The 57671-nt window shown below is 43.4% G+C and carries 61 protein-coding genes and 2 pseudogenes (1 of these 63 running past the window's edge); 49 read left to right on the top strand and 14 right to left on the bottom strand.

Features of this window, described 5'->3' with window-relative positions; genetic code table 11:
* Window positions 1–376 carry the 5' portion of a DUF1828 domain-containing protein gene (locus HF974_01255; GenBank protein MBC2696972.1) on the bottom strand. It extends 8 nt beyond the left edge of the window, so only the first 376 of its 384 coding nucleotides appear in the window; its start codon is at window positions 374–376; its stop codon lies beyond the left edge, outside the window.
* Window positions 377–714: 338 nt separating this feature from the next.
* Between HF974_01255 and HF974_01250 the strand changes: the two genes are divergently transcribed.
* From HF974_01250 to purL, 5 genes are all read left to right on the top strand, one after another.
* Complete coding sequence (locus tag HF974_01250; protein ID MBC2696971.1) at window positions 715–3054, top strand: U32 family peptidase; 2340 nt, start codon at window positions 715–717, stop codon at window positions 3052–3054.
* Window positions 3055–3155: 101 nt separating this feature from the next.
* On the top strand, window positions 3156–4322 hold the full coding sequence (locus HF974_01245) for a hypothetical protein (protein ID MBC2696970.1): 1167 nt from the start codon (window positions 3156–3158) through the stop codon (window positions 4320–4322).
* A 15-nt stretch (window positions 4323–4337) separates the two neighbouring features.
* Window positions 4338–4580: a hypothetical protein gene (locus HF974_01240; protein ID MBC2696969.1), complete on the top strand. Its 243-nt coding sequence runs from the start codon at window positions 4338–4340 to the stop codon at window positions 4578–4580.
* Window positions 4581–4688: 108 nt separating this feature from the next.
* Window positions 4689–5249, top strand: a complete 561-nt coding sequence (locus HF974_01235) for a CBS domain-containing protein (GenBank protein ID MBC2696968.1) — start codon at window positions 4689–4691, stop codon at window positions 5247–5249.
* 40 nt (window positions 5250–5289) lie between these two features.
* Window positions 5290–7434, top strand: coding sequence for a phosphoribosylformylglycinamidine synthase subunit PurL (purL, locus tag HF974_01230; protein MBC2696967.1), 2145 nt, complete (start codon window positions 5290–5292; stop codon window positions 7432–7434).
* Between the two features lie 63 nt (window positions 7435–7497).
* Here the strand turns inward: purL and HF974_01225 are convergent, their stop codons facing one another.
* Entirely contained in the window at window positions 7498–8541 is a 1044-nt protein-coding gene (locus HF974_01225; GenBank protein ID MBC2696966.1) for a hypothetical protein, read from the bottom strand.
* Between the two features lie 186 nt (window positions 8542–8727).
* Here HF974_01225 and HF974_01220 point away from each other — a divergent pair, with 186 nt between their 5' ends.
* From HF974_01220 to HF974_01180, 9 genes and pseudogenes are all read left to right on the top strand, one after another.
* Window positions 8728–10059 (top strand): adenylosuccinate lyase, encoded by a 1332-nt coding sequence (locus HF974_01220; GenBank protein MBC2696965.1) that lies wholly within the window; start codon window positions 8728–8730, stop codon window positions 10057–10059.
* A 225-nt stretch (window positions 10060–10284) separates the two neighbouring features.
* Window positions 10285–11616: an ATP-binding protein gene (locus HF974_01215; protein MBC2696964.1), complete on the top strand. Its 1332-nt coding sequence runs from the start codon at window positions 10285–10287 to the stop codon at window positions 11614–11616.
* Between the two features lie 45 nt (window positions 11617–11661).
* Window positions 11662–12114 (top strand): hypothetical protein, encoded by a 453-nt coding sequence (locus tag HF974_01210; protein ID MBC2696963.1) that lies wholly within the window; start codon window positions 11662–11664, stop codon window positions 12112–12114.
* A 131-nt stretch (window positions 12115–12245) separates the two neighbouring features.
* Entirely contained in the window at window positions 12246–12710 is a 465-nt protein-coding gene (locus HF974_01205; GenBank protein ID MBC2696962.1) for a YbhB/YbcL family Raf kinase inhibitor-like protein, read from the top strand.
* Between the two features lie 813 nt (window positions 12711–13523).
* Window positions 13524–15827 (top strand): hypothetical protein, encoded by a 2304-nt coding sequence (locus HF974_01200; GenBank protein ID MBC2696961.1) that lies wholly within the window; start codon window positions 13524–13526, stop codon window positions 15825–15827.
* A gap of 132 nt (window positions 15828–15959) precedes the next feature.
* Window positions 15960–16712 carry a hypothetical protein gene (locus HF974_01195; GenBank protein ID MBC2696960.1) on the top strand — a complete coding sequence of 251 codons (753 nt, stop codon included), beginning with the start codon at window positions 15960–15962 and terminating at the stop codon, window positions 16710–16712.
* A 130-nt stretch (window positions 16713–16842) separates the two neighbouring features.
* A pseudogene (locus HF974_01190) lies at window positions 16843–17306 on the top strand (YbhB/YbcL family Raf kinase inhibitor-like protein).
* 174 nt (window positions 17307–17480) lie between these two features.
* Window positions 17481–17765: a hypothetical protein gene (locus tag HF974_01185; GenBank protein ID MBC2696959.1), complete on the top strand. Its 285-nt coding sequence runs from the start codon at window positions 17481–17483 to the stop codon at window positions 17763–17765.
* Entirely contained in the window at window positions 17762–18271 is a 510-nt protein-coding gene (locus HF974_01180) for a hypothetical protein (protein ID MBC2696958.1), read from the top strand. Before HF974_01185 ends, HF974_01180 begins: the two co-directional genes overlap by 4 nt.
* 247 nt (window positions 18272–18518) lie before the next feature.
* On the opposite strand, the gene HF974_01175 is transcribed toward HF974_01180, so the two are convergent.
* Together HF974_01175 and HF974_01170 are read right to left on the bottom strand one after the other, a co-directional pair.
* Window positions 18519–18704, bottom strand: a complete 186-nt coding sequence (locus tag HF974_01175) for a hypothetical protein (protein ID MBC2696957.1) — start codon at window positions 18702–18704, stop codon at window positions 18519–18521.
* Window positions 18701–19000 (bottom strand): hypothetical protein, encoded by a 300-nt coding sequence (locus tag HF974_01170; protein ID MBC2696956.1) that lies wholly within the window; start codon window positions 18998–19000, stop codon window positions 18701–18703. The genes HF974_01175 and HF974_01170 overlap by 4 nt, the downstream gene beginning before the upstream one ends.
* A gap of 371 nt (window positions 19001–19371) precedes the next feature.
* On the opposite strand from HF974_01170, the pseudogene HF974_01165 reads away from it, so the two are divergent.
* Window positions 19372–19832: pseudogene (locus HF974_01165) on the top strand (YbhB/YbcL family Raf kinase inhibitor-like protein).
* Between the two features lie 328 nt (window positions 19833–20160).
* On the opposite strand, the gene HF974_01160 reads toward HF974_01165, so the two are convergent.
* Entirely contained in the window at window positions 20161–20988 is an 828-nt protein-coding gene (locus HF974_01160; GenBank protein MBC2696955.1) for a methyltransferase, read from the bottom strand.
* A gap of 259 nt (window positions 20989–21247) precedes the next feature.
* On the opposite strand from HF974_01160, the gene HF974_01155 reads away from it, so the two are divergent.
* Complete coding sequence (locus HF974_01155; GenBank protein ID MBC2696954.1) at window positions 21248–21457, top strand: hypothetical protein; 210 nt, start codon at window positions 21248–21250, stop codon at window positions 21455–21457.
* 78 nt (window positions 21458–21535) lie between these two features.
* Here the strand turns inward: HF974_01155 and HF974_01150 are convergent, their stop codons facing one another.
* The gene (locus HF974_01150) at window positions 21536–22441 is read right to left on the bottom strand and encodes a methyltransferase (protein MBC2696953.1); all 906 of its coding nucleotides are present in this window, start codon (window positions 22439–22441) and stop codon (window positions 21536–21538) included.
* Window positions 22442–23250: 809 nt separating this feature from the next.
* On the opposite strand from HF974_01150, the gene HF974_01145 reads away from it, so the two are divergent.
* From HF974_01145 to HF974_01130, 4 genes are read left to right on the top strand one after another with little or no spacing between them, the layout of a single operon-like run.
* Entirely contained in the window at window positions 23251–23805 is a 555-nt protein-coding gene (locus tag HF974_01145; protein ID MBC2696952.1) for a purine phosphoribosyltransferase family protein, read from the top strand.
* Window positions 23806–23821: 16 nt separating this feature from the next.
* Window positions 23822–24826, top strand: coding sequence for a diphthamide biosynthesis enzyme Dph2 (gene dph2, locus HF974_01140; protein ID MBC2696951.1), 1005 nt, complete (start codon window positions 23822–23824; stop codon window positions 24824–24826).
* Window positions 24827–24869: 43 nt separating this feature from the next.
* A complete protein-coding gene (locus HF974_01135) occupies window positions 24870–25010 on the top strand; it encodes a hypothetical protein (protein ID MBC2696950.1) in 141 nt (46 codons plus the stop codon).
* Between the two features lie 6 nt (window positions 25011–25016).
* A complete protein-coding gene (locus tag HF974_01130; protein MBC2696949.1) occupies window positions 25017–25223 on the top strand; it encodes a MoaD/ThiS family protein in 207 nt (68 codons plus the stop codon).
* Here the strand turns inward: HF974_01130 and HF974_01125 are convergent, their stop codons facing one another.
* Window positions 25224–25802, bottom strand: a complete 579-nt coding sequence (locus HF974_01125) for a DUF2953 domain-containing protein (protein MBC2696948.1) — start codon at window positions 25800–25802, stop codon at window positions 25224–25226.
* 32 nt (window positions 25803–25834) lie between these two features.
* Complete coding sequence (locus tag HF974_01120) at window positions 25835–26218, bottom strand: sporulation protein (GenBank protein ID MBC2696947.1); 384 nt, start codon at window positions 26216–26218, stop codon at window positions 25835–25837.
* 302 nt (window positions 26219–26520) lie between these two features.
* On the opposite strand from HF974_01120, the gene HF974_01115 reads away from it, so the two are divergent.
* The 4 genes from HF974_01115 to dnaJ are packed head-to-tail and all read left to right on the top strand — an operon-like array spanning window position 26521 to window position 31909.
* Window positions 26521–28173: a thermosome subunit gene (locus tag HF974_01115; GenBank protein MBC2696946.1), complete on the top strand. Its 1653-nt coding sequence runs from the start codon at window positions 26521–26523 to the stop codon at window positions 28171–28173.
* A 54-nt stretch (window positions 28174–28227) separates the two neighbouring features.
* Entirely contained in the window at window positions 28228–28809 is a 582-nt protein-coding gene (gene grpE / locus HF974_01110) for a nucleotide exchange factor GrpE (protein ID MBC2696945.1), read from the top strand.
* Window positions 28810–28850: 41 nt separating this feature from the next.
* Complete coding sequence (gene dnaK, locus HF974_01105; protein MBC2696944.1) at window positions 28851–30710, top strand: molecular chaperone DnaK; 1860 nt, start codon at window positions 28851–28853, stop codon at window positions 30708–30710.
* A gap of 41 nt (window positions 30711–30751) precedes the next feature.
* Window positions 30752–31909 (top strand): molecular chaperone DnaJ, encoded by a 1158-nt coding sequence (gene dnaJ, locus HF974_01100; protein MBC2696943.1) that lies wholly within the window; start codon window positions 30752–30754, stop codon window positions 31907–31909.
* An 81-nt stretch (window positions 31910–31990) separates the two neighbouring features.
* Here the strand turns inward: dnaJ and HF974_01095 are convergent, their stop codons facing one another.
* On the bottom strand, window positions 31991–32173 hold the full coding sequence (locus HF974_01095; protein MBC2696942.1) for a hypothetical protein: 183 nt from the start codon (window positions 32171–32173) through the stop codon (window positions 31991–31993).
* Between the two features lie 166 nt (window positions 32174–32339).
* Between HF974_01095 and HF974_01090 the strand changes: the two genes are divergently transcribed.
* The 9 genes from HF974_01090 to HF974_01050 all read left to right on the top strand — a co-directional run bounded on the left by HF974_01090 (window position 32340) and on the right by HF974_01050 (window position 39792).
* On the top strand, window positions 32340–35111 hold the full coding sequence (locus HF974_01090) for a DEAD/DEAH box helicase family protein (GenBank protein ID MBC2696941.1): 2772 nt from the start codon (window positions 32340–32342) through the stop codon (window positions 35109–35111).
* Window positions 35108–35404 (top strand): nucleotidyltransferase family protein, encoded by a 297-nt coding sequence (locus HF974_01085; GenBank protein MBC2696940.1) that lies wholly within the window; start codon window positions 35108–35110, stop codon window positions 35402–35404. The genes HF974_01090 and HF974_01085 overlap by 4 nt, the downstream gene beginning before the upstream one ends.
* Entirely contained in the window at window positions 35401–35754 is a 354-nt protein-coding gene (locus tag HF974_01080; GenBank protein ID MBC2696939.1) for a DUF86 domain-containing protein, read from the top strand. Before HF974_01085 ends, HF974_01080 begins: the two co-directional genes overlap by 4 nt.
* A 76-nt stretch (window positions 35755–35830) precedes the next feature.
* On the top strand, window positions 35831–36142 hold the full coding sequence (locus HF974_01075) for a nucleotidyltransferase family protein (protein ID MBC2696938.1): 312 nt from the start codon (window positions 35831–35833) through the stop codon (window positions 36140–36142).
* Window positions 36139–36504: a DUF86 domain-containing protein gene (locus HF974_01070; protein ID MBC2696937.1), complete on the top strand. Its 366-nt coding sequence runs from the start codon at window positions 36139–36141 to the stop codon at window positions 36502–36504. Before HF974_01075 ends, HF974_01070 begins: the two co-directional genes overlap by 4 nt.
* A gap of 333 nt (window positions 36505–36837) precedes the next feature.
* On the top strand, window positions 36838–37059 hold the full coding sequence (locus HF974_01065) for a hypothetical protein (protein MBC2696936.1): 222 nt from the start codon (window positions 36838–36840) through the stop codon (window positions 37057–37059).
* A complete protein-coding gene (locus HF974_01060) occupies window positions 37013–37429 on the top strand; it encodes a type II toxin-antitoxin system VapC family toxin (protein ID MBC2696935.1) in 417 nt (138 codons plus the stop codon). The genes HF974_01065 and HF974_01060 overlap by 47 nt, the downstream gene beginning before the upstream one ends.
* Window positions 37430–37994: 565 nt before the next feature.
* Entirely contained in the window at window positions 37995–38996 is a 1002-nt protein-coding gene (locus HF974_01055) for an ATP-binding cassette domain-containing protein (protein MBC2696934.1), read from the top strand.
* A gap of 1 nt (window position 38997) precedes the next feature.
* The gene (locus HF974_01050; protein ID MBC2696933.1) at window positions 38998–39792 is read left to right on the top strand and encodes an ABC transporter permease; all 795 of its coding nucleotides are present in this window, start codon (window positions 38998–39000) and stop codon (window positions 39790–39792) included.
* Window positions 39793–39804: 12 nt separating this feature from the next.
* Here HF974_01050 and purF read toward each other — a convergent pair whose 3' ends face one another.
* The 3 genes from purF to HF974_01035 all read right to left on the bottom strand — a co-directional run bounded on the left by purF (window position 39805) and on the right by HF974_01035 (window position 41790).
* Window positions 39805–41211, bottom strand: a complete 1407-nt coding sequence (gene purF / locus HF974_01045) for an amidophosphoribosyltransferase (GenBank protein MBC2696932.1) — start codon at window positions 41209–41211, stop codon at window positions 39805–39807.
* Between the two features lie 53 nt (window positions 41212–41264).
* Window positions 41265–41444: a 50S ribosomal protein L37e gene (locus tag HF974_01040; protein ID MBC2696931.1), complete on the bottom strand. Its 180-nt coding sequence runs from the start codon at window positions 41442–41444 to the stop codon at window positions 41265–41267.
* A 127-nt stretch (window positions 41445–41571) separates the two neighbouring features.
* Window positions 41572–41790 (bottom strand): small nuclear ribonucleoprotein, encoded by a 219-nt coding sequence (locus HF974_01035; protein ID MBC2696930.1) that lies wholly within the window; start codon window positions 41788–41790, stop codon window positions 41572–41574.
* A gap of 324 nt (window positions 41791–42114) precedes the next feature.
* Here HF974_01035 and HF974_01030 point away from each other — a divergent pair, with 324 nt between their 5' ends.
* The 4 genes from HF974_01030 (at window position 42115) to HF974_01015 (ending at window position 44221) form a co-directional block, all read left to right on the top strand.
* Complete coding sequence (locus HF974_01030) at window positions 42115–42597, top strand: DUF1947 domain-containing protein (GenBank protein MBC2696929.1); 483 nt, start codon at window positions 42115–42117, stop codon at window positions 42595–42597.
* A 112-nt stretch (window positions 42598–42709) separates the two neighbouring features.
* Window positions 42710–43084: a cell division protein SepF gene (sepF, locus tag HF974_01025; GenBank protein MBC2696928.1), complete on the top strand. Its 375-nt coding sequence runs from the start codon at window positions 42710–42712 to the stop codon at window positions 43082–43084.
* Window positions 43084–43689, top strand: a complete 606-nt coding sequence (locus HF974_01020; GenBank protein ID MBC2696927.1) for a ZPR1 zinc finger domain-containing protein — start codon at window positions 43084–43086, stop codon at window positions 43687–43689. Before sepF ends, HF974_01020 begins: the two co-directional genes overlap by 1 nt.
* Window positions 43690–43852: 163 nt before the next feature.
* Entirely contained in the window at window positions 43853–44221 is a 369-nt protein-coding gene (locus HF974_01015; protein MBC2696926.1) for a DUF356 domain-containing protein, read from the top strand.
* A gap of 58 nt (window positions 44222–44279) precedes the next feature.
* On the opposite strand, the gene HF974_01010 is transcribed toward HF974_01015, so the two are convergent.
* Window positions 44280–44765, bottom strand: coding sequence for a TIGR00270 family protein (locus tag HF974_01010; protein ID MBC2696925.1), 486 nt, complete (start codon window positions 44763–44765; stop codon window positions 44280–44282).
* Window positions 44766–44828: 63 nt separating this feature from the next.
* On the opposite strand from HF974_01010, the gene HF974_01005 reads away from it, so the two are divergent.
* The 12 genes from HF974_01005 to HF974_00950 all read left to right on the top strand — a co-directional run bounded on the left by HF974_01005 (window position 44829) and on the right by HF974_00950 (window position 55580).
* Entirely contained in the window at window positions 44829–46088 is a 1260-nt protein-coding gene (locus HF974_01005; protein MBC2696924.1) for a proteasome-activating nucleotidase, read from the top strand.
* Window positions 46089–46206: 118 nt separating this feature from the next.
* A complete protein-coding gene (locus HF974_01000) occupies window positions 46207–46554 on the top strand; it encodes a hypothetical protein (GenBank protein ID MBC2696923.1) in 348 nt (115 codons plus the stop codon).
* Between the two features lies 1 nt (window position 46555).
* A complete protein-coding gene (locus tag HF974_00995; GenBank protein MBC2696922.1) occupies window positions 46556–46921 on the top strand; it encodes a hypothetical protein in 366 nt (121 codons plus the stop codon).
* An 80-nt stretch (window positions 46922–47001) separates the two neighbouring features.
* Window positions 47002–48177 (top strand): acetylornithine transaminase, encoded by a 1176-nt coding sequence (locus HF974_00990; GenBank protein ID MBC2696921.1) that lies wholly within the window; start codon window positions 47002–47004, stop codon window positions 48175–48177.
* The gene (locus HF974_00985) at window positions 48174–49271 is read left to right on the top strand and encodes a histidinol-phosphate transaminase (protein MBC2696920.1); all 1098 of its coding nucleotides are present in this window, start codon (window positions 48174–48176) and stop codon (window positions 49269–49271) included. The genes HF974_00990 and HF974_00985 overlap by 4 nt, the downstream gene beginning before the upstream one ends.
* Before the next feature lie 199 nt (window positions 49272–49470).
* A complete protein-coding gene (locus HF974_00980) occupies window positions 49471–50016 on the top strand; it encodes an AAA family ATPase (protein ID MBC2696919.1) in 546 nt (181 codons plus the stop codon).
* Complete coding sequence (locus HF974_00975; GenBank protein ID MBC2696918.1) at window positions 50016–50633, top strand: CDP-alcohol phosphatidyltransferase family protein; 618 nt, start codon at window positions 50016–50018, stop codon at window positions 50631–50633. The genes HF974_00980 and HF974_00975 overlap by 1 nt, the downstream gene beginning before the upstream one ends.
* Window positions 50634–51042: 409 nt before the next feature.
* Window positions 51043–51867, top strand: a complete 825-nt coding sequence (locus HF974_00970) for an NAD(+) kinase (protein ID MBC2696917.1) — start codon at window positions 51043–51045, stop codon at window positions 51865–51867.
* Window positions 51868–51922: 55 nt separating this feature from the next.
* On the top strand, window positions 51923–52609 hold the full coding sequence (locus HF974_00965) for a UMP kinase (GenBank protein ID MBC2696916.1): 687 nt from the start codon (window positions 51923–51925) through the stop codon (window positions 52607–52609).
* A 1-nt stretch (window position 52610) separates the two neighbouring features.
* Complete coding sequence (locus HF974_00960; protein MBC2696915.1) at window positions 52611–53396, top strand: sugar phosphate isomerase/epimerase; 786 nt, start codon at window positions 52611–52613, stop codon at window positions 53394–53396.
* 549 nt (window positions 53397–53945) lie between these two features.
* Entirely contained in the window at window positions 53946–55364 is a 1419-nt protein-coding gene (locus HF974_00955; protein ID MBC2696914.1) for an ATP-binding protein, read from the top strand.
* 48 nt (window positions 55365–55412) lie between these two features.
* Complete coding sequence (locus tag HF974_00950; GenBank protein ID MBC2696913.1) at window positions 55413–55580, top strand: hypothetical protein; 168 nt, start codon at window positions 55413–55415, stop codon at window positions 55578–55580.
* 97 nt (window positions 55581–55677) lie between these two features.
* Here HF974_00950 and HF974_00945 read toward each other — a convergent pair whose 3' ends face one another.
* On the bottom strand, window positions 55678–57048 hold the full coding sequence (locus tag HF974_00945; protein MBC2696912.1) for an ATP-binding protein: 1371 nt from the start codon (window positions 57046–57048) through the stop codon (window positions 55678–55680).
* Window positions 57049–57671 lie beyond the last annotated feature (623 nt).

Genomic DNA, 57671 nt, shown 5'->3' with positions numbered 1-57671 from the left:
TAGCTACAATATCTGTTACCTTGATAAGTCCCTGGATAAAAGTATAAAATGCATCTCCAAAATAATTATCTTCAACAGTACATTTCAATTCTCCACTATCGTTTTCAAGATAGTGTGCCTTAAGGACCGAATTAATGATTTCTTTCCTTTTGCCTCTCTCAAAGTCTAGATCATCATAAGATAGATGCATGAAAGTGTGCCCCTCATCAGTGAAATACCACCCAGCCCCATTCTTTTTAAGGACCACATTCAGGAAATCCCCATCTTCAAATGTAAATGGAGCTGAAATTACGAACCTATCTTTACCTTTAGGGAATAATTCAATTTCGTTACAAACCTTTTTCCTTAATTCCTTTTCAAGTGATTTAAGATCCATATCTCCCCCTAATTAAAATTATTTAAGAAATAATGATCACCCTTAAAATTACATTCAATCATTTGCAATGAGTACCAATATTACTGCTTGCACTAACAATGATAACATATTCAACAATCACAGATTATCGGATAATGATATAACCTCTTGGATAGCAGAACGAAATTAATCGGATTACACCTCTAATTGAAAATAAAAAATATAATTAATCTTGAAGCTTATTTCTGAACATCTATTTTAATGACCTGGACTTAACCGATATCAAAGTTCGGGGTCATTCATTCGCTCAACACAATCCCCATTACCTATTTAACGCCCCACATTACTATAACACCCTAATGCACAAACCCGAACTATTAGCACCAGCCGGAAGCAAAGAAGCCCTTATCACAGCAATTCAAAACGGAGCAGACGCCGTATATTTCGGCGGACCAACTTTAAGTGCAAGGCATGATGCCGCCCTCACCCATGATGAACTTGAATGGGCTATTGATTACGCCCACATTAACAAAGTTAAAGCATACGTAACAGTCAACACCCTCATCAAGGATCAAGAGCTCGAAAAAGCCTCCGAATACCTGCAATTCCTCTGCAATGCAGGAGCAGATGCAGTCCTTGTACAGGATATCGGTATCCTGCGATTATTAAAAGACCAGCTCCCCCAGCTTCCGGTCCATGCCAGTACACAGATGACCATCCACAATATAGAAGGTGTACAATCCCTTGAGAAAATGGGAGTAAAACGCATAGTGCTCGCAAGAGAGCTTTCCCTTGATGAGATCAGGAGAATAAAATCCCAAACCAACACCGAGATAGAAGTCTTTATCCACGGTGCGCTGTGCTTTTCATACTCTGGCCAGTGTCTTTTCAGCAGCATGATCGGAGATAAAAGCGGAAACCGCGGCTACTGTACCCAGCCCTGCCGCAGGAAATATATAATTGATGGAGCAAAGGGCCACCTCCTGAGTCCAAAGGACCTCAACATAAGCGAACACATCGGACACCTGATAGAATCAGGTATTGATTCCTTCAAAATAGAAGGCAGATTGAAGCACCCTGAATATGTGGCAGGTGTGGTACGAATTTACAGGAATCTTATAGAGAGATATCTTGAAAACCCAGGCGATTTCCATGTATCCTATAATGAACAGCACACACTGCGCCAGCTTTTTAACCGCGGGTTTACACAAGGGTATTTTTTTGGAAATCCCGGCAGCAATTTAATGAGCAGGCAGCAGCCGCATAACCAGGGAACGTATCTCGGGCAGGTTGTCAAATACGACTGGGAAAGGAAATTTGCCTACATACAGATCGAGCATCCATTAAGGATAGGCGATGGAATCGGCACCCAGGGGCGGGGAACAGGAACTACGGTACGAAGTATGTACATCAATAACCAGGGTGTGGAAAGCACCCCTGCCTGTGCAACAGTTAAAATACCCATGGAAAAGACCGTTTACAGAAATGAGACCGTTTTAAAGACGTATGATTTCAGGCTTATGGAATCTCTTGGGATTAAAGATGTCATGAAAAGAATTCCCATCAAGATGTCATTTACAGCAAAACATGGGGAACCGGCAGCACTTTGTATTACAGACGGCGAGAACGAGGTCATGCAAACCGGAGATGTTCCACAGCGTGCAAAGGGAGGCCGGATATCAGAAGATTCTATAATCCGGCAGTTGAAGAAACTTGGCAATACCATTTTTGAGCCCGAAAACATCAAGGTCAATCTGGAAGCAGATATTTTTATCCCAATTTCCCAGCTAAATACTCTTCGCAGGACAGCCGTTAAAAGGCTTGAAAAAGAACGTACAAAGAACTGGAAACGAACATGCAGCAAACCCGGGATTATTTTCGATGGCCAGAAGATACAAAATAAATCCCTCCCCACCCTCCTGTCCGTAAATACTTGCTCCCTGGAAACTTTTCAGGCAGCAGTTGACAGCGGTGCGGATGTGGTTTATTTCGGTGAAGAAAATTTCACAGGGCATTTGCTCACAACAGAAGATTACCGGTTTGCCATTGAGTATGGTAAGGAAAAAGGGGTGGAAGTCTATCTCGGTACACCGAGAATAGCTAAAAAATTAAAAGGATTTGACTACTTCCCTGACCACACTGGATTTCTTATAGCAAACACGGGTGTCCTGCATAATCTTCTTGACTCTGGTAAAAAGTCACTTGTCATTGACTATCCGCTTAATGTTTTTAACAGGCTTGCAATGGCTCATTATCTGGAGCAATGCCAGAGGGTAACTCTTTCGCCTGAGCTTACACTGGATGAAATAAAACAGATAGCTCCCCATGGTATGGTGGAATGTATCGTTCACGGTTTTATCCCTACAATGGTATCTGAACATGATCTTTTGGGAGAGCTGTTCCCTGATGATAAAATTCATGATGCCCTGCTGGAAGATGTAAAAGGTTTTACTTTTCAGGTGAGAACCGATGGGGATGGACGTACTTATATTATTAACTCAAGGGAACTGTGTATGCTCGACCACATTCCTGAACTGATTCAAGCAGGTGTCAGCTGCCTGAGAATTGAGGCTAAAATGTATGACCGGAAAACTACTGGAAAGTTGACAGGACTTTACAGGAAGGCTATTGATAACAGGACCAATGGCCACTGTGGCAGTGAATCTACTTCAGGGCATTATTTCAAGGGTGTTTTGTGAAAGTATTTTTCGCGAATTTATTGTTAAATGAAGACCGTTATTCTTAATTACAGGAAAGCTCTACAAGCTACCAGACCATAAAATCCCAAGGGGTAATTCCATTGAACGTGCTTGACACATCAAAACACACAAAAGATGAATTGACCGAGATACTTAGAAAGGAACTGGCAGATAATCCTATATTGTACCTTACCGGTCCGCAGGGTGGCGGCAAGACCACTCTCAGTGTCGGAATGGCAGATGAGAATGTTGGTGCCATCTATGAGGGACGGGCACGTTCTGCCCAGCCAGTAATAATTATCCGGAAGGATATAACAGATAAAATGGAACAGGAGATTGTAGAACGGCGCAAGCTTCCGATCTTTGATGGGGATGATCCCATATATGTGGATGTGAAAATGCTGGATAAGCTCAATTACATCATTGAAGATGTCTTTGATGTAATGGAACTAGGTGAAGAGCACTTATTCAATGAGATATCAAAGTTGGCAGACCAAATAGGGGTTAAACCAAAGCAGATCGAGATCATTGCTGATGAAGATATACTGGTGAGGCGCAGGCTTCAGCGCCATATGGATGCCAAAGACAGGCTGGAAGAACTACTGAAAAAGGAAAAACAGTATGGCATAAAGTCCAATCTGTTGGGTATCCAGGGTGCTAAGGTCCTGGATATATTGAACCGGGAGGGGGTAGGAAACTACGATGATAGCCAGTTCTCAAGGACTGTGAAGGATTTTGACCGGATATTACCTACCCGGGATATGACCATTGGCCAGTGCCTGCTTAAGGTAGTTGAGATCTCCAATGAGGAGGGAAAGGAGTCCGGTTTTCTGGTCATGCATACTGATGACGGCGAGCAAAAGATCATCAGCGATCTTGTTGTGGGAAAACATGAGAATTCCATGATCGGTGTAACACTGCTGGAAATATATGTAGGGTACAGGCAGAGCCGGCATATGTACCAGACCTATAAGAGCAACCTGGAAGGAAAGGTGGAAGTCATACACTCCTTCACACCAGAATTGCAACTTGAGGTGGGATTCAAGCAACTCGCAAACATGAACCTTGATTACATTTCCGAAGAGGATGATACCGGATTAGTGTCCGTTGCTGATAAAGCAGCTGCTGATCGGTTTGGAATTATCGTTACTGTAGTGGATACTGACGGTAATATAGAATCGTCAGAACCAAAGAGGATAGAGGAACTCGACCGGATAATGTTTGAGGCCTACCAGGAATTTAAGGCTGCCCAGGGTTTGAACGAATAGTGGTATAGCGGTACAATGTTCAATTATATGGAAAATATTGTGGGTTTTTCAAGAGAAGCTTTTGAAGAAGCCTACGACCAGGGATTAAAGTCTGATGACAGATCAGTTGAGATGAACATGACCAACAGGACACATGAAAGGATAGTGGAACTGGAATCCGAGAATAATAGCATTGAAATGATCATGATCGGATTTGAGAAGAGTATTATTTTATATGGGGGGGGAATGTACGAAATTATCCGGATGGAAAAGTCTTAACTGTGAATACCTGATTCATACTGTACGATACAGGAATATCAATATCGATAAATTGATATTACCCTGAGTTATATATTTTGTTTATCCTTTTCAAAGAAGTGTATGACCATGTTCCTACCTACGCCTGGAGATATAAAAAAGCGCAGGGTCGGTCTCAACCTGACCCAGAACGAACTTGCCAAACTTGCAGGTGTGAGCCAGCCCCTGATAGCCAGGATCGAAGCAGGTGATGTGGATCCAAGGCTTTCTACATTGACCAAGATATTCGATGCTTTTGATATCACTGAAAAAAAGAGGATACTGGCAGGGGATATTATGCATTCTCCTGTGATACATACCAATCCAGGTTCGTCTGTGGAAGAAGCTGTTGATATCATGGAGAGTGAAGGTTTCTCCCAGGTGCCTGTTATAGAGAACGGTGTACCGGTGGGCAGCATCTCTTCTGATACGGTTGTTCATTACATGACCGAAAGCGATACTGATAAACTATCCAATATGCAGGTCAGTGATATTATGGGCAGTTCATTTTCCACTGTCTCAAAGGATACAGTTGTAAGTATCATCTCACACCTGCTTGAACAGAGCCCGGCTGTGCTTGTGATGGATATGGGCAAGGTAGTGGGTGTGGTTACCCAGCACGATGTTATGAGACTTGTGCATAAGAAATAACAATTGAACAATAATTTTACACGAACAAGAGAGACCTAAAATGTTACCTGAGGATGATTATAAGAAGATTGCCGAGCGACTGGGCAGGGAGCCCACCGAAGTTGAACAGGGCTGTTTTTTGAACCTGTGGAGCGAACACTGCTCGTATCGTTCCAGCTCAGCTATATTGAAAACCTTTACCACTACAGGTGAGCGGGTCATCATCGGTCCAGGGGACGATGCCGCTATTGTCCGCCTTGAGGACGGCTGGGTAATGGCCATTGGGATGGAGAGCCATAACCACCCATCATATGTTGACCCCTATAATGGTGCAGCCACAGGTGTGGGTGGGATCGTGCGGGATATCATTTCCATGGGTGCACGGCCCATAGCCCTGATGGACCCCTTGTATTTCGGGCCGCTCGACAATGAAAAGAACAGGTATCTTTTCGAGCATGTGATAATGGGCATTGCAGGGTACGGGAACTGTATTGGCGTACCTGTGGTGCGGGGAGAGGCATATTTCCATGAAAGTTTTAGCGGTAACCCTCTGGTGAATGTGGTATGTGTAGGCCTGGCCCGCGAGGATAAGATCGTTACTGCCACTGCCCAGAAGGCTGGCAACAAGCTGGTGCTAATGGGTTCGTCCACTGGCAGGGACGGGATGGGCGGTGCGTCCTTTGCATCAAGGGACTTAAGCGAGGAATCGGAATCAGAGGAACGGCACAGTGTCCAGATAGGCGACCCGTTCGCAGAGAAACTTGTCATGGAAGCCACTCTTGAAGCCATTGATATGGGATTGGTACTGGCATGTCGTGACCTTGGAGCCGCAGGTCTGGTAGGAGCCAGCAGCGAGATGGCAGCCAATGGCGAACTGGGCGCTCATATTATTGCTGATAATGTTCACCTGAGAGATGAGACCCTGACACCTTTTGAGATAATGATATCAGAATCCCAGGAGCGCATGGTACTGGAAGTAGAGCCCGGTAATGTAGATAAGGTGCTGGCAATAGCAGACAAATACGACCTCAAGGCCAACCTGATAGGTGAACTCACACAGGAAACCCAGTATGTGGTTAAGTATAAGGGCGAAATAGTAGCAGATATGCCAATACTGTTCCTGTGCGGCGGCGCACCCACGTCCGAGATGGACTTTATACCGCCTGCTGTTGAGAGGAATGCTGAAAAACCGCCCGTGTCTGAAGATATAAAGGACATCATCTTAAAACTGCTCGCCAGACCCAATATCGCTTCCAAGGAGTGGGTATACAGGCAGTATGACCATGAAGTGCAGTTGCGCACCTTGATCAGGCCGGGTATGGACGCAGGTGTACTGCGGATCATTGATGATACCCAGGGACTTGCCCTGTCCTGCGGCTGCAATCCTGCCCATGTTGAGGCTGACCCCTACAACGGCGGGGCTGGTACAGTTATAGAGAATGCCATGAACCTTGCTGCTGTGGGAGCCAGACCCATAGCACTGGTGGACTGCCTGAACTTCGGGAACCCTGAGCGCTCTGAGATATTTTACCAGTTCAAGCAGGCATCATTGGGACTGGGCGATGCTGCAAGGAAATTGAAGACGCCTGTGGTAGGTGGAAATGTATCTTTCTACAATGAGAGTGACGAGTTTGGGAGTGCCATTGCACCCACACCAAGCATTGGCATGGTCGGGTGGGTCAGGGACCTGGGGACCATTCCTGCAGGTACCTTCCGGCAACCGGATGAGACCGTGATACTTGTGGGTGATACAAAGGACGAGCTTGGGGCAAGTGAGTATTATTCCATGCTTGGGCTGGACAACAATGGCGTTACGCCCGGATTGCCTGAGAATATTGATACTGTCATCGATACACTGATACGTGCCGTGGAAGCAGGTCTTATAACATCTGCTCATGACATATCAAACGGCGGGCTGGCAGTTACGCTGTGCGAGATGGTTGAACAGATAGGCGCAGAAATTGATATTACAGGTATATGTGCAAGGGACGATGATGCCCTGTTCTCGGAGTCATACGGCAGGATGGTCATCACCACCAGTGAACCTGATAAAGTGCTGGATATGATGTCAGGTATTGATTGTACAGTACTTGGAAAGACAAGCGGGAATAGTCTGTCAATTATAACCCGCAATAGTAACCTGAACTTGTCAAATGATGAAATCGAAGATGCCAGGAGCAGTCTCTCCCGGCTTATGATGGATTAATTAAAATTAATTAAAATTAATTAAAATTAATTAATATTAATTAATATTAATTAATTCCTTTATCTACTTTTTTCTCATTCCCTTAATTATCTTGCTTATAAATACTATTATGACCAGGATTACAATTGCGCCTCCCAGGATCACCAATCTGGAAATGTTGCTTTCTGCCTCCTCATCTATCACGATCTGGGTCTTTAATGGTGTGGGCGTGGGTGGTGTGTAGTTTTCAGGATCTATATATATGGCTGCAGCCCATACATCCAAGTTCAGGTCCTGGTACGTGGTGTATGCCAGCTTTGTACCGTCATGGCTCCAGTCAGGCTGGGTCTGGTCCCTGGATTCCTGGATCAGGGTCGTATTATTATTACCGTCCGGCCTGATAATACGTATGTCAAAATCGCCGTTCTCATTAGAGGAATAGGCGATCCATTTTCCGCAGGGACTCCATGCCGGGTCGAGTTGTTCATAACTGTCATTGGTAAGCTGGATATTATTAGAGCCGTCAGCGTTCATTACCCAGAGATCGCCATTGAATGAATAAACAATCCTGGAACTATCAGGACTCCATGTTGGTTTCTCGACTATTGCCTGGTAAAAGGTCAACCTGGTGATGTTTGAAGTATCAGGCTCCATGGTCCAGATCTCATGATCATAGTTGACCCTGCCCTGGAAAAGTATCTTCGTATTGTTATGGTTCCAGGAAGGGTTCTGCTGGTCGGTTTTGTTGATGCTTAATTGCCTGGGTATGACACCTTCACCTTCGGCGATCCAAATGTCATGGTGGCGGTCGCGCTTGAAGGAATACTGGGAGGTATATAGTATTCCTTTTTCTCCCCAGTCGGACTGGCCCAGCCAATCAGTACTTTGGAGATGCATAACCTGATTGGAACCGTCCAGATCCATAATCCACAATTCATAGCCATAGCGCCCGTCCACAGTATAGACGAGCTCCGAATCATCAGGGGACCAGGAAGGGTCATATTCCTCCATCGAACTATTGGTCAACTGGAACAGGGCGGTCACACTGGGTAAATCATCGGCTGTGGCTGAAGAAACAAAGCACAGCATGATTGTGATGAAAATGAAAGATAATTTTATTTTCCTCATGATTTCACGTCAATATTTTTTTTCAGACTTGAAATTGTAGATATTTATGATAAAATTTATTTCAAATTTGGCAGTAGTACTTTATAAACCTAATCATATAAATCATCGGCTATTCCTGTGATTTTTTTGTTAATGGACAGCATTTATGTTAATTAACCACGTTATCCGGTTGCAGGTGAAGGAAAAATGGCAATACATCCAATTGAATTTCGTTACGGTACTGCTGAAATGAAGCAGGTATGGAGTGAGGAATCTAAACTTATAAAATTACTCCAGGTAGAGGCAGCCCTGGCCAGGGCTGAAGCTGATGTGGGCATGATACCAGGGGATGCGGCCGATACCATTGCAGCAGCAGTGGATTGTGTGAAACTTGAACGGGTCAATGAGATAGAGGACGAGATACACCACGATATGATGGCTGTGGTCATGGCAATGTCAGAGCAGTGTGGGACAGCAGGTAAATGGGTTCATTTCGGTGCCACTTCCAATGATATGCTTGATACCCAGCTTGCCTTGCAGATAAAGGAAAGTATAGCCCTGCTGCGCAGCAAGACCATAGCTGTCAGGGATGCTCTTGTTGAAATGGCAGATAAGCACAAAACCACGGTCTGTGTCGGCAGGACACACGGGCAGATAGGAGTGCCTACCACCTACGGTCTGCGCTTCGCAGTCTGGGCCAGCGAAATGGACAGGCACCTCACAAGGCTGGACGAACTTGAGCCCAGGGCCGCAGTGGGACAGATGACGGGTGCTGTAGGTACCCAGGCTGCCTTCGGAGCGGACGGTATTGAGGTACAGCGGCGTACTATGGAATACCTGGGCCTGGGCAGTGTGGAGGTGTCCACCCAGATCATACAGCGGGACAGGCATGCTGAGTTTGTGATGTGGATGGCAAACACGGTCACTACCCTGGATAAGATATGCGTGGAATTCCGCTCTCTGCAGCGCAGCGAGATCGCAGAAATAGAGGAGAGTTTTGGCAAGAAGCAGGTGGGTTCGTCCACCATGCCTCACAAGCGCAATCCTATTAAGAGCGAGCAAGTATGCGGTCTGGCCAGAATTGTCAGGGCTATGGTGGAGCCTGAACTGCTGAACAATACGCTGTGGGATGAGCGGGACCTGACCAACAGTTCCTGCGAGCGTGTGATCTTTCCCGAGACCTGCGTACTGACAGACCATATCCTGAAACTGGCTGAGGGTATTATTGCAAATCTAAGGTTCTTCCCTGAGAATATCAAGCGCAACCTGGAGCTAATGGGTGGGCTGAATATGGGTGAGGCTGTGATGATCGAGCTGGCAAAGCGGGGTGTGGGCAGGCAGGAGGCGCATGAGATTGTGAGGACCAGTGCAATGGAGGCCCGCGAGTCTGGCAGGCACATGAAGGAGGTACTGATGTCACGGCCTGAGGTGACTGAGTTTATTAGTGCTGGAGAGATTGAGGGCGTTATGGACCCGGAGGGGTATATCGGGACTGCGGTGGAACAGGTTGAGGCTGTGGTGGTTCGGTTGAGGGGGTAGGCATTAATATGAAACAGCGAGTGATGAAGTATAGTCTGCTGCATAACAATTAATAGAAAACTAACTGCAGATGAATATCTATTTATTGCACATAAAGGTTTTTCAAATCATATCACTATGTTGATATGATTTATCATATTTTGTATCACTATGGTGATGCAAATCAAAATTAAATATATCAGTATAGTGATAAAGTTTAAATAATTTTGTTGCTATGTGATATTGATGCTTAAAAAGAGCCTGATATTTGAAATCCTGAGAGACCAGAATTACTGGTTCAAAGATTTTACTAATGAAGAGTATATCGAACGAGAGCATTACATGGTCAGGATGAAAGATTTGCTCTATTCAAAATCAATAACCATTATAACAGGTCCAAGAAGGACCGGAAAAACAGTATTATTAAAACAGACAATCAGTAAGATGATAGAGAAAGGGATCGGCAGAGAACAGGTATTATACCTGAATCTTGAGGATTACAGGCTGTATCCCCACCATTCACTTGAACTTTTAAGTGCAGTACTTGAAACGTATAAAGAGAATATAAATCCAAAAAAGAATATCTACTTTTTCATAGACGAAATACAGAATATAGGGGGTTTTGAACATTTCTTGCGAACAGAATATGACAGGGATGCAAAAGTAAAAATAAAATTCATCATAACCGGTTCAAATTCAAAACTATTGTCAAAGGAGCTTGGGACACTAGTGACAGGCAGGACCTCAACATTGACTGTATATCCTTTTTCATTTGGAGAATATCTCCACTATCATAATGTGAAAATAAACGCAAGTTCATATTTCACTCTTGAATCTCAGAAAAATGAGATAAAACAGTTGTTCAATATGTATGTAGATTTTGGTTCAATACCGGAGTTCCTTGATGAAACAAAGCCATATGGCAGGCTGAATGAATATATTGAAAATATAATATTTAAGGATATAGTTGTGCGTTTTAACATAAGGAATGCCAGATTGGTAAAAGAAATGGCAATATTTCTGGCAACAAACACTGCAAAGACATATTCCATAAACAACTTGGCAAAGACATTCAATTCTTCTGTTAATACTATACAGGAATACCTCTTTGACCTTGAACAGGCGTATCTTTTCTTCTATTTAAGACAGTATTCATACTCTTATAAAGAACAGATCAAAACCAAGTCAAAAACATACTGTTTAGATACTGGACTTGCGTGTTCAGCAGGATTCAGATTTTCCAGGAATTATGGTCGTCTCCTTGAAAATACCGTGTTTATTGAACTTAAAAGAAGGAACAGCGATATCTATTACCACAAAAATTCCAGAACTGGAGTTGAATGTGATTTTTTAATAAAAGAAGGATTGGACATAACCAACGCCATACAGGTCACAGAATCACTTGCAGATCCTAAAACTCAAAAAAGAGAGATCAATGCTCTGTCAGATGCAGCTCAACAATATGGACTTGAAGATAGTTTGATACTGACCGATAGTGAATATGATGATATTATACAGGACGGGATACGTATTCATGTGCGCCCAATCTGGTTCTGGATGCTAAGTGTGTTATATTGATTTCAGAGTGAGCAGGTATGCGGTCTGGCCCGGATAGTCAGGGCAATGGTTGAGCCTGAACTGCTGAACAATACGCTGTGGGATGAGCGGGACCTGACCAACAGTTCAAGTGAGCGTGTGATCTTTCCCGAGACCTGCGTACTGACAGACCATATCCTGAAACTGGCTGAGGATATTATTGCAAACCTGCGTTTCTATCATGAGAATATCAGTCGCAATCTGGAACTTATGGGAGGGCTGAACATGGTTGAGGCTGTGATGATCGAGCTGGCTAAGCGGATTCTGGGCAGGCAGGAGGCACATGAGATTGTGAGGACCAGTACCATGGAGGCCCGCGAGTCGGGCAGGCATATGAAGGAGGTACTGATGTCGCAGCCTGAGGTGACTGAGTTTATCAGTGCTGAGGAGATTGAGGGTGTTATGGACCCGGAGGGGTATATCGGGACTGCTGTGGAGCAGGTTGAGGCTGTGGTGGAGCGGTTGAAGGGTAAGCATTAATACTTGAAAAGGAAAGTCTGGTAAGGGAGGATTTCATCGTGAGGATATTTTTTATTCTTGTGCTGCTGGTACTTATTTCAGGATGCATAGCCAGTGAGCCAGTTGAATTGACTGTGGGGGAGGAGATAAATATGGATGTAATATCGATTTCGTCAGACGTATTTGAGAACGGGGGTATGTTGTCGTCCGAATACACATGTGATGGCAGTGATGTATCACCCGACCTGTCCTGGGACACCGTCCCCGCAGGCACACAGTCCATCGCCATGATAGTGGACGACCCGAACGCCCCCGGCAAAACCTGGGTCCACTTGGTGATCTATAACATTCCTGCCAACAGCACTGGACTGCCCCTGGGTGTACCAAAGAACAAGACCCTGGACGACGGCAGCCTGCAAGGTAATAACGACTTTGGCAAGATCGGCTATAACGGACCCTGCCCGCCGCCGGGCACGGTACACAGGTATTTCTTCAAAGTGTATGCCCTGGATACTACACTCAGCTTAAAGAGCGGCGCTACCAAATCCCAGCTTGAGGCCACGATGTCGGGGCACATCCTGGCACAGGGAGAGATGATAGGAAAATACGAACGCTGATTGAGTATGTAGCTGCCGCGAACCGGGGGTCATTCTTTTACGATTGTGTTCTGAGACTTTTAATTTATTCTAGATAAATGAATCGCGGCAAAAAAGATACACCGCAGAGGACGCAGAGTGTTGTTATTTTTCTCTGCGTGCCTCCGCGCTCTCTGCGGTTTTCTGAATCGTCCCAGTAAGTAATAAAAAGTCTCTGTGTTCTTCGGGCATTGTTGGTCTTTTACCATGTTCATATAAAATTGTTGATATAATTTTATAAATATATTATGGTAAAATCAAAAGATTAATGTGCCTTGAGTTTTTATGATTTATCAAATATTCAGAACAGGATTTACGCAATTTCATAATTCGAATTCCATTGTGGGATGTGAGATGGAAAAAAAAGAGGAGTTGTAGTGTAAAGTATATTCTTGCAAAGAATGTGAGAAGTATCGGGAATAGCATAATTCACAACTGGATATCGACGCTGCTGACTGGTATTTGTACGGGAACGACTGGCGCGGCAGCGCTGTGAGTGAATGACTATAAAGTGGATGCGAAAAAATCGGGAGATTGGAGTTATATATGAAATATTTGAGAATCGGGCTTGCCCTTCTTATATTAGCCATTCTTGTGCTTGCCACATCAGCTTGAATTACGAAATCCCCCATTCAGGAAAAAACTGATGAAAACTTTGTGAATAAAAGCAGTAACGATACCGCCCAGTTTACAGGATCTAATGATACTGACAATACATCTGTTGACCCTGTTTCAATACCACTCGAAAAACCACAGTTTATAGATTAATTTACAGATTAAGGAGGATACTAAAATATGAATAAAAGAAATACAATACTGCTATCAATTGCATTTATTTGCATTTTTTTACTTGCGGGAAGTGCGAGTGCAACAATATTTCCAGTCAACGAGGCTGTAATAACAGTAGATGATGACGGTCCTGCAGATTATAATACTATACAGGCTGCTGTAGATGCTGCTTCTTCGGGAGATACTATTTATGTGTACAATGGAAGATACCATGAGAATATAATAATCTCCAAATCTTTAACATTATTAGGACAAGATGAAGCTAATGTAATAATCGATGGTAACAGAAGCGGTAATTGTATTAAATTAAGTTCATCGGATGTGATTGTTAATGGATTTACAATCACAAATGCCAGTGGCAGTGGACTTTATGCAATTTATTCAGATTTGAATGTTGGGAATGTCACAATCATAGACAATACCAAATCAGGTATTTACTTCTATTCCGGAAAAGCCTTCACAATTCGAAACAGTACAATAGATGGAAACGGCGGCGGGATTATCTATGGTGGAAGTGCTACTGGTGATGCTGTAGTAGAAGACAATATCATTACTAACAATATTGGCTCCGGAGTTTCAATCAGTCTTGCTGAAAGAAAAAGTGCCACTGTAGCGAATAACAAGATCAATAATAATGCTGGCAGCTACAGTGACGGGATTTCTGTTTATATAGCACATTCAGGCGGACTAATGACAATAGAAAATAATCCTGTCACAAGCAGCGGGCGGTATGGCATTTATCTGCGCGGTGGAAGAACAGAGTCTATTGTTGCTGATTCCAGTGTTGGGAGTTCAGGTAGCTATGGGCTTTATGCAGATTCTTCAGATTTGAATGTTGAGAATGTTACAATCACAGATAATACCAGATCAGGTATTTACTTCAAATCTGGAAAAGCCTTCACAATTCGAAACAGTACAATAGATGGAAATGGCGGCGGGATTATCTATGGTGGAGGTGCCGCTACTGGTAATGCTGTAGTGGAAGACAATATCATTACTGACAATACTGGCTCTGGAGTTTTAATCAGTCTTGCTGAAGAAAAGAGTGCCACTTTAAAGAATAACAAGATAGATAATAATGTTGGCATTTCCAGCGATGGAATCTATTGTAAGATAGCCGGTACAGGTGGTATGGTGACAATAGAAAATAATAGTGTTACAAACAGTGCTGATGATGGAATTTATCTAATCAGGGCTAAAAAATCAATACTTGTGAATAACAATATTTCGACAAATGGTTATGGAATTCGTCTTGATTCTTCTTTAAATAACTTAATTTATCATAACAATTTCAAAAATAATCATAAATACAATGCTTATGATAATGGTGAATCCAATTCATGGGATGATGGTTATCCTTCAGGCGGTAATTACTGGGAGGATTATAATGGAGAAGATGTAGACAACGATGGTATTGGTGATACACCATATAACATCAGCGGCACAGCTGGTGCCCAGGATCAATATCCACTAATGGAACCGTGGAATGGAATTGACCCTGACCCTGACATCACATATCCAGTGATCAATTCTGTTATACTGAATACGACTGATCCGAATATCGGTGATGATATTTTAGTTACCGTAAATGCTACGGATAATGTCGAAGTAACAGCTGTAACAGCTGACGATCTGCCTCTAAGTGACAATGATGGAGATGACATATGGATGGGAACTATAATAGCTATTAACGGAACCCACACTGTGAATATCTCAGCAAGTGATGCAGCAGGCAATACCGTCTATGACGAAATGGCAAACTATACAGCAACAACACTACCAGCATCAGGTACAACTCTTAATCTATACACTGGCTGGAACCTGATTTCTCTACCCTTGATGCCAGAAGACACTAGAATAACTTCATTGCTGTCTCCAATCAATGGCAATTACAGCATAATCTGGGAATATAACGCAAGCGACACTTCTGACCACTGGAAGAAGTACGATCCGGGTGTACCCTTTGGAAACGACCTGATAAATATGGAACCTGGTAAAGGATACTGGATAATGATGACATCTGATGACATATTGCCCATAAGTGGTACTATACCAGAGTCAACTGATATTGATTTAAAGATCAGCTGGAACCTTATCGGCTACAATTCTCTTGATAGTCAGCCAGTAGTTGAGGCTCTATCTTCAATCAGTGGCAATTACAGTATCGTTTGGGCATATAATGCCAGCAACACTACAGATCAGTGGAAAAAGTATGATCCATCTGTGCCTTTTGGAAACGACTTGACCATTTTTAAACCTGGTAAAGGATACTGGATAATGGTGACATCTGATGATATTTTAGAAACATAAAATATTAAAGTTAGATATATTTAATTTATACTTCTCCGCAAGTATAATTTGGAACTTTGTATGACTGCCACAGAGGGCACAGAGGGCACAGAGAGAGGAGTTTAGGGGCAAAAAAGCATCTCGGTGTTCTCTGTGGCAGAAAGTTACAAAAAACATATACGGTTTAGTATACATGTCGAATCTGCTGATAGCCAGACGGTTTTCGATGCCATGTTTAAACCATTTACTGAGCCAGCCCCGCTTTTTAATACATCCTATGAACCGCCCTATGGACCGGACAGGGTGATCAACTGGCTGGTTGCGTCACCAATGATGAAAGTAACAGGTACACTTACCACCAGGAAAGGAACGGCACTTGAAAAGACATATACACTGAAAAACACAAAAGGTTACCACGATCACAACTGGGGTTACTGGCTGTGGCAGGACGATATCGGATGGGACTGGGGACAGGCGACCGAGAGCAAGAACCACTTGGATGGAAATGATGTGGGTAAATATGCATTTTGCTTTGGGAATGTTACCGACAATGAGCATACCAAATCAAGGGGGGCTGTCCTGAATATATGGAAGAATAAAAAGATAATTGCGAGATTTGAGGATAAGGGGATACAGATCCAGCACTCCAGAATAGCAAAACTGCCTCAAATACCTGAACTCCGGAACAATTCGTTTCCAATGTGTACGGTCCTCAATGCCAATGATGGTGAAAACAGCATGAGTATTCGCTTTATGACCGAAGATGTCACACCGATTCCAGTACAGGTCGGAGTTGACAAATATCTGGTAATATGGGAACTGACCGGCACATATGATGTCAATGGATGCATAGATGGGAAACCTGTTTCGTACACATCGAAAGGATTTATGGAATATGTGGCATGAGGTATAGAACCGGTAGAAGGAGCCCATAATACTTACTTGGAGGAGTTGTCTGTTGAGGGTCTTCTTGATTATCGCTCTACTGGTATTATTTTCAGGATGTATATCCAACCAAACAGAAGAGGAGACCATAATGGAGCAAATCTCAATATCTTCAGATGCCTTTAAAGCCGACACCAGCCTGCCAGTCGAATACACCTGTGATGGGGAGGACCGCTCCCCTGCACTCACATGGGAGGCCGTACCCGCAGGCACACAGTCCATCGCCCTGATAGTGGACGACCCCGACGCCCCCGGCAAAACCTGGGTCCACTGGGTGATCTACAACATACCTCCCGACAGCACTGGACTGCCCGCTGCGGTACCTAAGAACAAGACCCTGGACGACGGCAGCCTGCAAGGTAATAATGACTTTGGCAGGATCGGCTATAACGGACCCTGCCCGCCACCGGGCAAGGCACACAGGTATTTCTTCAAGGTATATGCCCTGGATACTACATCAGCTTAAAGAGCGGGGCTACCAAATCCCAGCTCGAGGCTGCCATGTCAGGGCACATCCTGGCACAGGGAGAGATGATAGGGAAATACGGGCGCTGATAAGCATTAGTGAATTCAGGAATTCCCAGTAAAACGAACTGTTATTTCACCCATGCATTGTAATTACAATGCTAAAACCCATACATGCAATGATATATAATACAGAAAACCAAATATGGAACAGTGATAAAAATGCCAGAAATGATTGCATTGCCTGCAACAATTGAAATGGAAATGAAGGCATTGGTCAGGGATGGACATTATGCAAATCTCAATGAAGCAATAAAAGACGCATTCAGGACTTTACTAAATGTCAGACCTGAACTGAAAACCTCAGCAGTGATAGAACTTTACAAAGAAGGTGAAATATCCATGGGTAAAGCTGCTGAAATGGTAGGTGTATCAACCATAGAATTTAAAGATATTCTTGTAAGTAGGGGCATTCGCAGAGAGGTGGGTTCAAGAAGTAAAAAAGAGCTTGACGAAGGCGTTGAACTGATTAATAAGTTGAGAAAATGACATCGTTAGTCTTTGATACTGATGTTCTCAGCACATTTGGCAAGATAAAACGGCTTGACCTTTTGGAAAAGTTATTCCCTGGTGCAGACTTCTCAATTCCAACCTCTGTCAATAATGAACTTTTCAAAGCAAAGGATTGTGGATATGAGTTCGTTGATCATATAACAGACTCCCGGATATTCGAAGTCACACTACTTAGACAAGAAGAACTAGGTTTTTTAGAAAAACTGCGTGATGAACGGCGAAAGTTGGGACCTGGTGAATTGGAATGCATATCCATTTGCAAACACCGGGACAGCGTTTTGGTTACAAATGATACGGCTGCCAAGAAAGTTTGTGACCATTATGATATTAAATTCATTGATCTGAGCATGCTTCTTAAGTCTTTGATAGTAACTGACATCCTCACATCCAAAGAAGTGGAAGCATTGATTGATGAAATAGAAGACAAAGATAAAGTAATAATCTCAAATGCGGATTACATTTTGAACAGTAATGACCTGTAATATTGTGCTTTTACCATTAGCTTAGTCCACATTTAAATATACTACTTGTTGCACCTATCTACACCCACTGGCACTGCAATCACCGACCATACCCACATCCCACCCTGGTTTGTGGTTATCAAGCTTGTGCTCGGGAACGGTGATATTATGGTGCCTGAAGCGGTGGGATTAGTATAGGGAGAGTTCTGGACCCGGCAGTGGATGGTACTGGTGGGCGGAGTCTGATAAAGCTAAAGTTCCCGAACTTTTAAGCGCATAATTTTATACATTTAGAAAATATTTCTGCATCAGGGTATCCATTTAATTTTCCTGCCGTTACAGCTTCTTCGAACACTTTGGCTGAAATATCTATTTTTCCGTACAGGTCTTTTAGTAACTTGAGTTTATTGTACCGGGCAAGCCAGATCAGAATACCGGTGTCAGCTACTGTCATAGATCACTGATCTCTCTTAGCAGTCTGTTTTTTGAATAATGCACGCTGATCCCGCGTTCTTTCAACTCTTTAAAAAGCTCATGCCGCGATAGGCGGGTTATCTCAACCATTCTACCAATTGAGATTTTACTTTGCTTGTACTGTTCGGCCGCATGTTCGATCTTTGTTTCTTTCAAACCTTTGTCCAGCAATTCACGCAGAAAGGTAGAGCATTTCACATGCTCCTCGTGTGCCAGTCTGTTAATCTCTTTGAGCATGCCCGGTGCAATTCGCAAGGAAACCACACCGTATGTCATGTAATTTAATAGAATACGATTGTTTATCTGATTTTCTTTGGATTAAGTGCTTTTTTTATTTTTCCGGACATGAATTGAAATGGTTTCCTTTTAGTGCAAAAGCTAATCAAGGCGGTAAGGGTTGATCTATTGTCATGCTCTGGCGGGTACGACTTATAGAATGCCGAGGGGGATATCGAGACTGCGGTTGCGCAGGTGGAAGGCGTGTTTGAGCGGTTGAGGGGAAAAAAGCATTAATACTTGAAAAGTAAACTCTGGTAAAGGAGGATTTCATCATGCGGATCTTTTTGATTCTTGTGCTATTGGTACTTATTTCAGGATGTATTGCCAGTGAGCCTGATGAAGAGACCCTGATAGAGGAGGATACAAATATGGATGCAATATCGATTTCTTCGGACGTATTTGAGAACGTGGGTATGCTGTCGTCCGAATACACATGTGACGGGAATGATGTATCACCCGACCTGTCTTGGAACACCGTCCCCGCAGGCACTCCATCGCCGTTGTCGTGGACGACCCCGACGCACCCGGTAAAACCTGGGCCCACTGGGTGATCTACAACATACCTGCCAACATCACAGGACTGCCCGGTGCGGTGCCCAAGAAAAAGACCCTGGACGACGACAGCCTGCAGGGCAAGAACGACTTTAGCAGGATCGGCTATGACGGACCCTGGACGCCGCCTGGCAAGACACACAAATATTTCTTCAAGGCATATGCCCTGGATATCACACTCGACCTGAAGAGCGGCGCCACCAAATCCCAGCTTGAGGCTGCCATGTCAGGGCACATCCTGACACAGGGAGAGATGATTGGGAAATACGGGCGCTGATAAGCATTAGTGAATTCAGGAATTCCCCGGAAAATAGCTTTTATTTCAGTGAGGTAGCCTCTGTGCCCATTCTTCATATCTATCACGTTGGGTTCAAGATTTCCAGTGAACTCATCCAGAACAAGTATTCTCCATGTGTCATCGGTTAAGAGTAATATTGTAATGGAACACGGATTGCACGGATAATAGATAAATCCGTGTCATACGTGTTCGATTTAAATTAAATTGGAGAATCGTTTGAAATCATTGGTCTTTTGGAAAATAATACATGCCGACTATGTCAAACTCCTTAACAGATGACAAATGAAGTATTCTTATGTATAGGAAATTAACAAACCTTTTTTGTTACAAATACAACAGTATTATTAACAGGCGGTTCAGGCCGGACCCGAAGATATTCTTCAAACTGTTCCGGTAATTCAAAAACAGAAAATGTATCTAACAATCTTCTTAATCCTTTTTCATAGATGCGGTAGGATAGTTTGGTCCCTACAGGGAGCACTTTTGCCAGATGATTAAATATCTCTTTTTTAGGTTCAGCTTGAGCAGCTATCATGATTAGCTCGGACCTGGTTTTCAAAGGCAATGTTAATTGATCACCGTTAATTATTTCAATCTGATCAGAAAGACCAAGTTTTTCCAGCACCTTTCTTGACAGTTCTGCTCTATCAGGGTCCCGTTCAATCCCGATTCCTTTAAGTCCATGCCAATGGCAAAGAGCTATAAGTGTTAAAGGTAGCGGTCCGCTCCCAAGAAAAATAACAGTATCGCCTGGTTTAAGTTCAGATCCATGATATTCGGTCTGGGCGAGTTGAAGATAATTGGGGAAATGAGTAAAATTCTTCAGAACTTCCCATGGATCTTCACTGGCCAGTATGGCTTTTGCATTTTCAATTTCAAGTCTCAAACTATATAGATTCCTGAACCTGACAATAGCTTCAAGTACTGAATTATATTCAGGATTACAGATTGTTTCTTCTGCCAATTTATCATCAATATCCATTGCAGCCAGATAATCCAATCTGTGAAAATAGGTTCCAAGATGATTCGAAGTACTGTGAAGGATATCTTGATCCTTAAGATCTTTTGTAGTTGAATTTATATTTAATAGTTCTGCAATTATAATCTTTATTGACTGTTCAGTAATATTACTCACAACCTAATATGTAGTATATAATTATACTTTTTATAAGTTGTTATTATCCTGTAAAGCCTTTGTGAGTTCACTTGTAATTTGAAATAAAATAACTATCCAATTAGGCCAACTACTATCTAATTATCTGCTAATACTGCGTTATTATTGATAACTTTATGATAAATCAATCATAACTGGTATTACTACAAATAACTAAAATAGTAGAATTAATTCATATTTAATTGATGAAATTTATGACAAATAAAATTGTTCACGATGTATTGAGCCTTTCCACGTACCTTTATTCCTGACTCACGGTGTACATACTACTGAAGATATCCCCAAGATTCTGGGTATAAGCCGGGAAGAACGCAAGAGGAACGTTAAAGTTGATGGCAACGACGTGACCTTGATCTATGCCGAACCACTGGCCTCCGATCCCGTGATAGCAGACCTTGCATACAGGAGGGCTATTGAAGCCCTGGAATAAAAAGAAACAAAAAGAGGATAAAAGGTAATCTCACCTCTAACATGGTGGGATTAGCCATATGATCAGGTTCACAGAAAATTAACAAACATCTTTTGTTACAAACACAACAGTATTATTGACAGGTGGTTCTGGCTGGACCCGAAGATATTCTTCAAACTGTTCAGGTAATTCAAATAAATAAAATGTGTCTAACAACCTTCTTAATCCCTTTTCATAGATGCGGTAGGATAATTTGGTCCCTACAGGGAGCACCTTTGCCAGATGATTAAATATCTCTTTTTTAGGTTCAGCTTGAGCAGCTATCATGATTAGCTCGGACCTGGTTTTCAAAGGCAATGTTAATTGATCACCGTTAATTATTTCAATCTGATCAGAAAGCCCAAGTTTTTCCAGCACTTTTCTTGAGAGTTCTGCTCTATCAGGGTCCTGTTCAATTCCGATTCCTTTAAGTCCATACCAATGGCAGAGAACTATAAGAGTTAAAGGTAGCGGTCCACTCCCGAGAAATACAACACTGTCACCAGGTTTGAGCCTGGCTCCCTGAAATTCAGTTAGGGACAATTTGAGATAATTGGAGATATAAGTGAAATTTGTAAGCATTTCCCAGGGATCTCTGCTTTCCAGTATGGAATGTGCATGTTCAATTTCCAATTTTGCAGTATATAAGCTTCTGAATCTGGTAATAGCATCAAATGCTAAATTAAATACATAATCAAAGAAGATAGCTTCTCCAGATTTATCATATACATTTAGTGCTATCAAATGATCCAGTCTTTGAAAAATAGGTATAAGATGATTTGAAGGATCCTGAAGTATCTCTTCATCCTTGAGATCCTTGATCGATGAATATATCTCAAAGACCTCTTCAATTATTTTTTCTGTGTAATCCCCTGTACTATAATAGCTCACATCTGAAATGTGCTTTCCATATATGTCTGTACCGTAAACAGAAGTAGTTGGTTTGTATATCTGTATTGAACTCATGATTATCACAGCCAAATAGGATTCAGTAAATTGACAACCCATCGACAAGATGTGATTAATACACTATTTTTTCAAATGTTGTCAAATTTCTCCAAAATGACAAAATCCTTAATTCACCACAATATAAAAAGACTAAATACATTACTTAACTCTTTCGAAGCATAATGGTTTAGTAACAAATAATATCTTTTGTCTATGTACGATTTCTGATGACCAGCATATAATTTAGGAATTAGTATTACAATCATGCAATTTATGATATTTGTTGCTTGAAACATCTTCAAACATACCCTCTAAAAAAAGGAAAATGCCCTACACCCCATCTTCGTCAGTTTCTCACCTGAATCTTGCTTTCTCTTTCTGTAAATAACTTATTGTAATCGCTAATCCTATCGTTTTCCATCGAAAAAGAAACACATATAAAATTTTCAATATCCAATAGATTTTTTATTTGAAGATTTTTATAGATTGTGTTTTATCATACATATGACACAGATCATACAATTACTCTCACTTTTCGGGGAGAGCCGATACTTAAAAATTGACTGGAATTAAAGCGATGTAGAACAGACTTAAAAATTGATACGGTTTGATGATAGTGGTTTAATTTTAATTTGAGGAAGATGAAATAGAAAACAAAGATAAAGTAATAATCTCAAATGCGGATTACATTTTGAACAGTAATGACCTGTAATATTGTGATATTACCATTAGCTAGTCCACATTTAAATATTGTACTTGTTGCACCTGTCCTGTCTTTCAGTGAATAAGCGATAGTTACAAGTGGGATACAGTAATATCCATTAAACATGCCAGACCTACTGGAAAAATCCCTGAAAGCCGCTCCTATTGTGAACCGCGGCGAGTATAATTATTTTATACATCCCATTACTGACGGAGTTCCGTATCTGGAACCTGCCCTGCTAAATGAAGTGACTGACAGAATAATGGCTGTTGCCGAACCAGGCTTTGATAAAATACTTACCATCGAGGCTATGGGCATACATATCGGAACAGCCCTGGCCCTCAGGACAGGGAAACCCATGTCCATAGTCCGGAAACGTCCGTATGAGCTTCCAAATGAGGTAAAGATACACCAGGCTACTGGCTATTCGAAAGGCGAACTGTACCTGAACGGGATATCCGCAGGTGAGCGTTTGATCATAATCGATGATGTGGTCAGCACAGGCGGGACGCTGGAAGCCGTCTGGCAGGCCGTGGGGATCGCGGGAGGAATTATTGTGGATACCGTCGTAGTTATCGAGCGGGGAGATGGCGCAAAGCGGCTCAGAGAGGCGGGTTTGCCTGTGAAGACCCTGGTAAGGGTCGATGTTGGTCCGAAGGGCGTGGAGATATTAGGATAATATATTTATCGCAGCCATGAACAATTCATCTTTTCTTGATATCTTTGACTTTGACCTGGACAGGGTAGTTGACATTATCAATCGATCAGAAGCAAGGACTGTGGGTCTCCAATTCCCGGAAGGCTTTAAGAGGCAGGCATTTTCCATAGCAAGGGAACTGGAAGATAAGACCGGGGCTTTTATGATTGTATCCGGCAACCCATGTTTCGGGGCTTGTGATATCGATATGGTACTCAAAGGTTCTGTGGATATCATGTTCCATTTCGGGCATTGTGAACTTGTTGATGGGCTGGATAATGTAATCTTCATGGAAACACCTGCCCGGGTGGATATCGGGCCTGTCGTTGAAATGGCAGCCGTTGAACTGGATGCAGGCACAGTGGGTCTTGTGACCACAGTCCAGCATGTCCATCAACTTGACAAGGCCATAAATATCCTGGGGTCAAGTGGTATGTCGTGTGTGGTAGGTACTGGTGATTCACGGATCAAATATCCGGGACAGTTGCTGGGGTGTAACTTTTCGGCTGCTGAGGTCAAATGCGACAGCTACCTTTATGTCGGAAGCGGGAAGTTCCATCCATTGGGTGTGGCTGTGGCAACAAGGCGAAAAGTACTGGCGGCAGACCCCATGTTGAACACTGTTGAATGGGTGGACCCTGAAAGGATATTGAGGCAAAGGGGCGGGGTGATCGCCAGGTGTCTTGATGCCACTTCTTTTTGCATAATCGTATCCACTAAGATAGGGCAGGAGAGAATGGGACTGGCACGGCGGCTAGCTGGACTTGCTAAAAAACATAATAAGGAACATATCATTATTTCACTTGACAATATCACTCTTGATGCTTTATTGCAGTTCAAAGTGGATGCTTTTGTAAATACGGCATGTCCGCGCATTGCCATAGATGAAGGGGGACGGTTTAATGCGCCTGTGCTTACGCCAGTGGAGTTTGAGATTGTGCTCGGTGAACGGGACTGGTCTGACCTGGTGTTCGATGAGATAAGGGATGATGCCATACAGTAAGGTTATTAAATATTGAACTAAATGGGTACATGAGGTGACCTGTATGTCTAAATTTAAAAAAAGAGACTTGGAACGTAAAGGTGAAAAAAAACAGCAGATTCTTGAAAAAAAATTGATTAAGAACAATCTTGAGTCTTTGACAGGGTCAGAAGGGGAAATCGCAAAATTACCCGACGAGGAGTAGTTCCTGTTGCAGGTGAGGATAAAAATACTTGCCGGTGGCGTCCTTGAAAAAACAATTGAAGTAGAAGAAGGAAGTGTCTATAGTGATATCCTTGCCGAACTGGGGATTAATCCTGAGACTGTTGTGTTGATGGTCGACGGCGGGCCGGTACCTATAGATGATATTGTGGATTCCGGTCGAATTGATATCCTGAAGATCGTTTCAGGAGGATGATCAACTACGGACAATCCTCCACCCTGACCGCAGTACCAGGGGGTTGGTAGCAAACCTTGTTATTGGCGGTACGACCATAATTGGAGTAAAAGCCGTGGCAAGGTCCAGGTCCCAGTCCAGCACAGGCTGTGTGAAATCGGGTGTAAAGGAAATATTGTACTGACCAGGCAGGGCGTGCATATATCCTGTCAACATGCCTGTATAGGCGGGATCTTCCAGGCCGTAGACAGTATCCAGTTCAAAGTGCCTGAATTTGAAAATGGATCGCAAATCCCTGATAAGCCGCATTAACGGTCCTATCAGGGGGGTGAAATTCTTTACTGGCGGAATGGATCGGGATTTGACGGATTTTTTTATGTCCTTGGTTTCTGGTGTTTTTTCTTTATACTGCTGATGGATCAACGTGCGGCCCAGGATGAGTATATCTGTTTGTTTATCCTTTAATTCATATTGAATAGCAAGTATCAACCAGCTTATGCTAATACTACCGCCTATTATTCCTTCTGACCCGGAAGATCGGGCACGGATAGTAACAGGGAACAGCAACACGACTATGATCATTACTATTACTATTCCCATCAGGAGCCAAATCATTTCAATTATGATTGGTTTCAGTTGGTCTCGGTTTCACCAGTTTTCGCCTTATTTTTCTCTTCCATCATCGATTTGTATTTTTCCATCATTTCAGGCATTATCTCGGTAAGCTGGGCCAAAACACCTTTTCCTTTTATGCTAAATACCTGGATATCTTCTGCCGTCACCACAAGGAAAGCCACGGGTTGAATAGAAGCACCACCACCCCCGCCACCGCCGGTACCTTCCTCGCCTGCTTTCTTTTTGCCTTCACCTCCACCGCTGCCAAAACCAAAGCTGACCTTGGTAACTGGTATGATGGTCTTACCTTCCACGATAATATGTTCTCCAATCACGGTCTTGGTGGAAACCATGTCGGCAATCTCTTCTGTAATGGTCTTTAATAAATCGTCCACTATCAAAACTCAAACCTCCACAATCTAATATTAATTTGATTGTGTGTTAAAGTATATGTATCTATCCCTGGGAATAATACTTCTTAAATAGCCCACTGACGTATGACTTACTCTTCTTTCACGTGGAGTGTAGATTTGACTGATTTGAGTTGCTAAAAGGGTTAAGGCAATTGTTTTCATTAGAAACTACCTATAATTGGAGATACTGGTTGAAGCCATAATTATTATATAGAAGTACAAACACTTACAAGTGCTCTAATTATATTATTAATATTACAGGGATCATAATTACCGGAGGAAAAAGATCAATGGCAGGATTAGGCGGACAGCCTATAATAATTATTGACCCGGAAAAAAGCAGGACGACAGGCCGGGATGCACAGTCAGCGAATATCATGGCAGCAAGAACAATTGCAAATGCTGTGAAAACCACATTGGGACCCAAAGGCATGGATAAGATGCTGGTCAATGCTGTGGGTGACATTACAGTTACCAACGATGGCGCAGCTATCCTGCAGGATATTGATATCCAGCACCCTGCAGCCATGATGATGGTCGAGATATCAAAGACCCAGGAAAAAGAAGTGGGAGATGGTACTACCAGTGCCGTGGTCCTTGCAGGAGAACTGCTGGGTCAGGCTGAAAAACTGATCGAACTTGATGTTCATCCAACAGTTATCATCAAGGGCTTCAGGCTTGCAGCTGAAAAGGCACAGGAAATCCTGGAATCCAATTCGGTCGAGATTACAGCTGAAGATACAGAAACAATCAGAAAGGTTGCACTCACTGCACTTTCAGGCAAGGGCAGCGAGATGGCACTGGACGACCTGGCAGATCTGACGATAAATGCTATCCAGTCCATTGCAGATAACAAAGAGATAGATATCCAGCACAATATCCAGATCATCCACCAGAGAGGAGGTTCCATAAAAGATACACATCTTCTCAAGGGTATGGTGATCGATAAGGCCCGGGCCCACAAGAATATGCCAAAAAGTATAAAAAATGCAAAAATTGCGATTCTGGATGTGGGTGTAGAGGTACAGAAAACTACTATGAATGCCAAGATCAAGATATCAACCCCTGACGAACTGGACGAAGCATACAGTGACGAATACCAGACTGTAAAAGAACAGGTGGACAGCCTGATAGCCAGCGGGGCCAATGTAGTGGTCACTGAGAAAGGGATTGACGATATATCCCTGCATTACCTTGCCAAGAATAACATCCTTGCCATCAGGCGGGTCAAGGAGGACGACCTGAAAAAGATCGTTCGTGCCACCAGTGCTTCGATCCGGTCCAATGCCATGGACGTATCCCCTGAAGACCTGGGTAATGCCGAACTGGTCGAAGAGAGGGGAATTGGCAATTACAAGATGATCTATTTCGAGGGATGCGATAATCCCAAAGCTGTGACTATACTAGTCCATAGTGGTGCTGATTTTATCACAGATGAGGTTGACAGGGCACTGGATGATGCACTGAATGTAGTAAAGGTGGTCTTAAACGAAGACAAGATCATGTTCGGTGGCGGTGCACCTGAAATAGAGGTTGCACTGCAGCTTAAGGAATATGCTTCCTCATTAGGCGGACGTGAGCAGCTGGCTGTAGTTGCATTTGCCGATGCAATGGAAGGTCTGCCAAGGAGCCTTGCAGAGAATTCCGGCCTTGACCCTGTAGATATCCTGGTAAAATTAAGGGCTGAACATAAGAATGGTAATAATACTGTGGGTCTGAACGTGCTGACCGGTGAAGTCATGGATATGAAAGATACCAGTGTGATCGAGCCGTTAAAGGTCAAGATCCAGTCAATAAAATCAGCGACCGATGCTGTTGCAATGATACTGAGGGTGGATGATGTGTTCGCATCCAAATATACTGGCCTGATGGATGTAAAACCCGAACATAGAATGGATAGCTATGATGGTATTGAAGCTCCTGATATCGGAGATGATTATTAGATACAACGGGCAATAGTACGGAAGGATCAACACTGTATTACATAGAGGTTTGATATGGGGAAGAATAAGGACGTCGAGGTAGACCTATCATCGAATGACACTCTTGAAGATTCTGAAGAGCAAATGGTCGAGACTGAAGAAATAACAGTGGAAGAACCTGTTAGTGCACTGGAGGAATCTGGCAGATTAGCGTCAGAGTACCTGGACCATTTGCAGCGGCTTCAGGCAGAGTTCGATAATTACAAAAAGAGAGTGGACAGGGAAAAAGCAGAACTTATTGAATATGCCAGCGCAGAACTGGTATCAGAGTTAATTGACATAATGGAGAACCTTGAACGGGGTGTGGCAAGTGCAAAAGGATCTGATGACATTGACTCCATTGTTAAAGGAATGGAGATGGTCAGCACCCAGTTAAAGGATATTCTTGGATCCAGGGGTCTTACACACATAGAAGCTGTGGGTAAAAAGTTCGACCCCCATTACCATGAAGCAATGATGATGACCCCAACTGATGAGTACCCTTACAATACAGTGATCGAGGAGTTCCAGCAGGGATACACGATAAAGGATAGAGTGATACGGTATTCCAGGGTAAGGGTATCGGTAAATGAAAATAACAAAGAGAATAGCGAATAATACAAGTTTGTGAATTATTATTGTAAGATGAGGTGAATTGAATGGCAAAGATAATTGGAATTGACCTGGGAACAAGCAATTCTGCGGCTGCTGCACTTATCGGAGGCAGGCCGACAATAATTCCCAGTGCCGAGGGAGCAAGTGTGGGTGGAAAGGCATTCCCGTCTGTTGTGGCTTTTACCGAGGATGGGCAAAGACTGGTAGGTGAACCGGCACGAAGACAGGCCGTTACCAATCCCGAAGGTACTGTAATGGCTATCAAGCGAAAGATGGGAACCGTAGAAAAGGTTAAGATCAAGGATAAGGAGTTTTCTCCACAGGATATATCGGCTTTTATCCTGCAGAAAATAAAACAGGATGCTGAAGCTTTCCTGGGTGATACGGTAGAAAAAGCTGTCATTACTGTCCCTGCATATTTTAACGATAACCAGAGGCAGGCGACTAAGGATGCGGGAGAGATCGCAGGTCTTGAAGTGGTACGGATAATTAACGAGCCCACCGCCGCATCACTGGCATATGGTCTGGATAAAAAATCCGACCAGAAGATACTGGTATATGATTTTGGTGGCGGTACACTGGATGTTAGTCTCATGGAAGTTGGTGACGGTGTCTTCGAAGTCAAATCCACATCGGGAGATACACAGCTTGGTGGTACTGATATGGACAATTTGCTGATCGAATATATTGCCGAAGATTTCATGAACAAAGAGGGAATCGATCTCAGGTCTGACAAAACAGCAAACCAGCGTCTGCGGGAAGCTGCGGAAAAGGCAAAGATCGAGCTTTCAACTACAATGCAGACATCGATCAACCTGCCCTTTATTACTGCCAACCAGGCAGGCCCAAAACATCTGGAGATGACACTTACCAGATCCAAACTGGAAGAACTGGTCATGCCAGTTATTGTAAAGACCCGCCAGCCCATGGAAGAGGCAATTAAGGATGGGGGAATAAGCACATCTGATATTACTACTATTATTTTGGTAGGCGGGCCTACAAGGATGCCTGTGGTACAAAAGTTTGTAAGTGATATTGTCGGTAAGGAAGCAGAGCGGGGCGTGGACCCGATGGAATGCGTGGCAATGGGTGCTGCTATCCAGGCCGGTGTGCTGGAAGGTGAGGTCAAGGATGTGCTACTGCTGGATGTTACACCTCTGTCCCTTGGTATTGAGACCCTGGGAAGTGTGTCCACAAAGCTCATTGAGCGCAATACTACAATTCCAACTAAGAAGAGCCAGATATTTAGCACAGCTGCGGACAACCAGCCGTCTGTAGACATCCATGTGCTCCAGGGCGAGCGTGCCATGGCCCATGACAATATCACACTGGGACAGTTCACGCTGGTTGGTATTCCACCGGCACCCAGGGGTATTCCCCAGATCGAAGTGACTTTTGATATCGATGCCAACGGCATCATTCATGTAACAGCCAAGGACCTTGGTACCAATAAGGAGCAGAAGATCACAATCACGGCACCGCATAAGCTTTCGGATGACGAGATCAAGTCAAAGGTCAACGATGCCGAACAGTATGAAGAGGCTGACAGAAAAGCAAAGGAACTTATTGAGCTTAAGAACCAGGCCGATACACTGGTATATACTACGGAAAAAGCCCTGTCCGATCTCGGTGATAAGGTCACTGAGGAACAACGCAAGACCATTACCGAGAAGGTGGAGAAGACCAGGGAAGCTATTGGTACGGATGATAAGGACCAGATACAGTCTGCCATTGATGATCTGACCAAGGAGATGCAGGCCGTTAGCACCATGATATATGAACAGTCTGCCCAGGAACAGCAGGCGGCTGGTGAAGCGGGTGCCGAAGCCGGGACCGATGAAGCTGCTGACGAAAATGTAGTGGATGCCGAATATGAAGTCGTGGACGAGGAAAAGGATAACTGATTCTTTTCCTTAACCTTTTTTTTTATAAATTACACTGAATAATGGCTGATAAGCGCGATTACTATGAGATTCTGGGCGTTAATAAAGACGTCAAAGAAGATGAACTGAAAAAAGCCTACCGGAAACTGGCATTAGAGTACCATCCTGACCGCAATAAAGAGGCTGGTGCTGAAGAGACGTTCAAGGAGATCAGCGAAGCCTATGCAGTGCTTAGCGACCAGGAGAAACGTACTAAGTACGACCAGTTCGGGCATGCCGGAGTTGATGGGCGCTGGAGCCAGGAGGATATCTTCAGGGGTGCGAACTTCGAAGATATGTTTGGGGGTTCCGGTGGCGGTGGTCCCGGGGATAGTATATTTGATATTATTTTTGGCGGTAGGGGTCGCAGACGCGGCGGTCCCCAGAGGGGGTCTGACCTTAGATATAGTATGACCATATCCTTTGAGGATGCGTACCACGGACTGGAGCAGAAGATAAGTATACCCAGGACAGAGAACTGTACCGTGTGCAAGGGGAGCGGTGCAAAACCGGGCACTGAACCCAAGACCTGCGTTACATGCAGGGGTAGCGGCCAGACCACCCGTGCACAGAATACGCCTTTCGGGCAGTTCATGACCACAAGTACCTGTCCAACATGCAGGGGCAGGGGTAAGGTGGTCGATGTTCCATGTACTAAATGTCATGGCAGCGGCAGGATACAAAAGAAGCGGAAGATCAAGATTAAAGTGCCTGCCGGTATTGAAAGTAATTCTAGGATGAGGGTGGCTGGTGAAGGTGAGCATGGAACTGCGGGCGGGCCGCCTGGTGACCTTTTCGTTGATATTTTCGTGAAGCCGCATAAGACTTTTAAGCGTGTAGGGAACGATATACTGGTGGAGAATGATATCAGTTTTACCCAGGCTTCTTTGGGTGATGAGATTATAGTGTCTACTGTGGATGGGAAAGTGAAGTTAAAGGTTCCTGCCGGGACACAGACTTGGGCTACTTTCAGGGTGAGGGGTAAGGGTATGCCTTATATTCACGGGCACGGGCAGGGGGACCTGCATGTGAGGATGAATGTGAAAGTGCCTAAAAAGTTATCCCTGAAGCAGAAGGAGGTTTTGCGGGAGTTTGCCAGGCTTAGTGGGGAGAAGCCTGCAAAGGAGAATGAGAAGGGGCTGTTCGAGAAGGTTGTTGATGGAGTGAAGGATAAGATCTAGGGTGGGGATTATTCTTTTTGGAAAGGACTTACTCACGAAATGAATAAAAATAATCAACTGAAGTAGTGCAAGAAAGAACAGTTATGCGACGGTTGCCTCTGATTTTTTAGTTATTCTTACATCTGCCAGATTTACACATTCTTCCTCATGCTTTATTTTAACTACATGACCCTTAACAGGCTCTTCCCACTCTTCATCTATTTTTGGATCGTTCTCTATCTGTTTTACAAGATCCTTTTCGTTTTTGGCTGTATATTTTCTCAATATCCTTCCATACTTTGCCCCATCTGCCTCAAGGCGACATCACTCTTTTCAGGAAAGACTTACTTACTCAGGTTTGCCTAAACTGAAGTCATGCGACATGCCAAGGAGATTTCTAAAAATATGAATAAATTGAAAACGTACTTAAATAATTGAGATAAATAAGTAAATGAATAATATGGATGGATCTATAAATCAATTTCCTGAACAGGAGGCAAGAGACAATATTGATAAACAGCTCAATGCCGCTGGGTGGGCAGTTCAGGATAAAGATAAAATTGATTGGAATGAAAGTATCGGTATAGCCATCCGTGAATATCAAACCGATGTTGGGCCTACTGATTATGTATTATTTGTTGAAAGAAGACCTGTTGGAATAATAGAGGCAAAAAAAGAAGAAGAGGGACACAAACTTATTTCTCATGAACCCCAATCGGATTTTTATGCAAAAAGTAAGCTTAAATACCTTGACAATGACCCGCTTCCGTTTGTTTATGAAAGTACAGGAACTATAACCCGATTTACTGATTACAGAGATCCAAAACCGTGTTCAAGGACTGTATTTACTTTTCATAGACCTGAAACTTTCAAAGAATGGCTGAAGGAGGGTACTTCATTAAGGGCAAGAGTGTTGGATATTCCCGAACTTCCGGAATCCGTTTTAAGAAACTGCCAGATAAATGCAATCAAGAATCTTGAAATATCCTTCAAGGAAAACAAGCCGCGATCTTTGATACAGATGGCCACAGGTTCCGGTAAAACCTACACAGCAATTACATCTATCTACCGTTTACTAAAGTTTGCTGATGCAAAATGGATATTATTTTTGGTTGATACCAAAAACCTCGGAGAACAGGCAGAACAGGAATTTATGGCATATCAGCCATCTGACGATAACCACAAATTTACTGAACTATATAATGTTCAGCGGTTGCACTCAAACTATATTTCACCAGACAGCCATGTGTGCATCAGTACTATTCAGAGGCTTTATTCTATTTTAAAAGGCGAAGAATTGGATGAAGAGGCAGAGGAATCAAATCCGAATGAGAGTAAATGGGATCCGAAAGAATCGATGCCGGTTATTTATGATGCAAGTATACCGATAGAATTCTTCGATTTTATTGTAATAGATGAGTGTCACCCTTCAATCTATGATCTGTGGAAACAGGTGCTTGAATATTTTGATGCTTTTCTGATTGGATTAACAGCCACGCCTGATAAAAGGACATTCGGTTTTTTCAATGAGAATGTTGTTAGTGAATATTCTCACGAGGAAGCTGTGGTAGACGGTGTGAATGTTGGATATGATGTTTACATAATTGAGACTGAAATTTCACAATATGGGGCAACTATAAAAGCCAATGAGTATGTGGATAAACGCGAAAGGCTAAGCAGAAGGAAACGGTGGGAACAACTGGATGAAGATGTATCTTACTCCAAAAAGGATCTGGATAAAGATATTGTGAATCCCAGCCAGATTAGAAATATCATCCGGGCTTTTAAAAACAAATTGCCTGAGATATTTCCGGGTAGAAAAGAAGTCCCAAAGACTCTAATTTTTGCAAAAACCGACAGCCATGCTGATGATATTATCCAGATAGTCAGAGAAGAATTTAATGAGGGTAATGAGTTTTGTAAGAAAATCACTTATAAAACCGAAGAAGACCCGAAATCTATACTTACACAATTCAGAAATGCTTATAATCCGAGAATTGCCGTTACCGTGGCTATGATCTCGGTGGGTACTGATGTTAAACCCCTTGAATGTCTGCTTTTTATGCGTGATGTGAAAAGCAAAAACTACTTTGAGCAGATGAAAGGGCGAGGTACTCGCATATTAGGTTATGATGATTTGAAAAAGGTCACTCCCTCGGCGTTTTCAGCAAAAACACATTTTGTTGTTGTGGATGCTGTAGGGGTTACAAAATCAATAAAAACCGACAGCCGCCCTCTGGAGCGGAAACGCGCCATTCCAATGAAGGATCTACTTGCCGCTGTAACTATGGGGGCCAGGGATGAAGACCTGTTCACTTCACTTGCAAGCCGCCTTACCAGACTGGAAAAACAACTTACTGATGCGGAAAAGGAAACGTTTAAAGAAAAGGCAAACGGCAAGACTATTAATCAAACTGTAAAAGACCTGTTGAATGCTTATAATCCGGATAAGATCGAAGATGAAGCTGAGGAGCTGAAGCGGGAAAATCCTGAGATTACAAAAACCCAGGCTTACGAGATGGCAAAGGAAAACTTAAGCAAAACGGCGACTTCAACTTTTAGCGGAGAACTTAATGGATACATTGAAAATGTCCGAAGGGTTCATGAACAGATCATTGATACTGTGAATATTGATGAAGTCACAAAAGCGCAGTGGGGAGAAGATGCTGCAGATAAAGCCAGAGAAATTGTAAATGATTTTTTTGAGTATATGGAAGAGCATAAGGATGAGATAATGGCGATTAGCATTTTTTATAATCAGCCATATAGGCTCAGGGAGTTGACTTCCAGTATGGTTAAAGATATTCTTGAAAAATTGAAAATGGATAAACCCTTGCTTGCACCGCTGTACGTATGGCAGGCATACGAGCAACTTGAAAAGGTGAACGGGAAAAGCCCGAAGAGTGAGCTGGTAGCACTTGTTTCTCTTATCCGTAGGGTAACAGGTATTGATGATAAACTGACAGCCTACGATAAAACAGTGGACCGAAATTTCCAAAAATGGGTATTTGAAAAACAAGCCGGAGTATTAAAGTTTAATGATGAGCAGATGAACTGGCTGAGAATGATGAAGGAACATATTGCAACAAGTTTTCATATTGAAGTGGAAGATCTTGACTACACACCATTTGACGCACACGGAGGACGCGGCATGATGTTCCAGCTCTTCGGGAGTGAAATGAATACTGTGATTAGTGAAATGAATGAGGCGCTGGCAGTATGAAAAAGAAAATTGACCAGATTATCAGGAAGCTTCGGGAAAATAAGCCTGTTCTTGAAGAGAAATATAAAGTCAAAACGCTCGGAGTTTTTGGCTCATACGTCAGAGGAGAACAAAAGGAGGGGAGTGATCTGGATATTCTTGTGGAATTCCAGGAACCTGTAGGTCTTTTCAAATTTATGGAACTTGAAGAATTCCTTGGGAAAAATACTGGGGTTAAAGTTGATCTTGTATCCAGGAAGGCTTTAAAACCAAGAATTGGCAAGTATATCCTTGAAGAGGTAATTAACGTATGAAGAAACGGGATTATGGAGATTTTGTTCAAGACATACTTGATTCTATAAATGATGTCGAAAATTTCATTGATGGAATGGAGTTCGAGGATTTCATAAAAGATAAAAAGACTATTTATAGTGTGGTTCGAGCCATCGAAATAATCGGGGAAGCTGCCAAAAATGTTCCAGAACAAATAAGAAAGAAATATCCGGATGTCCCATGGAAACAGATGGCAGGTATGAGGGACAAGCTTATTCATGAATATTTCGGGGTTGATCTGGAAATTCTATGGAAAACTGCAAAGGACGATGTGCCTCAATTGGAAATTCCGGTTTCAAAAGTTTTTGAAGATATGGGGCAAAGTGAATGACCTTCTTGTTTATGGAAATCATGCAAAACGCCCAAAAACAAAATAGAACACGAATAACGCAGGGGGAGCTGGCATTATGATACAGAAAACTAATGTGAACGAAGTTGAAAGTATAATGAAGAAACTCAAAGATAGTATGGCAATCCTTAGAGATAAATACAATGTTAAAAATCTGGAAATCTTTGGTTCTTATGTTCGGGGCGAACAGAAAATGAGAAGCGATTTAGATATTTTAGTTGAGTTCACTGAAACTATTGATTTATTCAAGTATATAGAACTTGAGAATTATATGGGTGAAATACTTGGCGTTAAAGTTGATCTTGTGATGAAAGATACACTGAAGCCACGCATAAAAGATAGAATATTGAATGAGGCTATACCAGTATGAAAAAGGATAGAGATATCAGGCTTTACCTTGATGATATTCTTGAAGCAATCGGGAAGATAGAAAAATACACAGAGGGTTTGGATTTTGAAAAATTCAGAACGGATGATAAAACAGGCGATGCAGTCATAAGGAATTTTTTAGTTATCGGGGAGGCTGTCAAGAAAATTCCCCCTGGCATAAGGAAGAAAAATCCTGATATCCCCTGGAAAATAATTGCCGGAATGCGTGATAAGCTGATTCATAAATACTTTGGAATCAGGTATGATGTGGTATGGGAAACAATTGAATTGAGATTGCCTTCGCTCAGGCTGGACATACAGAAAATCCTGGATCAGATGGATAAGGAAATGGAACAGGCATGAACGGCAAAATGGAAATTTCATATTCCATAGACCACGTTAGCATGAATGAGACTGGAAAAGTGCCATATCAGCAACATAGAACACGGATTGGACGGATTTTCACAAATCCGTGCGCATCCGTGTCATCCGCACAATCCGTGTTCAATCGCAATCCATCCGGAGCATCTGTGTTTATCTGCGTTCATATGCGTTTAATATTAAGTAGAAAGACGCAGGAGGCGCTGGCAGAATGACCACGGGTGTGCGTCTATAACTCCCTGGAAGGCGAGTATGGACAGGTTGGGAATAAAAAGCTTATAAATTACAGAATCATATTATAAACTAGGTGATAGGATGAGTACAAATGTCAAGGAAATATTTAATGAAATCTTTCCGTTATCTTTAAAAGAAAAAACAGAACTCATTGGCTGGATAGCAAAGTCCATAGAAGAAGATAGTCTAAAACTCCATAAACAGGATATTCGTAGATACAGTGGTGTTTTAAAAAATAAGAGGGATGCTCTGAAATTTGAAAGGGATATTAGAAATGAATGGGACAGACAGATATCTAATTGATACGAATATTTTGATATATTTCTTGCAGGGGGAGGAAGTAGCCTCATCTTTTTTCAAGAATATAATGGATAAAGAGCTTTGCATTTCTTTGATCAATAAAATCGAAGTATTAGCTTTTCCAGACATTTCTGAGAATGAAGAAACGGAGATCAAACAGTTTTTATTGAATTTTGTCACTCTTAATGTTGATGATCCGGTAGCAGAAGAAACCATACGGATAAGGAAGATGTATAAATTGAAATTGGGGGATGCCCTTATTTCTGCAACATCCATAATGCATGATGCTGTACTTGTTTCAAGAAATGAGAAGGATTTTGGCAAAGTTGATGGGCTGAAGTTCTTGAATCCTTATAGCGCTGAAATGAAATGAAATGATAGAGCAACAAAAAGGATTTAAAGGAACTGAATAGGGTGCGCTGAATGAACTGCCGGGAGGATGGGTGTGGATGAGGTTGATGGATGCAATGGATCGAGAATTTGGGGAACCGCAGATAAACGCAGATGAACGCAGATTTGTTAATTTTAATTTTGAGCATGTCATTCGAAGAATTTCATGTGCGTTTTCTGGGTAAAAGATGAAAGTATGGCTGATCTGGATAACTTGCCGGACCCGGATATTCTGGCAAATGAGATAATTGAAAATGTGGAAGCCGGACTTGAAAGTTTTAGGGAAATAGTTGAAACGATAAATGGTGAATAAGGTAATTTGTAGCAGTCACGATATTTTCAATACAATATATCGCACCTGCATATAGCGGTTTCACCCCCTCCTGCACATGAAAAACACCCCCCAACACTCAAGACCAATCCCACTGCACCCCAAACACAACCACACACCTATCCAGACAGCCACATCAATATTTACCCACACATCCGGATAACACCTACATCTCAATATCTTCAACATTAAATACTAACAAAAGAATGTACCACCCATGAACACACCCGCCATTGAGACATTCAACCTGACCCGCAGATTTGATGACATAGTGGCAGTAGACAACATCAATATCCAGGTAAACAATGGAGAACTATTCGGCCTTTTAGGGCCAAACGGTGCAGGCAAGACCACACTCATCAACATGCTCTCCACCATGATAACACCAAGTAACGGCAGTGCACAAGTATGGGGAGCCGACATCACCAAACACCCCTCAGAGGTCAGGAAAAATATTGGCATGGTGTTCCAGGGTACCACCCTTGACGACAGGCTCACAGGCAAGGAAAACCTGGACCTTCACGGGCGGCTGTACGGCCTGCCAAAACAATTGCGAAAAGAAAGGATCGCAGACGTACTGAAACTGGTCGAACTCAATGATAAAGCCGATGTGATCGTCAAAACATATAGTGGCGGGATGATGAGACGCCTGGAAATTGCCAGGGGACTCATGCACCACCCAAAAGTACTGTTCCTTGATGAACCCACCCTCGGACTTGACCCCCAGACCCGCAACCATATATGGGACTACATACGGCAACTGAATAAGGAAAAAAACGTCACCATCATGCTGACAACACACTATATGGAAGAGGCTGACCACCTGTGCAACCGCATAGCCATAATCGACTTTGGTCAGGTAAAAGCCCTGGACACGCCAGAGAACCTGAAGAATGCACTGGGTGGGGATGTGATCATACTTACCGTGGAAACCGGGGAACTTGCTTCAAGACTACTCGACCTATACAACAAGAACGGTTCTGCCGGAAGTGTCCAGCAAAAGGACAGCAGCATATTTATTACTATCAAGGACGGGGCGGGGCGGATACCTCATGTCCTAAAGATCGCATCCGATGCTGGTATCAATATCCTGTCCGTAGACCTGCACCGCCCCACACTTGACGATGTATTCCTATCCTACACAGGCAGGGCCATCAGGGAAGAAGAGACCAGCAGTGTTGACAGGATAACCTATAATCTCCAGGCAAGGAGGCGCTGATATGGCAGACCATGCGTCAGCTTTTTCTGAAAATATCGTCATTGCACTGAACACAGTATATACCATGTGGCTCCGTGAAATGCTCAGGTTCAAGAGGTCAAAGAGCAGGATCATTGGTTCCCTGGCCACACCCCTGTTCTTTCTGGTAATCCTGGGTACAGCATTCAATTCATCATTTGAGATGCGCAGCGGCGGACAGACTAATATCGGTTTTTTAGCCCCCGGTATCATCGGTATGACCATCCTGTTCTCATCCCTTGTAGGAGGTGTCAGCATCATCTGGGATCGGGAATTCGGATTCTTAAAGGAAATACTCATTGCCCCGGTGCCCAGGTTCTTTGTGGCACTGGGAAAGGCACTGGGAGGTGTGACCACAGCTATGATACAGGGCACATTGATCATGCTGATAGCATTTGTCATCGGGGTAGAATTCCAGTCCTATCTTGGGATGGCTGCCAGTGTGGGTGTGATGCTTCTCATAGGCCTTGGTTTTATAGGGCTGGGCATTGCCCTGGCCTCACAGACCGAGAGCCATGAAGGGTTCCAGATGATAATGACTTTCATCACCATGCCTGTACTACTGCTAAGCGGTGCATTTTTCAGGATAGGTGACCTGCCTTCATGGCTGAAAACGCTGGTCTATCTTGACCCGCTTACATACGGTATCATGGCGCTGCGATATACCCTGATGGGCGAGACCGAGATTCCAATACACATATGCATTGCAGTTTTATTCCTATTTGCTGCTGCCACTATCGGTCTGGGTGGTTACATGTTCCAAAAGGCAAAGGCCTGAAAAATATCGTCCTTAGAATTGGTTGAGGGTCAACTGGCGCCTCTTGCATTCCTCACCCGGTATCTCCACCGGATACACGCCTGTCAGGCAGCCAAGACACAGGTCATCCGCGGGTATTCCGACAGCTTCCACCAGTCCTTCCACGCTCACATATCCCAGGCTGTCAGCATTGATGACCGCTTCCACACCTGCCACGGTCTTATGGGCTGCTACCAGTTCTTCCCTGGTTGCCATATCGATACCGAGATAACAGGGCGACACAATAGGCGGGCTGCCTATACGTGTATGCACCTCCTCAGCACCTGCCTTGCGCACCATATCCACAATACGCCGGGAAGTTGTACCCCTGACAATGCTGTCATCCATCAATATAACCTTCTTACCTTCAAGATTCTGCCTGATGGTATTGAGCTTCAGCCTGACCGCAGTCTCCCGCATTTTCTGGTCCGGCATGATAAAGGTCCTGCCAATATACCTGTTCTTCATCAGGCCTTCTATATAATCAATACCCGATTTCTTACTGTACCCGATGGCGAAAGTTATACCGCTATCCGGGACCGGTGAAATAATATCGGCATCAATGGCATGTTCATCCAGCAGCCTCTCACCAATGCGTATCCTGGTCTGGTAGACAAGCTGCCCGTCAATAATAGAATCAGCGCGGGCAAAATAGATGTATTCGAACACACAATGGGCAGTGTTCTTTGTCTTGAACAAATGGTGGCTGGAATATCTGCCGTCCTTGAATATCAGGACCTCTCCGGGCCGTACATCACGAATAAGCTTACCGCCAATGGTATCAATAGCAGCACTTTCAGATGTGACCACATATCCCCCGTCCAACTCACCCAAGCATAATGGTTTGAAACCAAGGGGGTCCCTTACGACCACTAACGTATCATCCACAAGGATGGTAAGGCTGTATGAACCCACCAGTCTTTTCATGACTTCCTCGACTGCACCCAGAATATCAGTTCTAAGAAGTTCCTTGACCAGCAGGCGGGCTATAACTTCGGTATCCGATGAAGTGAGGAATACCTGGCCTTTAGCCTCGAACTCTGCTACAAGGTCCGCACTATTGACCAGGTTACCATTATGGGCTATGGCAATGGTCCGGTCCATGAAATTCACTATCAGGGGCTGGCTGTTTTCTATAGTGGAATCACCGGTTGTAGAATACCTTACATGCCCGATGCCCACAAAACCTTTCAGGTCGCCAAGGTTATACTTCTTAAAAACATCAGGCACAAGCCCCATACCTTTGAGGGTCCCGGCACTTTTACCATCATGAACAGTAATACCTGTGGATTCCTGGCCCCTATGCTGCAGGGCATATAATGCATAATAAATCGGTAATGCAGCGTTATCCGATTCCCTATCATTTAATGCGAGACCGACAATTCCACAGGATTCACGCAATAAGGTTCACCTGATAATTTGATTGTTAATAATGTAATTAGACAATGGAAAGTTCAGTCGCCATTTAATCCTGATTTCCTCTGCCATTTATAACTTCTCATACGAGTTGTTTTTTTGAATCCGCATGCAACACAAACCTTCTTATGAATATTCAATGAAACTCTGCCGCAACGCCTGCACTTGATATGGAGGCGCTTCTGCCTCTTTCCCATTGATGGAGTACCTTTTGACATATTATTCTACCTTTTATTATTATAATTTTTGATTATGACTGTATGATAATTACTGTATAATAATTACAGCTTAAGGGCAATTCCCTATGTGTCCAGAGTAAATATATATTGTGGAGATCACACCGATCTATGGTGAGATATATACCACATTGTCACCTCTGATCACTACTGTACCCAGTGTTTTTTCATTTTCGCTGTCTGATAATTCTTTTGCATCGTCCAGTACCAGGTTCATGTGAATGTCATAACCTTCAAGTGTACCCCTGAAAATGCGTTCACCTTTTAATTTGATAATGACAGGCTTGCCCAGTGTATTATTTAGAATGTCAAGAGGTCTTTTACCCATATTTTTTTTGCTCCTGGTATTATAATCTGAGTTATACTTTATTTATCTATCCTGTGTTTTAATCGCGTATTTCTTTTACATACAAGTGACATATCATTTTCATTGGTAAATACGGATAATGTAACCATTTCCATATCCAATAGCATTGCAAAAGTTTAAATGCTAAACTATGAATAGTGCTTCAAAGTAGTTATACGCCTACTTAAAATTATCGAAGACTTCTGTCGAAGACTTCTGTCGAAGACTTCTATCGAGGATTTATATCGAAGATTTATATCGAGGATTTTTATCAAATCCTCTATCGAATAATTAGGAATGCGATACGTGAAAACAAAACCCAGGCATCAACTCCGGAAAAGCCAGCAAAAAGAAATGATCAATACGATCAGGAATATTCTAGAGGATGCCGACACTGTTATTGGAAATAAGCGCATAGAGTTAGCCCAGGCAGAGGATCAAAAACTGATACTTGTGGATGGAAAACCGCTCTTTTTCATTACAGATGGTAAGCCATTCTTTACTGTCCAGGGCGCATTGGAACTCCAACCTCAAAAAAGGCTGGTAATAGTAGATGCAGGTGCCGTTTCATTTATTGCCAAAGGAGCGGATATCATGCGCCCGGGTATTGTCTCTGCCGATTCTGGTATTGATGAAGGGGATCTAGTCATAATTGTAGAGCAGACGCATGGCAAACCCCTGGCCATTGGCAGGGCGCTGGTATCCGGTGAACAAATGATCGGAGATAGTGGAAAGGTTATCAAGACAATACATTATGTGGGTGACAGGATATGGAATATCGAACTGTAACAGGGGTTCAATATGATGCTTTCAGTTGCAGGAAAACAAAAACATATATGTAATGGCAATCGTATAAGTCAGTTAGGTTATCCTGTTTAGATTATTATAAGGGTGAATATTAATGGCAGCACTCAAAGAACTATTTAAGGGCGCAGCGAAGTCCAAATCCAATGTTGACGAATATGTGGACCTTGATCTCAGTGATTATGAAGAGGTAATTGAGAACGAACCGGCAGAGATGTATATCCGCATTGCAGAACTTAATAATTTGAATGAATTACCTGACCTCAAGAAGGAAGTATATGATGGCAATTTGCTTTTAGTTGATATTTCTTTGTTAAAAAGGGACAAATTCAATCTCGACCGTGCTATCAAGGAACTTAAACAAGTAGTGGAAGATGTCCACGGCGATATTGCCGGTGTGGGTGAAGAGCAGGTGATCGTTGCCCCTATGGGTGTCAGGATCGACCGTTCAAAGATTTTCGGTGGCAAATAGTGAATAAGGATCCCGAACCTTTTATTACTAAAACCAACTGTCCGCTGTGCCAAAACTCCATTATAATTACCTGGCAGCCGGATAATATCCCGTTTTTTGGCGATGTTATGCATACATGCTCCCAATGTGACTGTGGGTTCAAGTATGCTGATACAATGATCTTAACCCAGCGCGAGCCCATGAGGTTTACCCTGGAAGTGGAATCGGCCGAGGATCTGGATATAAGGGTGATACGCTCTATTTCCGGGACTATCAGGATCCCTGAACTTGGAATTAATATCGAACCCGGACCTGCAAGTGAATCCTATGTATCAAATATTGAAGGTGTGCTGTGCCGCATTGAGGATGTCGTGGGTATGGTTACAAGATGGGAAGATGAGCCGCCAGGGAGTATAGAAAGGGCACACGAGATACTTGAGTCATTACGGCAGGTGAGGCTGGGTGAGCTTGGTATTACTATTATTATCGAGGACCCACTGGGTAATAGTGCAATAATATCTGATAAGGCCATAAGTGAGGTCATGATACCGGAAGAAGCAAAAGGTCTGAAAACCGGTGACATCATATTGGAAAAGGATGAACTGCCTAATCATTTTACGGAATAGAGTGCCAATTCAGTAGTTACCATTGGAAGGTGTCAATACATCGTGAACAAAACGAAGCAAAGAACTTAAGTATTTGATACAAAATATGTTATGATATATATTCGCATTGTTCTGAAAAATATATATAGCAATAAATGTAATCATTTATAGGGGAGTGTTAAAAATGAAATCGTTTGCAGTAATAAGGGCTGAGAGCAACATAAAGGTAAATGTAGCACTCAGGGACCTGGTCAGGTACGGTCATTTATCCTTTGATGATAGCCCGAAAAAACTGGACCCTGAAGAGGCAGATAAAGTATTGGAGGATGTAATGCACACCAACCTAAGGAAAAACTGCAATTCAGCTGCAGTAGTTCCCCTGGGAGACCATGCAAGTTCAGCCATTGGAAGATTAAAAAAGATCCATCCCCCAGCCCATATTATAATAGTAAGCCCAAGGCATGATGTATTCTCATTACTTGCCAAGGACATTGACGAAATGCCTGAAATGGAATTGGGTGCCGGAAGCGATGAGGAATACCAGGATTTTTAATAAATCCTGAAATAGCAAATGCATCAATAATAATTAGAAAAGGTTGAGTTATATCCTTTTACTTTCGTTTAATTTTGACAATATCTCCAAGTGTTGTGCCCTGGAACCCGGTTCCATGCTCCATGGTGTCATGACTGACCCGTTCAGTGAGTTTGATCTCCAGGCTGCGTTCAAGTTTCTTTCGCAAATTATCTTCAGGTTTGATCTCAGAACGCTCGATCTTGCGTATCAGGGCTGCTTTTTCCTTGATATTCAGGCCGAGTTCCTCCAGTGTCCATCCCTTTGTTTCCCTGGCCTCACGGATGATCTTGCTATAATCTGATACGATCTCATCATCCATATCATCAAAGGTTCGGCGTTTGGTTTTTCTTATAACGGGTTTGGGTGTAGTTGCAACGGGTGCAACCTTTCTTGGAACTGGGGTCCAACCCTGGGATGTCTTACCATACTGGGAACAACTGCCACAAACATAAAGTTCTGTTCCTTCAACAACTACTTTCCTTGCAGATCCAATAATCTCTACGCCGCATATTTCACACTGCATTATAATTCAACCTTCGAAAAGGCTATATATCGTATGGACTTAAATATTGTTCGGAGATTAAATATGACAGGAATCATTGAAGACGACAGTGTAAAAGGATTATCTGTCGACATTCCGCCAGAACTAAGAAACGATGATTTTTCACGATACCTTATTGATAGAATGCACCAGCTGGAAGAAAGAAATCATGTCCTGAGGGAGCAAAATCATAAGATCGAATCAGAGAAACGTTATGCTGAGTCCCAAAAAATAAAATTTGAACGGGATTTAAGGTCACTTACCAGTGAACTGGAACGCTTGAAAACCTCACCTCTTATTGTGGGCACTATTGTTGAAGTTCTTGAAAACGGCAAACTAATAGTAAGGAGCAGCACCGGACCCCAGTTTGTGGTTGGCTTGTCAAAATTTATAAAAGGGTCTGACCTGGAACAAGGGGCCCAGGTGGCCCTGAACCAGCAAACACTGGCAGTAGTGGGAGTGCTTCCTTCATCTTTAAGTGCCCTTCTCAAAGGTGTAGAGGTCATAGAAACGCCAGATGTGGATTACACACAAATCGGAGGACTTAATGACCAGATCAGGGAACTAAGGGAAGCTGTAGAACTGCCCCTTACCAAACCCGAAGCATTTACAAAGATAGGGATAGACCCACCCAATGGTGTATTGCTTTACGGCCCTCCCGGGACCGGGAAGACCATGCTTGCAAAGGCAGTGGCAAATCATACAAGTACCACTTTCCTGCGTATCGTTGGTTCTGAACTGGTCCAGAAATACATAGGAGAAGGTGCGCGCATGGTAAGGGAATTGTTCAAACTTGCCCAGGATAAGGCACCAAGCATCATTTTCATTGACGAACTGGATTCTATCGGGGCCAAACGATATGATGGCGCCACAGCCGGTGACAGGGAGGTACAGCGTACCTTGATACAGTTATTGTCCGAGATGGATGGTTTTAATCCCAGGGGCGAGGTAAGGCTGCTGGCAGCCACAAACAGGCTGGATATCCTTGACCAGGCACTCTTGCGTCCGGGAAGGTTTGATCGGTTCATAGAAGTCTCTATGCCAGACCAGGAAGCCAGAGCAAAGATCCTTGGTATACATACGCGGAATATGACGCTTTCGAAGACCATTGACTTTAATTACCTGGCTAAGATCGCTGATGGGGCCAACGGCTCTGAATTAAAGGCCATTGCCACAGAGGCAGGGATGTTTGCCATTCGAAAAGAGAAGGAACAAGTTGAGGTTGAAGATATGGAAAGTGCCATATCAAAGGTCTTGCTCAATAAAAATAGCTCAAGTACAGTTTCAGAAGGCATGTTTGTGTAAAAAATCATAATTTACCAAGTAATTCCCCTGTGTAGAATAAAGTAAAATATATAGCATTGAACGATAGATAAAGAGCAATATTGAACAAGAGTGTCGGTTCAGATAAGGGGAAAAATGAATGGATAATATCTTTTTTATTTTCGATTCAATTGATTTCATTGCCAGGCTGATGATCGTGGTAATCTTTTTCTTGATAGCTTCCACTATGAAAAAAATAGATCCTGATGTTATCCGGTCCAGGTTGTTCCTTGAATATGACCAGATTATTAAAGCTTTTAATATGATGTTTGTCGGCTCGATATTTTTCTTTATTGCAGCAGTAATTGAATATTTTATCAATCCCACACCAGGAGATGATATGATCCTTATTATGAAAATATCTCTCACTGTATTCCAGATTACTGTAATATATTTTATTTTCATATTGAACACAGCCATAAGTGCAGTTGGGAGACGTGGGATGTAATATGGCAACATTAAAGGAAAAGCTTGAAGAAATTTTAATCAAGTTGGAATCATTGGGTGATATCAAGCTATCTGCCATCATCTCCCGTCACGGACTGTTAATGGTATCCAGGGCCACCCAGGATTCGGACTGTGAAGCCTTTGCAGCCCTGGCAGCTACACTCCATATGTCTGCTGAGTCCACTACAAAGAGACTCAGCAATGAAGCGCTTAATTCCATTATTGTGGAAACCGATGAGAACAGCCTGATCACCTATTCTGCCGGTCCCAATGCCCTGATTGTAGTAATGGCTAACAAAGAAGGGGGCCTGGGTCTTATTTTAACTGAGTTAAAAAAAGCTGCCAAAATGGTGGAAAATCTGGTTTAACATCCTGTCGGCTATTTTCCCAACCGGGTCCCATCAAAGATTTTATCACGTAAAACTTATATCACTGATACGAATAGCCTATGAAAAACTTATATCAGGATATCCTTGAAAAGGATTCAAAGTATGTCTTCCAGAACTATACCCGCCAACCCATAGCTATTACCAGTGGACAGGGTGCATTGGTCCGGGATAGTCAGGGTAAGGAATATATAGATTGTGTTGCAGGGATCGCGGTCAACAATATCGGCCACTGTCATCCGGCCGTAGTGGAAGCAGTTAGCAGGCAAGTGTCAGAACTAATTCATGTCTCGAACTTATATTATACCCGCCAGCAAGCCGAACTGGCAGCCCGGCTTGTACCCAGGACAGGCATGGACCGAGTGTTTTTCTGCAATTCAGGAACAGAAGCTGTAGAAGGTGCGTTAAAACTTGCCCGCAGGGCAACCGGACGAACCGATTTTGTGGCGGCAGAACACAGTTTCCACGGCAGGACCATGGGTGCGTTGAGCGTGACCCACAAACCGCAGTACAGGGAGCCGTTCCAGCCTCTCATCCAGAAGGTAGAGTTTGTACCATACAACGATGTGGAGGCACTGAAAGGTGCCGTGAACAACGACACGGCCGCCCTGATACTGGAACCAATACAGGGTGAAGGAGGTATCCGCGTTCCCGACGATGGTTACCTGCAAGCGGCAAGGGATATCTGCGAAGATGTCGGTGCACTGCTCATATTTGACGAGGTACAGACCGGCATGGGCAGAACCGGGAAGTGGTTCGCACGTGAACACTCAGGTGTAGTGCCCGATATCATGACAACAGCCAAGGCAATGGCAGGTGGATTGCCCATGGGTGCACTGCTTGCAAAGGAGGAGACCGCTTCCTTGATGCAAAAAGGTGACCATGCAGCCACCTTTGGCGGCGGACCACTGTTATGTGTGGCTGCTCTTGCATCACTTACAGTAATAGAAGATGAGGATCTGGTAGACAGGTCGGCCCGGATGGGATGCTACCTGGTAGATAAGCTTGAAAAGCTTGAACTGGAAGCTGTCAGGGAGATCAGGGGAAAGGGATTGATGGTAGGTGTGGAACTGGCAGTCAAATGCGGGCCTGTTGTTGACTATACAAGGGAGAACGGTGTGCTGCTTAACTGTACATCCGACTCTGTGCTCAGATTCGTGCCGCCCCTGGTGATAACACAGGAGCAGATAGATAAAGTGATAGATGTTGTGGCGCAGGGAATTGAGAGGGCAGAATGACGCATGCCAAGGAATTCATAAAGGACTCCATCAAGGGAATAAAGGAATACGTCCCAGGCAGATCCACAGAGGAGATAGCGGTCGGCTACGGTATTGAACCTGGTAATATCATCAAACTGGGCTCGAATGAGAACCCGCTGGGTCCCTCACCCATGGCAGTCGAAGCTGTGCGTAACATGGCTGATACTATAAGCGTGTACCCTTCGGTAGACGCTGCCGAACTCAGGTGTGCCCTTGCAGACTACGTGGGTTATCCGGAAGATAATGTGGTTCTAGGTGCAGGTATGGATGGTGTTGTTGATACACTGGTGCGACTCTTCGTGCAGCCCGGTACAGATGTCATTATCCCCACCCCCACGTTCTCATACTTCGAGATCGCTGTCAGGTCAGCAGGCGGGGTGCCGGTCTATGTGAAGCGGCTGCCCGATTACAGCGTGGATACTGACTCAGTGATTTTAGCACTCAGCGATTCCACACGTTTTATCTACCTTGTCTCACCCAATAACCCATCAGGCAACACTGTACCAGAAGCCGATGTAAGGAATATCGTAGAATCCACCCGGGCGCTGGTGTTCCTTGACGAGGCCTATGTGGAGTTCGCAGACAGGAGCCTTACTGGCCTGGTGACTGAATATGATAATCTCATAGTGGGCCGTACCATGTCCAAGGCTATGGGACTTGCAGGTCTCAGGGTTGGTTACGCCGTGGTACCGCAGTGGATAACCAGGGAATATATGAAGGTGACCACCCCATTTGCCATAAGCAGGATATCTGTAGCAGCAGGACTGGCAGCCCTACAGGACACTGATCACAGGAAAAGGACTATCGAGAATGTGCTAACAGGCAGGCAGTTTTTAAATGATGGATTATCTGGTCATTGCAGGGTATTTCCTTCTGAAGCGAACTTCATTATGATCGATGTATCTCCAAAGAAGAGCAAAGATATCACGGAGGCGTTGTTGGAACGGGGCATCATCTTACGTGACTGCACATCATTCAGGGATGCGGGGGAGAGCCTTATAAGGATAACTGTAGGCACCCCTACCCAGAATATCAGGCTTGTGGACGCACTTACCCGTATAGTGCAATTATGATAATTGCATTGACATGCACTCCATTATGATAATTGCATTGACATGCACTCCATTATGATAATTGCATTGACATGCACTCCATTATGATAATCGCATTGACTGGTACTCCATTATGATAATTGCATTGACAGGCACTCCATTATGATAATTGCATTGACATGCACTCCATTATGATAATTACATTGACAGGCACTTCATTATGATAATTGCATTGACTGGTACTCCCGGCACTGGTAAGACCACCATATGCCACATCTTGGGTAAGAAGTACAGGATCATAGATATTAACCGGATGATAACTGATGAAGGACTGCATACCGGAAGGGATGAAATGCGCGGTTCCCTGGTGGCAGATATAGAAGCACTCCAGGGACGCCTGGATGAACTGGTAAAAGATGAGACCGTAACAATAATCATTGAAGGACACTTATCCCACTACCTGGAAGGGAGCGATGCGGTCATTGTGTTGCGGACCAGACCCGGCGTACTGGCCCACAGGCTTGAGGAAAGGGCATATTTCAAGGAAAAGGTCAGGGAAAATATGGAAGCTGAAGCACTGGATGTGATACTGGTTGAAACCACCCTTAAGCACGACATGGTCTATGAAGTAGAGACCACCACATCCTCACCCGAAGACGCTGCCATCCTGGTGGATTCGATAATTGAGCACTTGTCGGCAGCTAACTTTGAGCAGGTGGAAAGATATCTGCCCGGCCGGTTCGACTGGAGCGAGGAGGTGTTCTGATGACCCTCAACACCTACAGGCCGTATATTAGCTTTATCCTGGAACCTTCAGCCTCAGCCCTTTCCCGCATGGGACTGACCCCAAACAATGTCTCTATGCTCTCGCTCATATTTGCACTGATGTCAGGTGTATCTTACTATTATTCCTTAGACAACCGGTTATACCTTGCCGCAGCCCTGGTCTTTGTTATACTGAATTCATTCACAGACGCCGTGGACGGTGTGATGGCGCGGCAGAAGAACATCCAGTCAGACAGAGGCGACCTGCTGGACCATGTCATTGACAGGTATGCTGATACCTTAATCATCTGCGGAATATTCTTTGCCGGATATGCCCACTGGATGATAGGAGCAGCCGCCATCACAGGAGTGCTGATAACCAGCTACATGGGCACCCAGGCCCAGGCCGTAGGAGTAGGCCGGGACTACGGCGGCATCATGGGACGGGCAGACCGATTGGCACTTATAATTATGGTCACTGCCGCAAATGTTGTTTACCCTTTTGAGATATATTCTATGCAAATGCTGGGCTGGGTTATAGTGGTGATTGCAATCACGTCCCACTTTACGGCACTGCAGCGGTTTTTACGCATCTGGAGTGAGATGGAGCAAGAATAATTATCGAATTAGTATCCACTTCAAATTTGTTGGTAATAGTAAAGAGTGACGACACACATCACTGGACAATGATCGCTACTGATGTTGTAATCGACAATTTGGTATGATTGCATTTTTCCAATTTACCCTTAGATTTGAAGTGGATACTCGAATTGGATACAATTACGTGTATTCCAGATCGTATTTTTTTCATTCTCCCATCTTGATTCTACAAGGCGTCGATATTTATTCCCACCATTCACAATTGTTCTTTCAAATGACATAGTTACTAAATAGGTCGAAATTCAGGTTCAAGTAACTGCTAACGCCACGAAGCAATTTCTTGCACTCACAACAATAGGGTTATAATACTGTAACAGATTATACTACTTTTATTATCTCAAACCGGAAGTGTTTAAAGGGGAAATAAATGATAACAAAAGTAGGAGTGGTCTCACGCTGCGATAAGCCTGGTGCTGTAGAAATAGCAAGGGATATTATTGAACATTTCAAAGAAAAACTGGACATCTATGTTGACCCGGGTACTGCCAGTGAGCTGGGCATTGAAGGCTTCCCGGTGGCCCGGATGCGCCAGCTTGGTGTGCAGATGGTGATAACCATCGGCGGGGACGGCACAGTGCTAAGAACAGTCCAGCACATGGATGACCCCCTACCTGTTATTTCAATAAACTTAGGAACCCTGGGTTTTCTTGTGGATGTGGAAGCCGATGATGCACTCCAGACCATAGATTCAGTACTTTTTGGATTTGAAGTGGATGAGAGGTTCCGGATGGATATATGGATCAATGACATGAAACTTCCACCAGCTACTAACGAAGTGGTTATCATCACGGCCCACCCTGCCAAGATGCTTGCTTACAGGGTCTGGGTTGATGAACATGAACTTGAGGAACTGAGGGCTGACGGTTTGATCATAGCCACACCAACCGGTTCCACTGCTTATGCCATGAGCGCAGGTGGCCCCATTGTTGATCCAAAGGTAGATACCATAGTAGTTGTACCCCTGGCACCATTCAAGCTCTCTTCCAGGCCGTGGGCCGTACCCGGCCAGAGTACTATTAAGGTGGAACTGTTGCTGCCTGACAAAGAAGCAGAAGTGGTGGTGGACGGGCAGTTCTCGCAGGTAATTTCTTCCAGTGACATCATCCGGATTAAAAAGGCAGCTACACCGGCCCGGTTCGTACGTATAAATACCGACGGTTTCTACGATAAAGTAAAAAGCAAATTACATTGAATAAAACATTTGGATTTAAGTCCTGAGATAACGTAAGAAGGGGCAGGTAATAGCAATGATATTAGTGGTTTCAATTGGCGGGTCTGTGCTTACAAGCAATCTGGACCCTGAAAGGATCAGGAAATATGCCAGCAGTATACAAGCACTTGCAGAGGAACATACCACGTACATTGTCGTCGGTGGGGGCAGGATTGCCAGGGATTACATAACTGCTGCCAGGGATCTGGGTGCAAATGAAGTGGAATGCGACATTATCGGTATCGACATGACCCGCATTAATGCAAAACTCCTCATTGTTGCCTTAGGAAACAGTGCCTATACTGTCCCTCTCACCAGCTATCAGGACGCCAGGAATGCGGCACTTACCGGCAGGGTTGTAGTGATGGGAGGCCTGATACCAGGACAGACAACTGATGCGGTATCGGCTGTGCTGGCTGAATATGTGGGGGCTGACATGCTCATCAATGCCACTTCAGTGGACGGGGTATATACTGTTGATCCCAACCTTGACAGCAAAGCAGAAAAGATATCCTCAATGACGCCTTCCCAGCTGGTTGATATTGTAATGAAGACTGACATGAGCGCAGGTTCTAACTCGCCCCTGGACCCGTTGGCAGCCAAGATCATCCAGCGGTGCGGGATCAAGACCTTTGTTATCGATGGCAGGGAGCCTGGGAACATCAATGAAGCTGCTGCCGGGCGCCATAACGGAACACTTATTTCCGTGAGCCCGGGCAGGTAACATGAATCCCGGAATTGCGCCAGGTAAGATTGGTTTTTCCTGTAGGTCAGTTGTAGATGACCCGTTTGATTATGCTTTTGAACTTGAAGATATGGGTTTTTCAGGGTGGGAAATCGTCTGCGAAGGGAACCAGACCCTTCTTGGTGATAACCTGGAAAAAATATCAAACGTTATTGAGACGACCGACCTTACACTTACGATCCACCTTCCTTTCTCAGACCTTAACCTTGCAAGCCTGAATGAGAACATATGGGACGAAACCATTCAACAGATGACGGAAATAATCGGGTTGTCTGCACCTTTTTCACGCCTGGCAGTTGTACATCCGGGACATCTTTCACCTTTGGGTATGCAGATGCCTGACCTTGCATGGGACCGCAATATAGAGGGTCTGCAGAGGTTATGTGATTTTGCAGCCGGATATGATGTGACCATTGGTGTGGAGAATATGGTCAATATGGATTTTATCTTTGGCAGGCAGGCAGAGGAAATGCTGGGTATGATCGAGTCGGTTGACCGTGATAACCTGGGGCTGACCTTTGATGTGGGGCATGCCAATACCAATGGAAGGGTAGATGAATTCCTTGATAAATGTCTTGACAAGGTTGTACATGTGCACCTGCATGATAACCATGGTACAAAAGACGAGCATCTGCCTGCAGGACAGGGGACTGTTGACTGGGAAAAAGTATGCCATGCACTTCAAGATCTTGATCTAAGGTTCATACTTGAATCACGGTCCATAGAGGAAGGAAAGACAAGTCTCAGGTATATTACAGGCAATTGAAATTACGGGTGAAATTATAGGCAATTGAAACTACACTATATCATTTTCCAGTTATTTTCCAGACACGATTTACAAGGATCGACGCTGATTTGATGTTCATTTTCTGAACTGATTTACTGTACACGATTCGCGCATGTGTGGAAGATATCCAAGTACAGTTTTGTTACTATCCTTTACCCGCATCTGAGTACGGAGGATGTATCCCGGTCCCAACGTTCAACTGTCAGTCACTTCCTTCCACAGGCATTACCCTGCTTCGACGGTACTATGAACTGATTCGATTCCCAATCTTCCAAGATCATCAGTATTTCGGCGCTTATAACCTTCACTTCCGTTGCAGCCTGGTATCCCATACCTCCAGCTTCACATCAGTCTGTCACAGTATTTGGCTGGGTTGGGCGCGCTGCTTCTCGCTCGCATTGGGAGAGCAAAAGTGGCGATGGCGGCAGGACTAAGACCTATCTGCCATAAGGGAGTTTTAAAAAATCAGACCACCCGCTTCATCCAATTGAGAATTCTTTAAATATTATTGTGTACACAATAATTGTTATGACAATAAAATCTGAATTCATTAACAGAAAAGATGAACTGAAGTATCTTGAAGAGGAGTACAATAAACAGGACTTTAGGTTCATTTCAGTTATCGGGAGGCGGCGGCTTGGGAAAACAAGGCTTATTCAGGAATTCATAACAAACAGGTCAAACTACAGTTACTTCCTTGTGCCTGAGCTTAACGATATGGATACCCGGCTTGAGCTTTCAAGAAAATTACATGAGAGCTTCGAACTGAGCTTCATCGGGACACCATCATGGAACGAAATATTCGAAAAGCTCTTCGTGCACTCTCAGAACAGGCAGATGATAGTGATATTTGATGAATTCCAGAGGTTTTTTAATATCAACAAGGGCATTTATTCATTGTTGCAGGAATTCATAGACCGATATGCAAAAGATTCAAAAATGTTTCTGATAGTTTCAGGCTCATCAATAGGCATGATGCACAAGATATTCGATCATGCATCCCCCCTGTACGGGAGAAGGACCGGGCAGCTTTATTTCCAGCCGTTTAACTTTTTTGCATTAAAAGAGTGGTTTCCTTCGTTTCCCACGAACAGGCTTGTTGAGATATATGCGATATACGGCGGCACTCCGAAATACCTCGAAGACGTTGAGAGCAGGGACGTCATGGCAAACATACAACGTATGCTGTCCAGAACAGGCATTCTCTACAACGAGCCCGAGATCCTGATAAAAACTGAGATATCAGACAGTTATAGCTACTTCAACATCTTAAAATACATCTCAAAGGGTGTATCGAGATCGTCTGAAATTGCTGCTAGCTCCGGCTTAAAAACGACTTCGATCGACTATTATCTTAATGTCCTGATAAACGATATGGATCTCCTGAAAAAAGAGATCCCGGTTACAGAACAGGAAAAAAGCAAAAAAAGTATCTACCTGATAAAAGACAATTTCTTTAGATTCTGGTTCAGGTACATATACCCGAACTATTCCGAGCTTGAGATAGGAAACACTTCGCGTGTGATGGAAAAGATAACTGCGGAATTGAACACATTTACAGGTAGATCGTTTGAAGATATAGCACAGCAGTTTTTGATAGAACTGAACAGATCAAATAAACTCCCTTTTGTTTTTGGGAAGATCGGAAGGCAGTGGGACAGGTTCAGGGGTGAGAGAGGGAAGAATACCTATGAAATCGATATTGTTGCTTTAAATGAAAATACAAAGGATATCCTGTTTTGTGAGTGCAAATGGGAGAACAAAAAGACGGATGCTGGTGTTTTAGAGGATCTGCAAAAGAAATCCGGATTCGTTAACTGGTATACCGGGGAAAGAACAGAATATTTTGCAGTGATATCGAAAGCTGGTTTTACGCGCAGGGCAGAGAAGTTTGCAGAGCAAGAGGGGTTTTTGTTGTTTGATCTGGGAGATTTTGAAAATATTTGAGGATACAGACTTTTGAACAGAGCGCAAGTGCTTTGAAAAACGCTGAGTGTGCAGAGTAACCATGGTACAAAAGACGAGCATCTGCCTGCCGGACAGGGGACTGTTGACTGGAAAAAAGTATGTCATGCGCTTCAACATCTTGATGCAAGGTTCATACTTGAATCACGGTCCATAGAGGAAGGAAAGACAAGTCTTGGGTATATTAGAGGTGATTGAACCGACACTGTATCATTTTCCAGTTATGGATGTGGGAGTTTCTAAGTTTGAGAGGGGAGATGAAAGGTAGAAGTTAATTCTAATTCCAATCCAATTTCTAATTACGGATTTTTGTAATTCTTTCCAGCGCTTTCAGATCTATAAGCGTGATATCCCTGTCCATGATATCCTTTTCAAATCCACTCCTGCTGATAACCAGATAGTGTTCAATCCTGTTCTCGATTCCCCACTTAACATTTTTCGCTTTTTCCCGAAGAGCATTCAAAGTCTTTACTCCAACTTTTTTGTTCGTATATTTAACTTCTCCAAACAGGATCTCCCCGGTATTTTCGTTAATTGCCACTATATCAATTTCCTCTCCCGCGCTCCACCAGCTTCCAATCCTGGTGAACTGCATTGGGATGAGATTCCTGTTCTCTTTAATGAGATCGGTCACGACGTACTCAAATACCAGACCCGAGTATCTCTGGAAATTAGTTTTGATTTCCCTGAGTACAAAATCCTCTTCACCCATTTCGATATATTCCATGTATGGAAAAATGAACCTGAAATAGAACCTGAAATAATTGTCTTTTATTCTGTAAATGCCTTTACGGGATTTGATATTCTCTGTAACAGGAACATGGCGCTCAATGATATCAAGGTCCTGGAGTGTTGAGAGATATTTGGCTACTACATCCTTTGTAATGCCTGTATCATTCATTATTCTCCCTGTGGTGGTGTTCCCGAATGCTATGGAGCGTATGATCGAGAAATAATACCTTGGTTCCCTTAGTTCTTCTCTCAGGATGAATTCTGCATCCTTGTGCAGGAATTCTTCTTTTCTTAATATTCTGGTCCTGATAGTTTCGAAGATGTCATTCTCATATTCTAACATGTACGCTGGTGTCCCTCCGAACACTGCATATATTGCAAGTAGTTCTTCAAGACCGGCGGATGGAAAGAAGTCTTTTAGTGCTGGAAAACGCAAAGGCTGGAGTTTGAACTGTTTTGTCCTCCTTCCATAAAGAGGAGAAGAATAGTTGAAGAAATGCTTCTCCATCATTCCTATGGATGAGCCACAGATGAATATCTTTATGTCAGTATTCTTCAGCCGATTATCCCAGTAATCCTGCATTATAGATGGCAGGGCAGGGTATGACGACACCATGTACGGGAACTCATCTAAAATTATAACCAGACCTTTTTTCCCTGCAAAATAATGGAATGCTTCATCAAGGTCCCTGAACGGAAATTTCGCAAGCCGCTCATCATTAAACTTTTTAGCAACAATATTTGATAGCCGCAGTACCATATCTTTTGGAGATTCAGACCTGCCAAGAAAATACACAGCTTTTTTGTTAGCAGTGAGTATCTGCTTTAGAAGTTCAGTCTTCCCGACCCTGCGCCTGCCGTAGAGTACGAAAAGTTCGGCCCTGTCGCTTAGAAGTGTGTTGTTAAGAATTGCAAGTTCCTTGTTCCTGTTCACAAACATATCTAATCTCTCGTGTACTATATAGTAAGTTACTTTATTATACACTAGATATTAAATCTTTGGGTTTCTTTGTGTACTAGTGTCACGTCAACCATACAATAGCGTAAGATATATGGTCTGATACAGTTATATTTTTCAGTAATTTTCAAGACGCAGATTAACGTACTATTATACCTTTCGGTCGATTTGCGAGGCAGGGCCGCTCCCTCCCCAGATGCCCGAAATATACATGTTGTTGTTCTGGATTCCATGTCACCCCCTGCCAACGTGACTAAAATCAACCTCTCATAAAGCTGTCGCCCCTTCGGGGTTCGCTTCGCTCGACAGCATTATGGCGGCTGATTTCTTAACGTCACTAATAGGCAGGGCTGCGACCGACACGGATACACCGAAATAAACATTTAATAAAAATCGACAGCTATCGCTAAGACAGAATTTGTTTGGTTCACTCCCGTTATTATTTCCCTGACTTATTGAACTTTATATTCCTTATCGTTCTTCAACACCCAATATACAATTCTCAATAGCTTAGCTGCTAAAGCATTCAATGCTGATTTGTGGTGTTTCCCATTCTCGATTTTCCTAGTATAATAAGCTCCTAAGTTTTCATCATTCTG

The organism is ANME-2 cluster archaeon (assembly GCA_014237145.1).
Classification (GTDB): Archaea; Halobacteriota; Methanosarcinia; order Methanosarcinales; family Methanocomedenaceae; genus Methanocomedens_A.
This window is presented reverse-complemented; position numbering and strand designations above follow the sequence as displayed.

What these genes read in the sequence shown, in the direction of transcription:
- HF974_01235 (MBC2696968.1), top strand. Translation starts at nt 4,689, where the DNA reads ATGTTCCTACCTACGCCTGGAGATATAAAAAAGCGCAGGGTCGGTCTC.
- HF974_00965 (MBC2696916.1), top strand. Translation starts at nt 51,923, where the DNA reads ATGATATTAGTGGTTTCAATTGGCGGGTCTGTGCTTACAAGCAATCTG.
- HF974_00990 (MBC2696921.1), top strand. Translation starts at nt 47,002, where the DNA reads ATGAAAAACTTATATCAGGATATCCTTGAAAAGGATTCAAAGTATGTC.
- HF974_00955 (MBC2696914.1), top strand. Translation starts at nt 53,946, where the DNA reads ATGACAATAAAATCTGAATTCATTAACAGAAAAGATGAACTGAAGTAT.
- dnaJ (MBC2696943.1), top strand. Translation starts at nt 30,752, where the DNA reads ATGGCTGATAAGCGCGATTACTATGAGATTCTGGGCGTTAATAAAGAC.
- HF974_01050 (MBC2696933.1), top strand. Translation starts at nt 38,998, where the DNA reads ATGGCAGACCATGCGTCAGCTTTTTCTGAAAATATCGTCATTGCACTG.
- HF974_00975 (MBC2696918.1), top strand. Translation starts at nt 50,016, where the DNA reads ATGACCCTCAACACCTACAGGCCGTATATTAGCTTTATCCTGGAACCT.
- HF974_01215 (MBC2696964.1), top strand. Translation starts at nt 10,285, where the DNA reads ATGCTTAAAAAGAGCCTGATATTTGAAATCCTGAGAGACCAGAATTAC.
- HF974_01070 (MBC2696937.1), top strand. Translation starts at nt 36,139, where the DNA reads ATGAAAAAGGATAGAGATATCAGGCTTTACCTTGATGATATTCTTGAA.
- HF974_00995 (MBC2696922.1), top strand. Translation starts at nt 46,556, where the DNA reads ATGGCAACATTAAAGGAAAAGCTTGAAGAAATTTTAATCAAGTTGGAA.
- HF974_00980 (MBC2696919.1), top strand. Translation starts at nt 49,471, where the DNA reads ATGATAATTGCATTGACTGGTACTCCCGGCACTGGTAAGACCACCATA.
- HF974_01170 (MBC2696956.1), bottom strand. Translation starts at nt 19,000, where the DNA reads ATGACATACGGTGTGGTTTCCTTGCGAATTGCACCGGGCATGCTCAAA.
- HF974_01015 (MBC2696926.1), top strand. Translation starts at nt 43,853, where the DNA reads ATGAAATCGTTTGCAGTAATAAGGGCTGAGAGCAACATAAAGGTAAAT.
- HF974_00960 (MBC2696915.1), top strand. Translation starts at nt 52,611, where the DNA reads ATGAATCCCGGAATTGCGCCAGGTAAGATTGGTTTTTCCTGTAGGTCA.
- HF974_00985 (MBC2696920.1), top strand. Translation starts at nt 48,174, where the DNA reads ATGACGCATGCCAAGGAATTCATAAAGGACTCCATCAAGGGAATAAAG.
- HF974_01125 (MBC2696948.1), bottom strand. Translation starts at nt 25,802, where the DNA reads ATGGGAATAGTAATAGTAATGATCATAGTCGTGTTGCTGTTCCCTGTT.
- HF974_01150 (MBC2696953.1), bottom strand. Translation starts at nt 22,441, where the DNA reads ATGAGTTCAATACAGATATACAAACCAACTACTTCTGTTTACGGTACA.
- HF974_01085 (MBC2696940.1), top strand. Translation starts at nt 35,108, where the DNA reads ATGAAAAAGAAAATTGACCAGATTATCAGGAAGCTTCGGGAAAATAAG.
- dph2 (MBC2696951.1), top strand. Translation starts at nt 23,822, where the DNA reads ATGAACAATTCATCTTTTCTTGATATCTTTGACTTTGACCTGGACAGG.
- HF974_01055 (MBC2696934.1), top strand. Translation starts at nt 37,995, where the DNA reads ATGAACACACCCGCCATTGAGACATTCAACCTGACCCGCAGATTTGAT.
- HF974_01035 (MBC2696930.1), bottom strand. Translation starts at nt 41,790, where the DNA reads ATGGGTAAAAGACCTCTTGACATTCTAAATAATACACTGGGCAAGCCT.
- HF974_01005 (MBC2696924.1), top strand. Translation starts at nt 44,829, where the DNA reads ATGACAGGAATCATTGAAGACGACAGTGTAAAAGGATTATCTGTCGAC.
- HF974_01080 (MBC2696939.1), top strand. Translation starts at nt 35,401, where the DNA reads ATGAAGAAACGGGATTATGGAGATTTTGTTCAAGACATACTTGATTCT.
- HF974_01205 (MBC2696962.1), top strand. Translation starts at nt 12,246, where the DNA reads ATGGATGTAATATCGATTTCGTCAGACGTATTTGAGAACGGGGGTATG.
- HF974_01115 (MBC2696946.1), top strand. Translation starts at nt 26,521, where the DNA reads ATGGCAGGATTAGGCGGACAGCCTATAATAATTATTGACCCGGAAAAA.
- HF974_01075 (MBC2696938.1), top strand. Translation starts at nt 35,831, where the DNA reads ATGATACAGAAAACTAATGTGAACGAAGTTGAAAGTATAATGAAGAAA.
- HF974_01200 (MBC2696961.1), top strand. Translation starts at nt 13,524, where the DNA reads ATGAATAAAAGAAATACAATACTGCTATCAATTGCATTTATTTGCATT.
- HF974_01065 (MBC2696936.1), top strand. Translation starts at nt 36,838, where the DNA reads ATGAGTACAAATGTCAAGGAAATATTTAATGAAATCTTTCCGTTATCT.
- HF974_01010 (MBC2696925.1), bottom strand. Translation starts at nt 44,765, where the DNA reads ATGCAGTGTGAAATATGCGGCGTAGAGATTATTGGATCTGCAAGGAAA.
- HF974_01180 (MBC2696958.1), top strand. Translation starts at nt 17,762, where the DNA reads ATGACATCGTTAGTCTTTGATACTGATGTTCTCAGCACATTTGGCAAG.
- HF974_01220 (MBC2696965.1), top strand. Translation starts at nt 8,728, where the DNA reads ATGGCAATACATCCAATTGAATTTCGTTACGGTACTGCTGAAATGAAG.
- HF974_00970 (MBC2696917.1), top strand. Translation starts at nt 51,043, where the DNA reads ATGATAACAAAAGTAGGAGTGGTCTCACGCTGCGATAAGCCTGGTGCT.
- HF974_01135 (MBC2696950.1), top strand. Translation starts at nt 24,870, where the DNA reads ATGTCTAAATTTAAAAAAAGAGACTTGGAACGTAAAGGTGAAAAAAAA.
- HF974_01185 (MBC2696959.1), top strand. Translation starts at nt 17,481, where the DNA reads ATGAAGGCATTGGTCAGGGATGGACATTATGCAAATCTCAATGAAGCA.
- grpE (MBC2696945.1), top strand. Translation starts at nt 28,228, where the DNA reads ATGGGGAAGAATAAGGACGTCGAGGTAGACCTATCATCGAATGACACT.
- sepF (MBC2696928.1), top strand. Translation starts at nt 42,710, where the DNA reads ATGGCAGCACTCAAAGAACTATTTAAGGGCGCAGCGAAGTCCAAATCC.
- purL (MBC2696967.1), top strand. Translation starts at nt 5,290, where the DNA reads ATGTTACCTGAGGATGATTATAAGAAGATTGCCGAGCGACTGGGCAGG.
- HF974_01000 (MBC2696923.1), top strand. Translation starts at nt 46,207, where the DNA reads ATGGATAATATCTTTTTTATTTTCGATTCAATTGATTTCATTGCCAGG.
- HF974_01250 (MBC2696971.1), top strand. Translation starts at nt 715, where the DNA reads ATGCACAAACCCGAACTATTAGCACCAGCCGGAAGCAAAGAAGCCCTT.
- HF974_01210 (MBC2696963.1), top strand. Translation starts at nt 11,662, where the DNA reads ATGGTTGAGCCTGAACTGCTGAACAATACGCTGTGGGATGAGCGGGAC.
- dnaK (MBC2696944.1), top strand. Translation starts at nt 28,851, where the DNA reads ATGGCAAAGATAATTGGAATTGACCTGGGAACAAGCAATTCTGCGGCT.
- HF974_01225 (MBC2696966.1), bottom strand. Translation starts at nt 8,541, where the DNA reads ATGAGGAAAATAAAATTATCTTTCATTTTCATCACAATCATGCTGTGC.
- HF974_01175 (MBC2696957.1), bottom strand. Translation starts at nt 18,704, where the DNA reads ATGACAGTAGCTGACACCGGTATTCTGATCTGGCTTGCCCGGTACAAT.
- HF974_01240 (MBC2696969.1), top strand. Translation starts at nt 4,338, where the DNA reads ATGTTCAATTATATGGAAAATATTGTGGGTTTTTCAAGAGAAGCTTTT.
- HF974_01145 (MBC2696952.1), top strand. Translation starts at nt 23,251, where the DNA reads ATGCCAGACCTACTGGAAAAATCCCTGAAAGCCGCTCCTATTGTGAAC.
- HF974_01040 (MBC2696931.1), bottom strand. Translation starts at nt 41,444, where the DNA reads ATGTCAAAAGGTACTCCATCAATGGGAAAGAGGCAGAAGCGCCTCCAT.
- HF974_01090 (MBC2696941.1), top strand. Translation starts at nt 32,340, where the DNA reads ATGAATAATATGGATGGATCTATAAATCAATTTCCTGAACAGGAGGCA.